This is a genomic window from Cedecea sp. FDAARGOS_727 (assembly GCF_012273235.1).
GTDB classification, from domain to species: Bacteria; Pseudomonadota; Gammaproteobacteria; order Enterobacterales; family Enterobacteriaceae; genus Cedecea; species Cedecea davisae.
This window is the reverse complement of the sequence record NZ_CP050966.1, coordinates 3963197-4020867: the sequence shown is the minus strand read 5'-3', so window position 1 is coordinate 4020867 and position 57671 is coordinate 3963197. Positions and strand designations below refer to the sequence as shown.

Here is a 57671-nt window from a genome sequence, read left to right as displayed (position 1 = left end):
AGCGTTATTGCCCTGCAGCAGGCCGCCGTTAGTCAGGACATTGGTGGTTACCGCCACGGTATCACCCGCCAGCGTCCCCTGGTTGGTGAGGCTGGCAGCGCGCAGGGTGAGATCTTTCTGCGCCAGCAGCCGCGCGTTATTGCGGTTGAGAATGCTATCCGCAAAATTCAGCGCAAGGCTGGCGGCCTGTAATGTTCCGTGGTTATCCAGCGTGCTGCCCGAGAGCGTCAGCGCGTCTTTTATCGATATCAGGCCAAGGTTGACCATCTGCGGAATGCTCAGGCTCAGCGACCTACCGCTGATAAGCTGGCCGCCTTCCAGGTTATGAAGTGCTGAAGTATTCAATCCCAGAACGTTTTCACCCTGGAGCACACCCTGGTTATCAATTTGATTAGCGGTAAGGTCGAGATTATCCGCCGCCAGTACGCCGCTATTATTCAGGGTGCCGCTCTGGCCGGTAAGCTGCCGGGTTGCCAGCAGCCTGCCGCTGGTCTGGTTATTGAGCAGCCGGGCGATGCTCAGAATGACATTGTTCCCTGACAGCGTGCCCGCGTTGTTGAGGTTGTCGAGTTTCAGCATCAGGTTCTGCTGAGCCTGAATGACACCGTCGTTGGTCAGCTGCGGTAGCTGCAAATTAAGCGAACTGCCGGAAAGAATCTTCCCGCTGGCCCGGTTTTCCAGTTCGCCGGTATTCAGCGTTAGCGCACTGCTACCAAGCACCGTGCCGCCATTGCTCCAGCTTCCCGCCGTAAGATTAATCGTTTTGCCCTGAAGCTTGCCTGAGTTGTCGCCTTTACCCACCGTAACCCGGAGTTCGCCATCGCTTAATAGCTGACCGCCGCTAAGGTTGTTCAGCACGTTAACGGCTGCCGGTTGCGCAATAGCGAAGCTTCTCGCGCCGCTGAAACCCTCTACCGTCAGGCTATTGTTTCCCTGAACAAGTCCACCATTGGTCATGATATTGACCGCCAGACGGGCATTCTCCGACGCAAGCGTACCGCTATTGGTGAATGAACCACTTGCGATATTCAATTCATTTGTGGCAAGAAGCTTGCCGCTACTTTGGTTATCCAGTGTGCCGGTCTGAACATTAATTGCATCAGCCGCCAGGGATCCGCTATTGGCGAGGTTTTTTGCCCTAACCTGCATACCGCCCTGGCTGAGCAATTGCCCACTATTAGTCAACTGGTCGGCCAGGGTCGCCGTCAGGCTGGATTTGCCTAACAAAGAACCCCTGTTGCTTATACTGCCGCCGTTCAGGGTTAACGACTGTCCCTGGATCAGCCCATCGTTTTGCCCCTGTGAAGCGGTAATTGTGACGTTGTCACCCGAAAGTTTACCGCTATTATTCAGTTCTGACGCCTGCAACGTCAGCCCATTGTCCGCCAGTAAAATCCCGCTCGTCTGGTTATTCGCCCTACCGGCCAGATTAAGCTGTAACCCAGCGCCTTCAATATTGCCGCCGTTGTCGAGCGTTGTGCCGTCGAGATGCAGCACTTTGTCCGATGAGATAAGCCCGCTATTCGTAAGGAGCGGAACGGTCAGCGTCACATCATCGCCGCCTGTCAGCGAGCCGTTTTTCTGGTTAAGCAGTGAACCGGCGGAAAACACCAGCCTGCCGTCGGCCTGGATAAGCCCCGCGTTGTTTACCTGCCCGGCTCCGCCATCCAGGGTGATACTTTTAGCCGCCAGGATCCCGGTATTATCCAACTGGCTTGCTTTCAGGCTAAGAGCGCTCAGCCCGATAAGCCTCCCGTCGTTGTTAAACGCACCGCCGAACAGAATAGTCAGCGCCTCCTTCCCGAGCATCTGACCGCTGTTTGTGCCGCCGGACTGTCCGCCGTCAAGCGTCAGCGTCTGCCCCTGCATTCGCCCGGCGTTATCCAGACGCGCCGCATTGATGGCGAGATTTCCCTCGCTCAATAGCTGGCCATTGGCCTTGTTATTGAGGCTGCTTCCCCGATAGCTCAGGGACTGATTCCCCTGGATCAGGCCGCCGTTGATTAATCCGTTAACGGCCAGACGAGCATTGCTGGCGATAAGTTTCCCGGCGTTCTCCGCGTTTACGCTATCCAGTTCAAGGGTATTGTCCGCAAGCAATACTCCCCCGGTCTGGTTATCCAGCTTCTGTGCAAGCTTCAGCGTCAGGTCACCCGCTTCAATATTGCCGCTATTTTTCAGCGACAGGGCGTCTATTTCCCATCCCTGCCTGGCCGAAATCAACCCGGCGTTAACCAACTGTTCAACATGCAGACTGCCGCCTTCGCCGCTTATTTCCGCCCCGGTGGCGTTATTCAGCGTCTGGCCGCTAAGCGTAAGAGATTGCTTAGCGTGCAAGATGCCGCTGTTAGTAAGGTTGTCCGCATGTAAGATGCCGGTGCGGCCAACCAGCTGCCCGTCGTTGTCAAACATAGCGGCAGACAGCCGCAGTGAGTCGTCCGCCAGCAGCACGCCTTTTGACTGGTTTATCAGGCGGTCACGCAGCGTGAGTTGGAGATCACGAGCCTCTATTTTCCCGCTGTTTTCAAGAGTTGCGGCATCAATAGCCAGCCCCTGCTCCACGGAGATTAATCCGGCGTTGATAAGCTCCGGGATGTTCAGCGCCAGGCCGCTGCCGCTGATGATTTCTCCGCCCCGCAGGTTGTTAAGCGCGGTGGCGATAAGTCTAAAGGACTGGTCGCCCTGCATCAGTCCGGCGTTAGCAAGTCGCCGGGCATCCACGCTAAGATCCGTCGCCGCCAGCTGCCCCTGGTTGTCCAGCCAGCCACTGGACAGAACAAACCCGCCTTTGCTGAGTAACTGCCCGCTGTTGCTTACCCCATCCTCCGCATTCAGGCTCAATGAGGACAAACCCAGTATCTGGCCGCTATTATCCGCCCGGCGGTGACTCAGCAGCACCTCATTGCCCTGTATTTTGCCAGCGTTATCCAGCGCCGGAGCGTTCAGCTTCAGGCGGCCTTCAGCCAGCAGGACGCCCCCCGCCTGATTGGTGAGTTTGTCACCCAGCGCCAGCCGCAAGGCATGCGCCTCGATATGCCCGCGGTTATCCAGGCTCAGGCCATCAATCGCCGCGCCCTGTTTTGCCGTGATAAACCCGGCATTTACCAACTGGCGGACGCTGACGCTCAGTTCACCCTCGCTTTGCAGCAGCCCGCTGTTGTTCAGGCCATCGGCAGTAATATCCAGGTTGCCTGCGCTGATACCGCCCTGGTTTGCCAGCTGCCCAGCCGTTAGTCTGCCGCTTTGCTGGCCGCTGAGCCGCCCCGCCTCTGCATTGCCAAACGTGCCGCTGACGTCAACCGCCAGCGTCTTAGCCTGTACGCTGCCCGCATTATCAAAGTCAGGGGCCGCCAGCGTGAGCGCGTCTTCCGCCAGCAATACGCCGCCTTTCTGGTTACTGAGCCGCTCGCCCGCCCTTAGCGTCATCGCCTTTGCTTCGATATTCCCGCCGTTGGCGAGCGTCAGGCCGTCTATTGCCAGCCCCTGTTTCACCGAAATCAGCCCGGCGTTAACCAGTTGCGGAATGCTCAGCGTCAGCCCGCTGCCGCTGATGATTTTGCCCCCGAGCCGGTTAGTTAACTCAGCCCCGCTCAGCGCCAGGCTTTGACCGCCCTGCACCAGCCCGCCGTTATCAAGCGTCTGGGTTGTAAGGTTAAGCGAGGCCGCCGCAAGCCGACCGGCGTTAGTCAGAGCCGGAGCGAAAACATCGAGAGTTTTCTCGGCCAGTACGCTACCGGTTGCGAGGTTAGAGAAGCCCTTATTCAGCGTCAGAGAGAGGGTGCTGCCCGCCATCTGGCCGCCGTTGGTGAGAGTGTTGCCGGTTAACGTCAGGTCGTTACGGGCGGTGAGTTTACCCCCCGCCTGGTTATCCGCCGCGCTCGCAATGGCGAGGGTTAAGGCATCGCTGTCCAGCGAGCCACGGTTGGTAAATTGCCCCGCATTAACCTGTAACGCTTTCTGCGCCAGCAGCGCGCTGCCAGCTTGCTGAACAATAGTGTCAGCATTAAGCGTCATGGCGTTATCCGCCTGGATATTACCGCTGATGTCGATGTGATTTGCCCGCAGCGAGACGTTGCTCCCGCTGCTGCTGCCCCGGTGGGTCAGGCTTCCGGCGTTTATCGTCAGGTCGCCTTTCGCTACCTGAACGCCTTCAAACGTAGCCGCGCTCCGCGCTTCGAGCAGCATTTTGCCCCGAGATTGAAGTTGTGCTCCGGCGAAAGAAGTCAGGTTGGTAGCGCTCAGGCTCAAGTCTCCGCCGCTGCTCAGCGTCCCGCCTACCCGTGCATCGCCCGTCGAGATAGCCAGCCCGTCACCCGCCAGGACCTGCCCGGTATTATCAAGCGAGATCGACTCCAGCCGCATACCCTGCCTGCTTTGCAGCGTGCCGCTGTTAGTCAGATTTCCTGTCTTCGCGCTCAGTTCGCCCCCGGCGACGATTTTCCCGCTGTTGGCCAACTGAGACGCGGAGAGGCTCACAGTGCTGCCCGCCGTCATCTTCCCGGCGTGGTTTGCAGCGCCCGCTGTGGCAGAGCGGATAGCTCCGCCCGCGTTGATTTCACTGGCCGCATCCTGGTTTAGCGTTCCGACATTCAGGGCAACGTCATTCCCCGCCGTCAGAGCGGCAGTGGAAGCAGTAAGTTTGCCGCTGGCGTTAAGCGTGATATTGCCGTCGCTAACCAGTTTGCCGTTGGCCAGCGCGAGGTCGCCCCGGCTGTTAACCTGCGCCGGGCCACCCGCTTTGTGATCCCCGGTCAGGGTTACGCTTTCGCCCTGCGCCGCCAGGCTGCCGCTCGCCAGGCTGTTATTCACCGCCAGCCTGCCGTTCGCCTCGAGGATAATGTCCCCCTGACGGGCGTTCAGGTTGCCGAGGTTCACGCCCACGCCTTTCTCGCTCGAGACCAAATGAATGCGGTTGGCGTACATCCCGCCCAGCGCCCCGGTATCCACCGCAACGGTTGGTGCTGCGCCTTCACCTGCGACTGGCGTCACCGCCCCACCAGCGGAAACCCGGTTTGCGCCAGTGGTAACTTTCAAATCCTTAGCGTGGATACCGGCATTCACTTCCGTGGCGCGGGCAATAATCGACAGGGCGTCGCTTTTGCTGGCGTCCAGCCCCTGGCCTTCAACCGTGATGGTGCCCTTGCTGACATCCAGCGCCAGCAGGTTGCCCGCCGCGTCAAACTGCGGTTTGCCGGTGGTCAGGGTCGCGTTCGGCGTGTTGATAAAGCCGCAGCCGTTACAGGTGATGCCGTACGGGTTGGCGACCATCACGTTGGCGGCTTTACCCGCCACTTCGGTGTAGCCCTGCAGCTGCGAGCGGCTGCCGCCAATCACCTCATTGATGATGCCGCTGGCTTCCTGGCCCGCCTTCAGGTTCGGGTTGTTCTGAATAAGCCCGCCGAGCTGGGTCTGGGTAAGCTGCCCGGTGGCGTTGTTGAGGATCAGCCCCTCTTTGCCGACGTTGTAGTCCTGGAACTGGTTATGGGAAATGCCCGCCGGGTTCGGCGTGGCAATGTTAAGCACCGGCACGCCGTTTCCGGCCTGGTCCATCTGCGCACCCGGCGTCATCGGGTTTATCGTCGCCGCCACCGTAGGAAACACCGGCTGCCCCGCCACCAGGAACATCACAAGGTAACTGACCAGACGTTTTGTTACTCCAACGGGGTGCTTATCCATTTTAATTTCCTATATCGCTAAACCGAGGCGGTAATAAATGACGAGGTGGTCCGGCGCGAGCTCGCCGGGATACTGAAGTGGCGTGCCCACGCTGAACTGGCTTGAGTAGTAGCGCCCGGAAACGGTTGAGCCCCCGGAAACGCCCCACAGCGTGCCTGATGCCTGCTGGTCGGCGCTATCGTTACGCAGCCAGCCGCCGTCAACCGCCACGACTGCGCTGACGTTTCCCAGCCAGGGGAGGCTGAAGAGCGCATAGTTGATTTCATTGCGCAGATAGCCGCCGTTGTCGCCAGAAAGATATTGCTCTTTAAAGCCGCGTACCGAGCTTTCGCCGCCGATAGTCAACCGCTCGCTGCCGTAGAGCTTGTCCGGCGACCACTGGCCGTAAATGCTGCTCAGCCACCATATTTTTTGCGCCAGAGGGCGCTGGAAACTGCCGTTAAGACTCCACTTTTTAAACTCGGCCTTCGGCACATCCCCCCTCTTGCCGTTATCATTTTCTGCGCCAAACCAGGGCATGCCGTGGCTGAAAGAAGGGTTAAAAGTTGCCACGCCGCCCAGCACTTTCTGGGTGTGATTGAGGCCAAATTGCAGGCTGCTAAGCTTGCGGCTGCTGCTGAGCAGCGGCGCATCGTTGAGGTAGTTGCGGCTGATGCGATGGGACAGGCCGATGGAGGCCGCGGTTTTTAAATCACCGTTGCGGTACAGCACCTGAGAGAAGCTGAGGCGGTGGCTTTCCGCCCGCCCGGACGAACGCCACAGGTAGCCTTTGTTGTCGAGGGTGCTGAGATAGTCACTCCAGCTGTAGCTGTAATCAACCAGGCTGTAGCCCCAGGGGATATTGACTCCGGCCTGGAAACTTTGCGCGTCATGGCTGCTTGCGAAGTCACTGCTGCGCCCGCCGCTGATAAACCATTTATCCGCAAGCCCAAGTGGGTTATTGGCGGTGATGGAGCCGGTAAGCTGCCCGGTTCCGGTGCTCTTTTGCCCGCTGTTATCGAAACCTGCCGCGGCTGAAAGCGGGAATTCGGGCGTGGCCGTAAGATTAACAATAGATTCCCCGGCTTTATCTCCCGGCAGAATTTCAATCTGTACCGGCACGGTGCGCAGCCGGTTGATCTGTTCCATTCCCTGTTCGATATCGCGCAGATTAAGGATTTTGCCAATGAGTCCCGGAAACGCCATTTTTAGCTGACGGGGCGGCGCGCCTTCGATACGAATATCCTGCAAATGCCCTTCCAGCACAGCTACATGCAAAACCCCGCCGGAAAGATCCTGTTCGGTCAGAAATGCGCGGCTGGTTATGTAGCCCCGGTTGATATACCAGTCGGAGATATCACGCGTCAGATTATTAATTTTCGCCATTCCCAGACACTGATTAATATAAGGCGCGATAAGTTTTTTTTGGATTTTACTGGAAAGCAGCGTGGCATGATCAATATTAATTTGATTTATGGTAAAACAGGGGCCTTGATCAGACACGGCTGCAGGCCGCTCCAGCCGTGGCTGAAGGCTTCTCTGTAATTCTTCTCGCTGCTGCTGATTCTGTAATAGCAGGTCTTCCTGCTGTTGGCGCACGGTATCTCTGTCGGCAGGTGATAACGGAGCGGCATTATTTAATGAGGAATAAACCAGCACGCACAGTAATGCGGCCTTACGGTAATTGCGCATAAAGTAGCTAATATTTTATTTCGAATTATTGGTAGTATGCCACCTCCCGCCGAAATAAGAAAAGTCTTAAATAAACAGCCCTATTATAATTGGTAGTTAATTTCAGTTAAGTTAAAGATATAATTTAAGATAAGTTCAAGGTGAATTTTCAACTCATTGTTTTTAAACCGCTAAATTATTTTTATGACTCTGCCGGGAAATATAATAATAAAGATATGATTTTTATTTTAATTATGTGACTTGAGTAGAGAAATATAAAAAAGCCGCAACACAAAATGCCGCGGCTTTTTAATAACGGCTGGACGCAGGGCGTTAATCCATGCTTGCGCCGCCGCTGATACGGAACTTGATGTTCACGACAATCCCCTGCCCGGGCTTACCGCTTTCATAGCGCCACTTCTTCATCGCCAGTTTAACTTCGCGCTCGAACATATTCGCCGGCTGGGCCGAAAGGATCTCGACGTTGCTGACGCGCCCGTCCGAATCTACATCGAACTTAACCCGCACGCTTCCGTCCATGCGTAGAGCGAAGGCACGAGCAGGATATTGCGGCCTGTCGCGGCTAATAACGCGCGGCCCGACGTTTGCCGAAGGTGCAGGTGCGGCTGGTGCCGGTTTAGCTGCCGGAGTCGGTGAAGGGCGCGGCGTCGCATTGTTGTCGAACGGCGAGGCTGGGCGCGGTTCTACCGGCTTAGCTTCCGGCTTCGGCTGCTCGACCTTCTTAACCGGTTTCGGCTTAGGTTTCGGCTTTGGTTTAGGCTCAGGTTTGTGAATAACCACCGGCGCTTCTTTTGGCGGCTCGGGGATCGGTTCAGGCTCCGGCTCGGGTTCCGCTACCGGCTGAGGCGGCGGCTGAACAACTTCAGGCTGCGGCGGCTCAAGGTCGGCTGGCGCAACCATGGTGACGCTGATAGGCTGCGAAGGCGCCGGGGACTCAATAACCTGATGTACCGAGGTGTAGAGCAACCCGGCCACAACGGCACCGTGCAGCCCGACGGAGAGTACGGTCGGCCACGGAAAGCGGCGAGGTAAATCGAGGGTCATTGACGTCATAATGGTTTCAGTATCTTTAAGAGACCGCAATTTTAAATGCAAATAGCAATCATATTCAACAACGCATCGAGTAAAGGCGCGCTTTTTCATGCTGTGTGCGCTAATTTCCCGCAGTTATCTCAAGGATTTAACATCCTGTTTATCTTTCAATTGCAGTCTTCGCGCCGTTCACTTACCGTGTTTTTGCAACCCAACATTAAGAAGGAAGTGTGCTCGTGCTGTATGTAATTTATGCCCAGGATATTGCTGACTCACTGGAGAAACGCCTGGCAGTGCGCCCTGCCCACCTGGCCAGACTGCAACTGCTGCGTGATGAAGGGCGACTGCTTACCGCAGGCCCGATGCCAGCCGTAGACAGTAACGACCCGGGCGCCGCTGGCTTTACCGGCTCCACCGTGATAGCCGAGTTCGCCTCGCTTGAAGAAGCCCAGGCCTGGGCTGATGCCGACCCGTATGTTGCGGCCGGTGTCTATGAGCAGGTTTCGGTTAAGCCGTTCAAGAAAGTATTCTGATAGAAGTAAAACGAGCCTGTGACATTCGCAGGCTCGCTGTTCGCTTATGCCTCAACCATCAGCAGATACTTGCGGCGAAAGCTGTCTCTGTCCAGCGGGCGCGAGAAGAGAAATCCCTGCGCCATACGGACATTGTTATTAAACAGCATTTGCATCTGGGAAAAGGTTTCCACCCCTTCGGCAATCACATCTACCTCATGGTCCTGAGCACAGCGCACGATGTTCAGCGTTTCATCTGTGCAGGAAGCTTTAAAACAGGAGCGGTCGAGCTTAATAAAGTCAACGCTTAATAGCGCCAGCCTGTCCTGGAGCTGATTCACCCCATGAATATTATCCCAGGCCATCAAAAAGCCGGCTTCACGCAGGCGCAGGGCATTTTCGCGCCCGGTATCGTCCAGCGCGATATCGTTATCCGTAATTTCAAAAACAATGCGCCCAACGGGAACCGCAAGCCTGGCCGCCAGGGCACAAACTCGCCCGGCAAATCCCTCGTCGTTCAGCTGCACCGGGGAAAGGTTCAGATGCAGCGGATAAGCCGCATTGTGCGGCGTAATGACCTCCGCCATATAGCTGAAGGCCATTTCAATCACATGCTCTCCCAGGGAAACGATGCCGCCGTTTTCTTCCAGACGGTTAATAAACAGGTTCGGGGCAATCAGATTACGGCGATGAACGCCCCTGATTAGCATTTCGGTCCCGACGCATTTAAAGCTGGATGTGTCAAAAATCGGCTGCAATAGCGACTCAAAAGCCAGGCTAAAATTATTTTTCATCACCCGATTAACGATAAATTCAGTGCTTTTTTCCATATTAAAACTCCTCGTGCAGGTGCGCCTTAGCTGGTCGCGATGACAACTTTATTTTTACCGCTGGATTTGGCTTTATAGAGCAGCTTGTCCGCCTTCTCGATAAGGCGCGCGTAGTCTTCCCCCCGCCACGGGCAAAGGCCGCCGCTAAACGTTACCGTAAGCCCTGGCTCACGCCAGACTTTGGCCTCCAGCTGCTTACGCCAGCTCTCCATGATTTCCATCGCCTTGACCTGGTTGCCCGAAAAATAGATAAAGGCAATTTCTTCCCCGCCGTAGCGATAGAGTTTGGCGCGGTCGTCGAGCAGGCCCATTCCCATATCGGCCACCACTTTCAGCACCGTGTCGCCAACCAGATGGCCGAAGCCGTCATTTATTTTTTTGAAATTATCAATATCGACGATACCGATGCTGAAAGGGGCTTCGCGAGTGATTAGATAATCGAGATCGTTATCGAAACTGCGGCGGTTTAGCAGCCCGGTGAGCCCATCGGTGAGGGAAATATGTTTGGCATTTTTTATTTGCTGGCTGCTTTCGGCTATCTCGCTGATGAGTTTATTATCCGCGCCCTCATCCAGCGCCAGTCTGCCAAAACGCATCATCGAAACAATATCAACGATCATTGACTTGATTGACTGGCGCATAAAGAACCACAGCATAAGATAAATCGTCAGGCAGAATATAAATGCCGGAATGATAATTTTAGTTTCGAAAAGTGCAAAGCCTTCAATTTCACTTTCATTTACCCCATACACCACAAACCAGTCGGGGTTAGAGTAGGAATAATAGTAATAATACTTACGCGCATTTTTATCAAAAAATGAGCCCAGGCCATTGCTCATTCTCTGCATAATAGCGGGCGAAATAACGCCGGTGCCTATAGCGTCGCTATCGGCATCGAGTATCGCTTTTCCCTGCCTGTCCACGATGGAGAAATGGCCGACGCTCGGGCTTTTGAGCTGGCGCAGAGGATAGCTCATGTTAACCAGGTTCAGGTCCATCGCAAACACGCCATAGCGCATCCCGGTATCGCTATGGAGCAGCTTCGACATCGTGATAACCGCTACGTTATCCACCGCATTTGCGTAGATTTCGGAGTAGTTAACAAAGGCATTTTTGACGCTAATATTCTCGTACCACGCCCGCCCGGCCAGCTCAAAACTGCTGTCGATATAGGATTTGGGTATGCTGTTATAGCGACCATCACGCTTCGCCACAATATAGCCGGAAACGGACGGCATCACGGATATTGAAGTCGTTAACTTTTTCTCCATTTCCTGGTTTTGATTATTTACCAGGGCTTCAACATTTTTACTGTCCAGTAAAATAGTGTTTTGCCATAGAGTATTTTCTAAAACCTTCAACTGCTGCTCAAGATAGAATGTCGCAACGTTATGAACGAAGCCTTCGTTTTCTTTGTGCAGCGTACTTTTTTGATGACTATAACTTACACCGGAAATTGCCACACTAAAAATAATTAGCACAGTAACAATAATCACAAATAAAAAATTCACTCTTTTAGCGTAAGAGAAATCCTTTTTAACTAAATCGGCAATCAAATTATTTCGCTTCCGTGTGCTGTAAATTAAAAAGCACAAAATAGCCACTACAACCGGCTTATGGGATGATCGCGATCATAAAAAAAACAAACTTCCGCCGTCTGGAAAGATAATTTCCAGCTTATCGGAAACGTTATTTCCTCATTTACAGGAGATATAAATTTGATGGGCACCGCATGCGGTGCCCTGGCCTTATGCCCAGCGATCGTGGATGGCAAACAGCAAGGTATTACGCTGCTGGTTCACCAGGCACTTTCGAATGGCATGGATGCGCATATTGCGTCGGGACTGGCTTTCCAGCCAACGCGCCCTGCGTTTTTGCGTCTGGCGCTGCATCCGCCAACGCCCGACTTCCGTTCTGCTACGCCTCATTTTTACCACTCAACTTTCTAAAAAAGACCCGCCATTATAGAACCTTCTGCCGGGCAAACCATCCGTTTTGCGTATACTTTTAGTGTTAAGCGCTGAAAGTTCTGCGTACACTCTCAACTATTCGGTTTCAAAAGGATTTTTAAGGCATGACAACCTTCTATACCGTGGTGAGCTGGCTGGTCATTCTCGGCTACTGGCTGCTGATTGCCGGCGTTACGCTGCGAATTTTGATGAAACGCCGCGCCGTACCCTCAGCTATGGCCTGGCTTTTGATCATCTATATTCTGCCGCTGGTCGGCATTATTGCTTACCTCTCGGTTGGGGAACTCCACCTTGGCAAACGGCGTGCGGAACGCGCCAGAGCGATGTGGCCTTCGACGGCAAAATGGCTGAAAGACCTGAAAAACTGCAAGCATATCTTCGCCAGTGAGACCAGTAAGGTCGCCGAGTCCCTGTTCCAGCTTTGCGAAAGGCGCCAGGGCATTGCCGGAGTAAAAGGCAACCAGCTTCAGTTACTCACCAGTTCGGATGACACCATGCAGGCGTTGATCCGTGACATCCAGCTGGCCCGGCACAACATCGAGATGGTGTTCTACATCTGGCAGCCCGGCGGTATGGCAGATCAAGTTGCCGAGTCGCTCATGGCGGCGGCACGGCGCGGTATTCATTGCCGTTTGATGCTCGACTCCGCGGGCAGCGTCGCCTTCTTCCGTAGCCCGTGGGCTAATATGATGCGCAATGCCGGTATTGAGGTGGTTGAGGCGCTTAAAGTTAACCTGATGCGTGTCTTCCTGCGCCGTATGGACTTACGCCAGCACCGCAAAATGGTGATGATCGATAACTATATTGCCTACACCGGCAGTATGAACATGGTCGACCCGAGGTTCTTCAAGCAGGACTCTAACGTGGGCCAGTGGGTTGACCTGATGGCACGTATGGAAGGCCCGGTCGCCACGGCGATGGGGATTGTTTACTCCTGCGACTGGGAGATAGAGACCGGCAAACGCATTCTTCCGCCGCCGCCAGACGAAAATATCATGCCGTTCGAAGAGGCCAGCGGCCACACTATTCACACCATCGCCTCCGGGCCGGGCTTCCCGGAAGACCTGATCCACCAGGCACTGCTGACCTCGGTTTATGCGGCGCGTGAATATCTGATAATGACCACCCCCTACTTCGTGCCGAGCGATGATTTGCTGCACGCGATTTGCACCGCAGCGCAGCGCGGCGTGGACGTCAGCATTATTGTTCCACTCAAGAACGATTCTCTGCTGGTCGGCTGGGCAAGTCGCGCCTTCTTTACCGAGTTGCTCGCCGCCGGAGTGAAGATTTACCAGTTCGAAGGCGGCCTGTTGCATACCAAGAGCGTACTGGTTGACGGCCAGTTAAGTCTGGTCGGCACCGTGAACCTGGATATGCGCAGCCTGTGGCTCAACTTTGAGATAACGCTGGTGATTGATGACGAAGGTTTTGCCGGTGATTTGGCCGCAGTACAGGACGACTATATCTCCCGCTCACGGCTGTTAGATGAGCATTTGTGGCTAAAACGCCCGCTGTGGCAGCGGGTGACAGAGCGACTGTTTTACTTCTTTAGTCCGTTGCTGTAAAACGTGGCGCATCAGCACTCGATAAGTGGATGTAGACATGGAAATGGATCTGAACAACCGCCTGACCGAAGACGAGACTTTAGAGCAGGCGTACGATATTTTTCTCGAGCTGGCGGGCGATAACCTCGACCCTGCCGACATTATTTTATTCAACCTGCAATTTGAAGAGCGCGGCGGCGCGGAGCTGTTCGATCCTTCCGAAGACTGGCAGGAGCACGTCGATTTCGACCTGAACCCGGACTTCTTTGCAGAAGTGGTTATCGGGCTGGCCGAAACCGACGGCGGAGAGCTGAACGATGTCTTTGCCCGCGTGCTGCTGTGCCGCGATAAAGACCACAAGCTTTGCCATATTCTGTGGCGTGAGTAACCGTAGCGCGGCCGCCTGGCCGCGTTATTTTTCATCAAGCTTCGGTAAATGCTCTCCGCAGGTTTTACAGTAATGCGCATTGGCCGCATGATCCTGCTGATGGCAGCGCGTACATTCCCGCACTGAACGCCTTCTTTGCATATCCTGAGACATCTGAGAGGTTAAAATACCTGTCGGAATAGCAATCACCGAATAGCCAATCAAAATCAGCAGCGATGCAACAAAACGCCCGATGGCCGTATGCGGCACAATATCGCCGTAGCCCACCGTCGTTACCGTAACAACCGCCCAGTAGACCGAGACACCCAGGCTTGTGAAGCCATTGGCCTTCCCTTCTATGCCGTACATCAGCGCGCCCGCCGCCACCATCACGATGGCGATAAACGAATAGAACAGAATCAGCTGATTGCTGGCGTTAATCAGGCTGCGCCAGAGGCTCTTGAGGGCGGGCATATAACGTAGCAGCTTGAGAATACGCAGCACGCGTATCGCCCGCATCGCCCGCCAGGCAAAGTAGTAGTGAATAGCGAATTCTGGCCACAGCCACAGCACATAAAGCGGCAGCATGGTCGCGAGGTCGATAATCCCCCAGAAGCTAAAGACATAGCGTATGGGTTTCGGCCAGGTGAGCACGCGCAGAAAATATTCGCAGGTGAAAAGCAGCGTGAAGATAATTTCCAGCCAGATAAACAGGCGCCATTCGCCATAGGTCAGGCTCGGGTCGTTTCCCACGCTGGATTCGGTAAAGACAACGGCAACGCTAAGCAGCGCCAGCAGGCCACAGAACGCCTCAAAGCGGCGGCCGGAGCGGGTGTTTTGGTCGAACAGAAAGCGGTAAAGCAGCGCCCGAAATGATGAACTAGTCCCTGACACGATGATCCTCGCATAAAAAAAAAGGCCGGCTCGGTGCCGGCCCTTAGCGGGATTATAGCGGGTCAACCTTCAGACAGGAAACCGCGTGGCGGAAACTGCCTTCCAGCACCGGACGCGTTTTAGCGCATTCCGGCCCGGCAATCGGGCAGCGCGTACGGAACACGCAGCCTGAAGGCGGGTTGATAGGCGACGGCAATTCACCTTCCAGCAGCTGGATAGTTTTGTTCTTCTCCAGGTCCGGGTCGGGAATAGGCACAGCCGACATCAGCGCTTTGGTGTAAGGGTGCAGCGGGTTGTGGTAAACCTCGTCGTAGGTGCCGAGCTCTACCGCATGGCCGAGGTACATGACCAGCACGCGGTCAGAAATATGCTTAACTACCGCCAGGTCGTGGGCGATGAAGATAAGCGACAGGCCCATTTCGCGCTGCAGTTTTTGCAGCAGGTTAACCACCTGCGCCTGAATCGACACGTCCAGAGCGGAAACCGGCTCATCACAGATGATAAGCTTAGGCTCAAGGATAAGCGCGCGGGCAATCCCGATACGCTGACACTGGCCGCCGGAGAACTCGTGCGGATAGCGGTTCACCAGGTTCGGCAGCAGGCCGACTTTCATCATCATCGCCTTTACGCGGTCACGGACTTCCTGACGCGGCATTTTAGGATGATAAGTCAGCAGCGGCTCGGCGATAATATCCCCGATGTTCATACGCGGGTTCAGGGACGCCAGCGGATCCTGGAAAATCATCTGGATGTCGCTACGCACGTCGCGCCACTCTTCCGGCTTCATTCCCAGCAGATCTTTACCCAGCCAGGCCACCCGGCCTTCGGTCGCTTTTACCAGGCCGATGATGGCGCGAGCAAAAGTCGATTTACCGCAGCCGGACTCGCCCACCACGCCGAGGGTTTCCCCTTCGTACAGGCGCAGCGTTACGCCGTCCACGGCTTTCAGGGTTTTTGAAGGCTGCCAGAACCACTGTTTACCGTCTTTAATATCAAAGTGAACCTTTAGATCGGCAATTTCTAACAGAACTTTTCTCTCATCTGCAACGGTGCTCATACTAATTCCTCCACCGGTCTAAAGCAGGCGCGCAGGCGGCCTTCACCAAATTGCTCCAGTGGCGGAGCGCTATTACAAGCTTCCATTGCGAACTGGCAGCGAGGCTGGAACGGGCAGCCTTGCGGCAGGCGCAGCAGGTTCGGCGGGTTGCCGGGAATAGTCAGCAGCGCTTCCCCTTCGGCATCCAGACGCGGCACCGCGTTCAGCAGGCCAATAGAGTAAGGGTGTACCGGCTGGTAGAACACATCCCGGGCTTTGCCGTATTCCATGGTGCGCCCAGCATACATCACCAGCACTTTATCGCAGATACCGGCTACCACGCCCAGGTCGTGGGTGATCATGATGATCGCGGTATTAAACTCGCGCTTCAGCTCGTTGAGCAGCGTCATTATCTGCGCCTGAATGGTAACGTCCAGCGCGGTAGTTGGCTCATCGGCAATCAGCAGTTTTGGACGACACAGCAGCGCCATAGCAATCATCACGCGCTGGCGCATACCGCCGGAAAATTCGTGCGGGAACATACGCATGCGCTTACGCGCTTCCGGCATTTTTACCGCATCCAGCATGCGCACGGACTCTTCAAACGCTTCCGCTTTGCCGAGTTTTTTGTGCAGCATCAGGACTTCCATCAGCTGATCGCCCACCCGCATATACGGGTTCAGGGACGTCATCGGGTCCTGGAAAATCATCGAGATTTGCTCGGCGCGCAGGCGGTTGAGCTGCGACTCCGGCAGGTTGAGGATCTCTTTGCCGTTGAATTTAGCCGAGCCGCCGATGCGGCCGTTAGCCGCCAGCAGGCCCATCAGCGCAAACGCGGTCTGGGATTTACCTGAACCGGACTCACCCACGATGCCCAGTGTTTCACCGGCACGCAGGCTGAAGTTGAGGTCATTGACCGCCGTTACGTCACCGTCAGGCGTTCCAAAGGTTACGCGCAAGTCTTTAACGTCGAGCAGCGCCCCGGATGTGTTCAGTGGAGTGGCCACCGCAGAGGTTTCAATTGTACTCATGGAGGACTCCTTAACGATCTTTCGGGTCGAGGGCATCACGCAGGCCATCGCCGATAAAGTTAAAACAGAACAGCGTAATCACCAGGAAGCCTGCCGGGAACAGCAGCAGCCACGGTGAAACCTCCATGGAATTGGCGCCATCGCTTAACAACGCGCCCCAGCTGCTCAGCGGCTCCTGGGTACCCAGACCGAGGAAGCTCAGGAAAGATTCGAACAGGATCATGCTCGGCACCAGCAGCGAAGCATAAACCACCACCACGCCCAGCACGTTCGGCACGATATGGCGCAGCACGATATTGATGGTAGATACCCCGCCAACGTGGGCCGCTTCGATAAACTCTTTGCGTTTCAGGCTCAGGGTCTGGCCGCGCACGATACGCGCCATATCCAGCCATGAAACCATGCCGATAGCCACGAAGATAAGCAGGATGTTTTGCCCGAAGAAGGTCACCAGCAGAATAACGAAGAACATGAACGGGAAGGAGTTCAGGATCTCCAGCAGGCGCATCATTACCGAGTCGGTTTTGCCGCCGAGGTAACCCGCCAGGCAGCCGTAAAGCGTCCCGACGACAACGGCCACCAGCGCCGCTGCAACACCCACCATCAGTGAGATACGCCCCCCGATGGCTACGCGAACCAGCAGGTCACGGCCCGATGAGTCGGTGCCGAAGTAGTGCCCGGATGCCATATCAGGCGCCGCGGACATCATGCCCCAGTCGGTATCAAAGTAGGTAAATTGCGACAGAAACGGAGCCAGCGCCACGAATAACGCAATCAGCACCAGCACAACCAAACTGGTGATTGCCGCGCGGTTATGGATAAAACGGCGACGCGCATCCTGCCACAGGCTGCGGCCTTCAACTTCCAGTTTTTCACTGAAGTTTTCCAGCGCCTCGCTGTTTTTCTTAGTCAACATTATGGCCACTCCAGCTTAGTAACGGATTTTCGGATCGATAACGGCGTACAGCACGTCAACAATCGCGTTGAACAGAATCGTCAGCGCACCGACCAGAATGGTCAGGCTGAGAACCAGTGAGTAGTCACGGTTCAGCGCTCCGTTTACAAACAGCTGGCCGATACCCGGCAAACCATAAATCGTTTCAATAACCATTGAACCGGTGATTATCCCCACAAATGCTGGCCCCAGGTAGGAAAGTACCGGCAGCAGAGCGGGTTTCAGCGCATGGCGCAGTACGATGCGGCGCATCGGCAGGCCTTTAGCGCGGGCGGTACGGATAAAGTTCGAGTGCAGAACTTCAATCATCGAGCCGCGGGTAATACGCGCGATGCTGGCGATGTAGGCCAGGGATAAGGCAATCATCGGCAGTATCATGTACTTCGGCGCCCCACCGTTCCAGCCCCCTCCGGGAAGCCACTTCAGGGTGATGGCGAATATCAATACCAGCAACGGAGCCACCACGAAGCTGGGGATAACCACCCCCGTCATCGCAAAGCCCATTACCGTGTAATCCCATTTGGTGTTTTGATTAAGTGCCGCGACTACGCCCGCCGTTACGCCCAGCACGATGGCAAAGATGAAGGCGGCTGCGCCTAATTTCGCGGAAACCGGGAAGCTGGAAGCCACCAGGTCGTTCACAGAATAATCTTTGTATTTAAACGACGGCCCAAAGTCCCCGTGCGCCAGCTGTTTTAAATAGCTGAAATACTGGGTCGTAATAGGATCGTTCAGGTGATACTTCGCTTCAATATTCGCCATCACTTCCGGCGGCAGCGTACGTTCGCCGGTAAAAGGGCTACCCGGTGCGAGACGCATCATAAAGAAGGAGATCGTTATAAGAATAAAGAGTGTCGGAATTGCTTCCAGACAACGACGTAGAATAAATTTCAACATTGCCCGTACCTTCTGGCCTGTGCCTTTGCAGTGCGATGTAAATAAGACACGATGGGGCAAGACTGAGCCACCGGCCGCAGCCGGTGAGCCCTGCCCCACGAATTGCCATTAATGTTTGATAATGTACAAGTCTCTGACGTAGACATTATCCAGCGGGTCTTTACCGGTATAACCACCTACCCACGGCTTAACCAGGCGGGCGTTAACGTAGTAGTAAACCGGAACGATTGCTGAGTCTTTATCAAGCTGCTGCTCTGCTTTGTCGTACAGCGCAGTACGCTGAGCTTCGTCAGTCACCTGCAGAGTATCGGCAATGATTTTGTCGAACGCCGGGCTCTTATAGTGAGCGGTGTTGTTCGAGCTGTCGGACAGCATGGTATTCAGGAAGGAGGTCGGTTCGTTGTAGTCCGCACACCAGCCAGCACGCGCCACGTCGAAGGTTCCCTGATGACGGGTATCCAGGAAGGTTTTCCATTCCTGGTTTTCCAGCTTGACGTTCACACCCAGGTTTTTCTGCCAGATGGAAGCCACGGCGATAGCCAGCTTCTTGTGCAGATCAGAGGTGTTGTACAGCAGGTTGAAGGTCAGCGGTTTGTCTTTGGTGTAACCCGCTTCGGCCAGCAGTTTCTTAGCTTCTTCGTTACGTTTTTCCTGAGACCAGGTGAACCACTCTGGTTTGGTCAGTTTCGCGCCATCGGTATACGGTGGGGTGTAGCCGTAAGCAGGCAGGTCACCCTGGTTTTTCACTTTATTTACGATGATGTCACGATCCAGGCCCAGTTTCAGCGCGGTACGTACACGAGCGTCGGTAAACGGTGCTTTCTGGTTATTGATCTCGTAGTAATAGGTGCACAGATACGGATCGGCGTGTACTTCAGTTGGGATCTCTTTCTTCAGCTTCTGGAACAACTCAATCGGCAGGTTGTTATAAGTCATGTCGATTTCGCCGCTGCGGTAGCGGTTTACGTCGGTAACTTCAGAAGAGATTGGCAGGTAGGTCACCTGGTTAATAACGGTTTTTTTGTTATTCCAGTAGTCGGTGTTACGCACCAGAACAATACGTTCGTTAACAACCCAGTCTTTTACTTTATAAGCACCGTTGGTCACGATGTTTGCTGGCTGAGTCCATTTGTCGCCGAATTTTTCAATGGTTGCTTTAGGAACCGGAGAAACGGACGGGTGAGTCAGCAGCTTGTAGAAATAAGGAACCGGCTCGCTAAGAGTCACTTCCAGAGTATTTGCGTCGATGGCTTTTACGCCCAGATCGCTGGTTGGTTTTTTACCGGCGATGATATCGTCGATATTAGCGAGGTGGCCGTATTGCAGGTAGCTTGCGTACGGGGAAGCGGTTTTCGGGTCAGCCAGGCGCTGCCAGCTGTAAACGAAGTCCTGAGCGGTAACAGGTTCGCCGTTAGACCATTTAGCGTCTTTACGCAGGTGGAAGGTCCAGACTTTAAAGTCTTTGTTATCCCATGACTCGGCAACGCCGGCGGTTGGGTGACCCTGCAGGTCGGTAACCAGCAGACCTTCAAACAGGTCGCGGCTGATGTTGGACTCCGGCACGCCTTCAATTTTGTGCGGGTCCAGAGATTGTGGTTCTGAACCGTTGTTACGAACCAGGTCTTGCTTCTCTGCCAGTTGAACACCCGCCGGGACGTCAGCCGCCATAGCGACATTGCCGGCAATTAGCGCAGTTAAAATGCCTGCTGCAATCAGGCTTTTTTTAGTGATGTTTGTCATTGTGTTGGTACTCCACTCATTATAATTACCGGCCCGAAAGCCGGCCTCTTCCCCTTGGGGTCCCTTACAGCGCAGGAGCGTTAAGCGTCCGTAGGGAATACTGCTTTTACTTCTCGCTATCACCGACTTTATTTTCGGGCCGTTCGATACGACAGCCTCATTACGTCGATTCTGTTATGCCGCCGATTGCGTGGTCGACGGCCGGTTGTTCGTTATCGCGATAGGCATGATTACGCTGCGTAATCATTCTCATCTGCAAAAGAAACTTTTTTCAGCGAATTGTTTTGCCCGGAAAGTATCAAAAGCTTCAGATACCCGCCAATACAATTTGCAAATTTGTTAACCATTTCTCTTTTATGGAGAGATTGTGGGGGAAGCGACGCTTAATAAGCTGCAACAGTAACTCACGCATAATCTTTATAATCATGGAGTTACTATGACATCGCCTCATCAGGAGGGAAGAACATGACTCACCTGCTACACCACTCACAAAAAATTAACAATTGGTTATTTTTTAGCACATTCCTCTGCGGGAAGGCATGAATTACTAATATCATCTCAATAAACCCGCAGCAAGCCTGATTGCATAACGGCGGCTAAATATAATTTCAATCGCCACTTTTATGTACAGCCTGTTACAAGGTCAACGGCTAATTAGCGGTTTTCCAAAGCATTTTCTTATGAATGATTCGCATATGCTTTTGCGCAAATGGAGCAATGTTTATTTGAATTTTTTATCTATAGAGAGAAAAAAAGCAGAATAGAGATTCTGCTTTTTCATTTGAAAGGGGCAGTCGAATTAACTTACTAAGCCGGGGAAAATGGCTTTCACGCCGGTAACAATAAATTCGATGCCGAGCGCCATTAAAAGCAGGCCCATGATACGGGTGATGACGTTGATGCCGGTTTGGCCGAGCATGCGCACCAGCCACGGAGCAATGCGGAACAGCAACCAACAGCTGAAGGCAAACAGCGCAATAGCAATAGAGAAACCGAGCAGATGAGCCCAGTTATGGTAGCGGCTTCCCCATACGATGGTGGAGCTGATTGCCCCCGGCCCCGCCATTAAAGGTAGCGCCAGCGGTACCACGCCCACGCTCTCGCGAATTGCGCTTTCCGACTTCTCCTGCTTGTTTTGTTTATCCTCGCCCAGTTTGCCGCTGATCATCGACATGGCGATGGTCACCACCAGAATGCCGCCGGCAATGCGGAACGAATCAATTGAAATGCCAAATACCTGCAAAATGCCATCACCAAGAAACAGCGAGGTCCAGAGAATAATGGCGACGGAAAGGTTGGCGGTGAGGTTGGTTTTATTTCTTGCAGCCGCGCTCTGATAGCTGGTCATGCTGATAAAGACAGGAATAATTCCTACCGGGTTGACCAGGGCAAACATCCCGATAAAAAACTTAATATAGGTTGGCAAGTCAAAAAAGGATTGGGCCACGCAAGACTCCGCAAATGAACAAAGCAAAAGCAGGCGTAATGTAATGGAAAACCGCCCCCGCCGCCACGCTATTTCCCTGCATAATCGACTGCCCTGACAACTAATTTTAGCAGCCAGGCAAACTGTTACCCGAATGTTGAAAATATGGTAACGTGAGTTGTCGCCGTTGTGACTAAAATTTTAATGATTTTTCAAACACCTGGATACTGTTAGCTGAAAGGTGTCAGCATGAGATACTTGTGATGTAGATCACGAAAAATCTACTCAGAAGTGGGTACTCTTGGGGTCACCTGAAGAGCAGAAATAATATCTCCAGCGGCTTATTCAGGGTCAGGCTCTTTTAGTAAATCAGCGGACGATTTGAGTATTTACACGGTCACTTTTTGTCTTAACACGCAACCTGTTGCCTGCTGACTATACTGTCGACTCGCGCAGCTTATTTACTAAAAGAGTTTAACATTATCAGGAGAGCATTATGGCTGTAACTAATGTCGCGGAACTGAACGCCCTCGTAGAGCGCGTAAAGAAAGCCCAGCGTGAATATGCCAACTTTACTCAAGAGCAAGTCGACAAAATTTTCCGAGCTGCCGCCCTGGCCGCTGCCGACGCTCGAATCCCACTTGCAAAATTAGCCGTTGCCGAATCCGGCATGGGTATTGTCGAAGATAAAGTGATTAAAAACCACTTTGCTTCCGAATATATCTACAACGCCTATAAAGATGAAAAAACCTGCGGTGTGCTGTCTGAAGATCACACCTTCGGTACCATCACTATCGCTGAACCTATCGGTATCATCTGCGGTATCGTGCCAACCACCAACCCAACCTCTACCGCTATCTTCAAATCTTTAATCAGCCTGAAGACCCGTAACGCCATCATCTTCTCGCCACACCCGCGTGCTAAAGATGCAACCAACAAAGCAGCGGATATCGTGCTGCAGGCTGCAATCGCTGCCGGTGCACCGAAAGACCTGATCGGCTGGATCGATCAACCTTCCGTAGAACTGTCCAACGCTCTGATGCACCACCCGGATATCAATATGATTCTGGCAACCGGTGGCCCGGGCATGGTTAAAGCGGCCTATAGCTCCGGTAAACCTGCTATCGGCGTTGGCGCGGGTAACACCCCGGTTGTGGTTGACGAAACTGCCGACATCAAACGTGCTGTCGCGTCTATTCTGATGTCCAAAACCTTCGATAACGGCGTTATCTGTGCTTCTGAACAGTCCGTCATCGTGGTTGACTCTGCTTATAACGCAGTGCGCGAGCGCTTCGCTACCCACGGCGGCTACCTGCTGCAGGGTAAAGAGCTGAAAGCCGTTCAGGACATCATCCTGAAAAATGGCGCGCTGAATGCCGCAATCGTGGGCCAGCCTGCTGCCAAAATTGCTGAGCTTGCAGGTTTCACCGTCCCGGCTGACACCAAAATTCTGATTGGCGAAGTTTCAGTTGTTGACGAGTCCGAACCGTTCGCTCACGAAAAACTGTCTCCGACGCTGGCAATGTACCGCGCCAAAAACTTCGAAGACGCCGTGGTTAAAGCGGAAAAACTGGTAGAGATGGGCGGTATCGGCCATACATCTTGCCTGTATACCGACCAGGACAACCAGCCTGAGCGCGTGAAGTTCTTCGGCGACAAAATGAAGACTGCACGTATCCTGATTAACACCCCGGCTTCTCAGGGTGGTATCGGTGACCTGTATAACTTCAAACTGGCCCCTTCCCTGACGCTGGGCTGTGGTTCATGGGGTGGTAACTCCATCTCTGAAAACGTGGGTCCGAAGCACCTGATCAACAAGAAAACCGTTGCTAAGCGAGCTGAGAACATGTTGTGGCATAAACTTCCGAAATCTATTTACTTCCGCCGTGGCTCCCTGCCAATTGCGCTGGACGAAGTGATTACTGATGGCCACAAACGTGCGCTGATCGTCACCGACCGCTTCCTGTTCAACAACGGCTACGCGGACCAGATTACCTCTGTTCTGAAAGCCGCTGGCGTTGAAACCGAAGTGTTCTTTGAAGTTGAAGCTGACCCAACGCTGACCGTTGTTCGCAAAGGCGCAGAGCTGGCTAACTCCTTTAAACCAGACGTGATTATCGCCCTGGGCGGCGGCTCCCCGATGGATGCTGCTAAAATCATGTGGGTGATGTACGAACATCCTGAAACCCACTTCGAAGAACTGGCGCTGCGCTTTATGGACATCCGTAAACGTATCTACAAGTTCCCGAAAATGGGCGTGAAAGCGAAAATGATCGCGGTCACCACCACCTCCGGTACCGGTTCTGAAGTTACGCCGTTTGCGGTTGTAACCGACGATGCAACCGGCCAGAAATATCCGCTGGCAGACTACGCGCTGACCCCGGATATGGCGATTGTTGATGCCAACCTGGTTATGGACATGCCTAAGTCCCTGTGCGCATTCGGCGGTCTTGATGCCGTGACTCACGCCCTGGAAGCTTACGTTTCTGTTCTGGCGAGCGAGTTCTCTGACGGCCAGGCTCTGCAGGCGCTGAAACTGCTGAAAGAAAACCTGCCGGCTTCTTATAATGAAGGTTCTAAAAACCCGGTCGCTCGCGAACGTGTTCACAACGCGGCAACCATCGCCGGTATCGCGTTTGCTAACGCCTTCCTGGGCGTGTGCCACTCAATGGCTCACAAACTGGGTTCTCAGTTCCACATTCCTCACGGTCTGGCGAACGCCCTGCTGATCTCCAACGTTATCCGCTATAACGCGAATGACAACCCAACCAAGCAGACTGCTTTCAGCCAGTACGACCGCCCTCAGGCACGTCGTCGCTACGCTGAAATCGCCGACCATCTGGGTCTGACCGCTGCGGGCGACCGTACTGCGGCTAAGATTGAGAAACTGCTGGCCTGGCTGGACACCATCAAAGCTGAACTGGGTATTCCTAAATCTATCCGTGAAGCTGGCGTGCAGGAAGCTGACTTCCTGGCCCACGTTGATAAGCTGTCTGAAGACGCATTCGATGACCAGTGTACCGGCGCTAACCCGCGCTATCCGCTGATTTCCGAGCTGAAACAGATCCTGCTGGATACTTTCTACGGACGTGAATACGTAGAAGGCGCGGCAGCAAAAGAAGCCGCTCCGGCAGCTAAAGCAGACAAGAAAGCGAAGAAAACCGCTTAATCGCCTCTGCCTTAAATAACAAACCCGCCGAAAGGCGGGTTTTTTTATTGCTAAATAATCATTACAGACGCCAATGAGGCATTAAATACAGAAACTGAGGCTATCCCCCAATCACTCTTTTAACGCCCCTGAAGCTCCTGTAGAGAGCCTTTAGCCAGCGCCTCTTTATAATGCTTGCGGCAGACGGATACATAGCGCTCATTGCCGCCAATCACGACCTGCTCACCTTCATTATAAGGCCGCCCGGATTGGTCAAGGCGTAATACCATGCTGGCCTTACGCCCGCAGAAGCAAATAGTTTTCAGCTCAACAAGCTTATCTGACAGCGCCAGAAGATACTGGCTGCCGCTGAACAGCTCGCCGCGAAAATCCGTGCGCAGCCCGTAGCATAAAACCGGAATATCTAAATCATCAACCACGTCAGATAAAGCGTATACCTGCTCTTTGGTTAAAAACTGACTCTCATCTACCAGCACGCAGTGGACCGGAGCGGACTCCTGCTCGGCACGAATATCGGCAAATAAGTCTGTCGCCTGGTTATAAAGTTTTGCAGGGGATGACAGGCCTATACGCGAGCTGACTTTGCCAACCCCAAAACGATTATCGATCTCTGCGGTATACACCAGAGTACGCATCCCTCTTTCCTGGTAATTGTAGGAAGATTGAAGCAGTGCCGTTGATTTCCCCGCGTTCATTGCAGAGTAGTAAAAATAGAGTTGAGCCATTGCGTCTTTAGCCTGAATCAAAATGTAAATATTGTTGCTGGCGATTGTACCACAGCTCCAGGAGGCTGGGGATTCCCGATTTCCTTGCTAAACATCAGGATTAATAACATCAGATATATTAATAATAGCCGCCGCCGACCTGCCTATTAGTAAGCGTTTATCTGAGCAAAAAGCCCTTAACAGAGCAGGTTACGGCTTTTTTATCGCCAACCGGAGTAATTGTTCAGCCACTCAATTATTATAAATTGTAAACAGTCGCTAAGACCCATAACCATTAATAAGCAGCAGGAATAATTGATGATTAATGCGAAATTTTTATCTTTTCTACTCGCTAACAACCCCTGCGAGCACAAGGGTTGTTGTCTAAAATTTGAGTCTCAAAGCGCCATTTTCTGTGACCTGGCAGGCGAAAATTAAGTTAACCAAATTTAAACCATCGCATATATATCAGCAAATTTTGAATTCCTTACATTCACGGCTATTGCAGAACTTAATTTAACGCTCTATTATTAGCTCAAACGTCACCCCCCAATAATAAGTTTGAGATTACTAAAATGAGCGAAGCACTTAAAATTCTGAACAACATCCGTACTCTTCGTGCCCAGGCAAGAGAATGCACCCTGGAAACTCTGGAAGAGATGCTGGAAAAATTAGAAGTTGTAGTTAACGAACGTCGCGAAGAAGAAAACGCGGCAGCCGCTGAAATTGAAGAGCGTACCCGTAAACTGCAGCAATACCGCGAAATGCTGATTGCTGACGGTATTGACCCGAACGAACTGCTGAACAGCATCGCTGCTGTTAAATCTGCAGGCAAAGCTAAACGCGCTGCACGTCCGGCTAAATATCAGTACATCGATGAAAACGGCGAAACCAAAACCTGGACTGGCCAGGGCCGTACTCCAGCAGTAATCAAAAAAGCAATGGAAGAGCAAGGTAAAAAGCTGGAAGATTTCCTGATCTAATTACCTTCAGTGCTGCTTATTAAGATCCCGCTTCGGCGGGATTTTTATTTTCAGTCCCCGGACAACACAAACTGCCCCTCCCCCGAAGGCCAGGCATGACGCGGCCTGCATTTGTTATTAACTCGAGGATGCCAATATTTTTTGATTCAACACCCGTCGGCAACTGCTGTTGCTTTCCTGCGTTAATCATAAACTTATGGATAAAATCGATTTATCGTTCTAAAGGCTAATCCTTTTCTTAGCTCCGATATAACCCATAAGAATTATCCGAGCCAGGCAGGATATTACTGCATAAAGTTGGATGGACGGGATAACGTAGCCAGGCCACCGCCACGACCATAGCCTTAGGTTTAACGTAAGTTTCTTTACTTTTATTTCTCTCTCCCTCAATACGCCCCTATTAACTCGCGGCGTGGAATGCCGTCCCCCCTTTTGTTTAACACGCTCCCCAACCCTGGCAGGAAACCCCGACAGATTAAATAATGAACACACCTATCCCAGAGCAGTATTTCATTTGAAACGGCCACGTCCGGGCTATGTTTGACAAGATAGTAAACCAAAGGCCGAAATTAAGCGTAGAAGCGCTCAGGAGAGGTTTAAACGGAGCAGGAATAACAGAAGTGGTTAACACGTTACCGGCAGCATACAGATACTTAAGCGTTTCTGTAGTGCCGGTAACTATAAATAACGTCAGAACGGGTTATTTAAGCAATACTGATGGAAGCGCCGCGGCCAATCGCATAATAGACGAAGCCACGCTTATTCAATCTCTCAGGGTCATACAGGTTACGACCATCAAAGATAACCGGCTGTTTCAGAGACTTCTTAATCAACTCGAAGTCCGGCGCTTTAAAACTTTGCCATTCGGTACAGACCACCAGTGCATCGGCCCCCTGTAAAGCGGCCTCTTTAGTTCCCATCAGCCTGAAATCACTGCGGTGACCATAAATACGCTGGGCCTCATCCATCGCCTCAGGGTCGAATGCCTGCACTTCAGCACCGCGCGCCCATAAATACTCGATAAGCACCCGGCTTGAAGCCTCGCGCATATCATCGGTATTTGGCTTAAAGGAAAGTCCCCATAGCGCGAAAGTTTTCCCTTTGAGATCATCGCCAAAATAGCGGGTCACAAATTCAGGAAGCTTTTGCTTCTGCGCGTAGTTCACTTCTTCCACCGCCTGCAGAATGCGCGGCGTGTAGCCAATCTGCTCTGCGGTGCGAATCAGCGCCTGTACGTCTTTAGGGAAACAGGAACCGCCATAACCGCAGCCGGGATAGATAAAGCTGTAGCCGATACGGGAATCAGAGCCGATACCCATACGCACTTTCTCTATATCCGCGCCCAGACGTTCCGCCAGGTTGGCAATCTCGTTCATAAAGCTGATTTTGGTCGCCAGCATGCAGTTAGCCGCATACTTGGTCAGCTCCGCGCTGCGGATGTCCATCAGGATCATTCGGTCATGATTGCGGTTAAACGGCTCGTACAGCTCGCGTAGCAGATCGATGACTTCTTCGTTATCCGTCCCGACAACGATGCGTTCAGGACGCATACAGTCAGAAACCGCGGCGCCTTCTTTAAGGAACTCGGGGTTAGAGACCACGTCGAACCCGATCTCAACGCCACGCGCCTTGAGGGTTTCAGCCATTACCGCACGAACTTTATCTGCCGTGCCAACCGGCACCGTAGATTTGTCGATAACAACTTTATGCGAGTCCATATGCTGAGCAATAGTACGGGCTACGGCGGTCACATATTTTAAATCGGCAGAGCCGTCTTCGTCAGGCGGCGTGCCTACGGCGATATACTGCATTTCGCCGTGATGAACGCCCTGTTCAGCGTCGGTGCTGAACTGCAGGCGCCCTTCTTCAAAATTCTTTTTTACCAGCGGAGTCAGGCCGGGTTCAAAGATAGGGATTTCACCTTTTTTAAGGTTTTCCACTTTCTTTGCGTCCACGTCGATGCACATAACATCGTGCCCGACGTCGGCGAGTACGGCAGCCTGCACCAGGCCAACGTAGCCAATACCAAATACGGTAACTTTCATCTTACCATCCTGCGTTGAATTGAATTATTTCTTCGCGCCAACGGTGGCTTCCAGCCAGGTTTTAAAGTCTTCGCCCAGCGTCTTATGACGAATACCGTACTCAACAAACGCCTGCATATAGCCCAGTTTGTTGCCGCAATCGTGGCTTACGCCTTTCATGTGATAGGCTTCAACGGTCTCTTTATCCATCAGCATGGCGATAGAGTCAGTCAGCTGAATCTCGTCCCCTGCGCCCGGAGGCGTTTTCGCCAGCAGCGGCCAAATATCGGCGCTCAGCACGTAGCGACCCACAACCGCCAGGTTAGATGGCGCAACGTCTGCTTTTGGTTTTTCGACGATGCCAACCATCGGCACGCTATCGCCTGCAGAAAGCGCGGCGCCTTTACAGTCAACTACGCCGTAAGCGGTAACGTCGGCAACTGGCTCAACCATAATCTGGCTGTGGCCCGTTGTATCAAAACGGCGGATCATTTCGGCCAGGTTATCCTGGGAAAGATCGGATTCGAATTCATCGAGGATAACGTCCGGCAGAATAACCGCTACCGGCTCGTCGCCCACAACCGGGTGTGCGCACAGCACCGCGTGGCCGAGGCCTTTAGCCAAACCCTGACGCACCTGCATGATGGTAACGTGCGGCGGGCAGATGGACTGAACTTCTTCCAGAAGCTGGCGTTTAACGCGCTTCTCAAGCATCGCTTCCAGCTCAAAACTGGTATCGAAATGGTTTTCGATGGAGTTTTTAGAAGAGTGGGTAACCAGCACGATTTCGGTAATACCGGCGGCGATACATTCATTAACGACATACTGAATCAGCGGTTTATCAACCAGCGGCAGCATCTCTTTTGGAATTGCCTTTGTTGCCGGCAACATGCGCGTTCCCAATCCCGCAACCGGGATAACAGCTTTCGTTACTTTAGAATTAATGGCAGCCATTGAAAAACCTCCAGGACTGTTCAAGTTTCACACTTGTCGTCAATTTAAAAACGCGGTTGAGTATATCAGCTTAAAAACAAAAACCGCCCCTGTTTACCCCAGCAGCGGTTAATTTAAGACAAATACGATTAGGTTGAGCGCGATATTACCACCACGCTGCTTACAGAAGAAAAGCTAAATGTAATCAGTTGTTCCGCTGTTTATTCTGCGGACAGCATCAGCCGTAAGCGGCCTCCGGAACCCCACACCTGGCACTGCCAGGCGGCGCTGCGCTGGCTGATTTGGTTGAGGTAGGTGTTACCCAGCGTACCAAGCGGCACCCCATTGCTGACCTGAATTTGGTGTTCTCCGGTATTTAACGTGGCATTAAGCCCGGCGGAAACAAGGATAAGGTTTTTTAATCCGCTGTGATAATAACCAACCATTAAAGGAAATTGCCCGCTGAGGTTTGCCTGGCGCAATAGCTGATTGACCTGTTTAAGTAAATTTCCTAATTCCGGAAGGCGTTGCCCGTGATGAGAAAGTTGTTCCTGCAATAGCCCGTTGAATAACGCGCGTAACAACAGCGCGGCTAATACACCGTTATCTCCGGCGCGGGTAACATCGAGGCAATAAAAAGCTAAGTCATTATCCGAAAGTGGTGCAATATCGAGCACCAGCCCCGGCTGATCGACCGAGATAAGCTGGCGATAATTTATCCTGCAATGCGATATCATTTGCTGAACAGGCGGCTGCAGCTCCTGTAATAGTTTAGAAGCCGCCTGGGGGTCCTGCACCAGGGCGTCCCAGTCCTGAAACAGCCGCTCTTCTTCTTCCACACGGGAATTAAACATGGTCGGGTAGAGGCAGGATAAAACGGTGTCTTTTAACCGATTAAGATCTTTAATCGGTTTCAGCAAGACATCCTGCACTCCAAGACGCAGCGCCTGCGCGATATCGGACATATTTTCGGTAGCAGAAATCACTAAGATAGGCGTCTGGTCGCCTTCATTACGAATGTGCTCCACCAGCTCAAGGCCGTTCATTCTCGGCATGGCTAAATCGCAAATCAGCAAATCCACTGAATGGCCGGCGAGTTTCTCCAGAGCATCCACGCCGTCCCATGCCAGATGGGTCATTCCACCAAGTGAAGTCAGATAGCTGTCCAGCAGGGAGCGGAAAACCGGCTCGTCTTCAACAATGAGGATCTGTTTTCCTTCCAGCGGCTGGCTCATGCGCACTCCCCTGCCCGACAATAATTAAATAGTGGCACGGTATTGCAACAAGCGCCTGTAAGAATCGCCTGAAGCCGTAACTTATACATGAGTACGAACCAGCGGTAGAAGCTCATCCATCTTTTTCTCAACCGCGAGACTGCCCGCTGCAATCGCTTCAGATGCGCGGTGAAAGTCGAGCGTGGAAATTTGCGGGCAAAACGGCTGTAAAAGAATATCGGGCGGGTCTCCCGCCATACGGTTACGCTTGAGGCGATTTTCCAGCACCTGAATAGAGGTCGTCATTATTTCCATTGCCGTTGGCGTCACGTTAGCCCGGCGGGAGGTCATTTTCCCTAACCGTTCGCGCAAACGGCCACGCCAGTTTGTGGCCTGCGGGTGATTATCCTCGCTGGACGGCGTCATATTCACCGAGAGTAAATCCTGCTGCATCAGGTGCGCATCGTGCTGTAGATCAACGGCTATCACAATATCGGCCCCCAGCGCGCGGGTTAATGAAACGGGCACAGGGTTCACAATAGCGCCATCCACCAGCCAGTAGCCGTTGTGGGCAACGGGCGACAGTAAACCCGGCATGCTGCAAGAGGCGCGAACGGCCTGGTGCAAATCGCCTTCGGTAAACCAGAGTTCTCGCCCGGTGCTAAGATTGGTAGCCACCGCGCCGAAACGCAGGCCGCAGCCTTCAATCATCGTTTCAGGGATAACATGGCGGATATTATTGAACACCCGCTCGCCTCGCAGCAGGCCGCCGCGACGCCAGGAAAGATCCATCAGCCGCAACACGTCCCAGTAGCTAAATGAGCGAACCCAACGCTCCATTACCGGCAGGCGCTGGCTCGCATAGGCAGCGCCCACCAGCGCACCTACGGAGCAACCTGCCACGACATCAATCTGGATCCCTGCTTTTTTTAACGCATTGATAACGCCAATGTGCGCCCATCCTTTTGCAGCACCCGACCCTAATGCCAGGCCGATCTTTACCTGTCTCATCACGCCTCGGTCAATCTTCCCCGGTAATCACTCCGTGACGCCAACGCCACTGCTCAGTTAACATAACCGCTGCCGTAGTGTTATTGACGCCGTTTATATTTTTTCCTGGAGATGCAATGTTGCAACTTTGTCCATGTGGCAGCGGTCTGGAGTATAGCTTATGTTGCCAGCCTTACCTAAGCGCCGGCCAGCATCCGCAACGTCCGTCACAGCTTATGCGCTCTCGTTATACCGCTTTCGTCCTACAAGATGCGGACTATCTGGTTTCCAGCTGGCATGAGAGCTGCCGCCACCCCACGTTTAAATCAGAAATATCCGGCGGTTTTGGCTCCACCGAATGGCTTGGCCTTACCGTCTATGAAGAAGCCGAAGGCAGTAACGAAAACGAAGGATATGTCAGCTTTGTTGCCCGTTTTAATGAAAACGGCAAGCAAAGCGCGATAATCGAACGTTCACGCTTCGTCAGAGAAAATGGCCGGTGGTACTATATAGACGGCCAGCGGCCTCAGTTTGGTCGTAATGACCCCTGCCCTTGCGGCTCAGGTAAAAAATATAAAAAATGCTGCGGATGATAGCCTTCGCCGCCTAACAGCATTATTGTTTGCAAACACCGTTCAACAGGATTTACCACTTCATGCAGGCATTACAACGTAAAGTTCTCCGCACTATCTGCCCCGATCAGAAGGGGTTGATCGCACGAATCACTAATATTTGCTACAAGCACGAACTCAATATCGTTCAGAATAACGAATTCGTCGATCATCGCACCGGGCGCTTTTTCATGCGTACCGAGCTGGAAGGCATTTTCAACGACACCACGCTGCTGGCCGACCTCGACAGCGCATTACCGGAAGGCTCCATTCGCGAATTAACGCCTGCGGGCCGCCGCCGCATCGTCATTCTGGTCACCAAAGAAGCTCATTGCCTGGGCGACTTGCTGATGAAGGCCAACTATGGCGGGCTGGATGTAGAAATCGCCGCGGTCATCGGCAACCACGAAACGCTGCGCACCTTAGTGGAACGTTTTGATATTCCGTTCCAGCTGGTCAGCCACGAAGGCATGACGCGTGAAGAGCACGACACGTTGATGGCCGACGCCATTGCCGCCCACAATCCGGATTACGTGGTGCTGGCGAAATACATGCGTGTGCTGACGCCTGAATTTGTCTCCCGCTTCCCGAACCAGATTATCAATATTCACCACTCGTTCCTGCCTGCCTTTATCGGCGCGCGCCCGTACCATCAGGCATATGAACGCGGAGTGAAGATTATCGGCGCCACCGCGCATTACGTTAACGATAATCTCGATGAAGGCCCAATCATCATGCAGGACGTTATCCACGTCGACCACACCTATACCGCAGACGATATGATGCGCGCAGGCCGTGACGTAGAGAAAAACGTGCTCAGCCGCGCGCTGTACGAAGTGCTGGCGCAGCGGGTCTTCGTTTACGGCAACCGCACCATTATTCTGTAATCACCCGGAAAATGAATTGTTTAGCTTTACGGCGTTACGAGTAAAAAAACGGCAAACGATTCATTTTCTTAAAGTGAAAGCTTTACAGCGGCGCTTCATTTGATATGATGCGCCCCGCTTCCCGCAAGGAAGCAGGCCAGTAAAAGCATTGCCCCAGGCGGGGTTCCCGAGCGGCCAAAGGGAGCAGACTGTAAATCTGCCGTCATCGACTTCGAAGGTTCGAATCCTTCCCCCGCCACCATTCAATACGCAGTAAAGCAGCAATAATCAGTACCACGCTCAAAGTATCATACCCCTGGCGGGGTTCCCGAGCGGCCAAAGGGAGCAGACTGTAAATCTGCCGTCATCGACTTCGAAGGTTCGAATCCTTCCCCCGCCACCATCTCTCAGAAAAACACCAAACTTTCAAATCTATAAAATATTCTCATATTCCCGTTGGGGAAGGACGAGAAGCTTCGACTAAGGTTCGACTCACGCCAGTGAGAACGCGCACTGCGCGATCATCCTTCCCCCGCCACCCTCTCTCAGAAAAAACCAAATCAAACCAGCAAACCATTCCTGACATAATCCAAACTGCGTTATGCTATTCCGGCTATTGTTCGGAGAAATTAAGATGTCCGTTATAAAAGAATTCAACGCCTGCATGACCACTTTCTGGCACCAGCATCAGGCAGAGCTCTATCATTTCTTGCTCGCCAGAACCGCCAGCCCGGACCAGGCAGCCGATATGATGCAGGAGCTTTTCCTTAAGGCACGAGCCACCCCGGACACATTTTGCGATATGGCGCATTCGCTCGCCTGGTTATACCGGGCTGCCAGAAATATGCTGATTGACCAACATCGCCTGAAAAAAGAGTTCACCGGACTAACGGACGACATGCCGCAGTCTCTGTCAGACACCGATCCCGTCGCTCAGCTTGAACGTTGCCTGCCTGAAACGCTCCAGGCAATGCCCGAGGACGAAGCCTGGCTGATTGAGCAATACGATATCTTTGGCCGCCCTCAACAGCACCTGGCGGACGAGCTGAATATAACGCTTGCGGCACTGAAATTCCGCCTTTTACGAGCCAGAACCCGGTTAAGAGAAAAGCTGATTGAGCTATGCGAAATCGAACCGGACGGCGGCTCTGCCGTTTGCTGTCATAAAAATATGAATTAATCGCGCATCCTTTCCGCCATTCATTCGTTTACCTCATTGCCACACTTCGTGGCTAAACATTGAGGCAAACACTATGTCCCGTATTGAAATCTTTGAAGCTGCCGGCTGCTGCGCTACCAGTGGCGTGACGGTCCAGGACTCCGCCCTGCAGTGGAACGCAGATCTCCAATGGGCCAGGCAGAACGGTATTAGCATTCAGCGCTATAGCCTGGCAAAAAACCCACAGAGTTTTATTACCAATCCGCTAGCTCAGGCGTTTCTTAACAGCGCCGGGCCAGGCGCTCTGCCCCTCATCTTGCTTGATGGTGCTCAGGTTATGGCCGGTCAACTCCCGAGCCGTGCGGATCTCGCCCGCTGGGCGGACGTCCCTTTCAGTCAGGACTGGGACGATGACCGCGCCATACCAGCCTGCTGTAACATTCCCCGCCTGCCTTAACTTTCCCGGAGATAATGATGAACATTTCTTTTCTAAAAGACATTCCCCAGTTTATTTTTTTCACCGGCAAAGGCGGCGTTGGCAAAACGTCGCTGGCCTGCTCAACGGCGGTCTGGCTGGCTGACCAGGGCAAAAAAACCTTACTGGTCAGCACCGACCCCGCTTCCAACATAGCGCAGGTGTTCAACCAGCCGATCGGTCACCGAATTACCGGAATCAGCCAGGTCCCGCCGTTGGATGCAATGGAAGTTGATCCGATGGCCGCCGCCCAGGCCTACCGCGACCGGGTGCTTGACCCGGTACGAGACCAAATGCCGGCCGATGTTGTCAGCAGTATTGAAGAGCAGCTTTCCGGCTCCTGCACCACCGAAATAGCCGCTTTCGATGAATTCACCGCCCTGCTAACAAGCGCTGAACTGCGTGAGAAATACCAGCATATCGTGTTCGACACCGCGCCTACAGGACACACCATCCGCATGCTTGAGCTGCCGGGAGCCTGGAGCGGCTATCTCGACGCCAACCCGGATGCCGCCGCAAATCTCGGACCGCTTGTCGGGCTGGAAAAACAGCAGCATCAATATGCCAACGCGGTGAAAGCCCTGTCGGACGCCGCTCTTACCAGGCTGGTGCTGGTCGCCAGAGCGCAAACATCGACGCTAAAAGAGGTGGCGCACACCCATGATGAACTCTATCAGCTTGGCCTGAAACACCAACATCTTGCGATAAATGGCGTGCTTTCTCCTCTGGCAGAACAGGCCGATCCTTTGGTGCGAAGCATCCTGGCCCGGGAAGAAAAAGCACTGCACGAGATGCCGACTAATTTGGCAAGCCTGCCGCGAACAGAACTCCCGCTAAAAGCGTTTAATCTGGTTGGTGTGGAAGCGCTCAGGGCATTACTTACGGAAGATAGCGGTGAAATCAAGCCACATACTGCGCCTGACGCCGACGGCCAAATAGCGCTCCCGGCGCTATCAACTCTGGTGGATGAACTTAGCCAGTCCGGCAAAGGTCTGGTGATGACCATGGGCAAAGGCGGAGTAGGGAAAACCACCGTAGCCGCCTCGATTGCCGTTTCTCTGGCAAAACGCGGCCATAAAGTACACCTGACAACCTCTGATCCCGCAGCACATCTTTCTTATACTCTGGCCGACTCAATACCCGGCCTGGTCGTGAGCCGTATCGATCCTAAAGTCGAGACGGAACGCTATCGCCGTTTCGTTCTTGATAACCAGGGGAAAACGCTCGATGCCGCAGGCCGGGCTGTGCTGGAAGAAGATCTTCGCTCTCCCTGTACCGAAGAGATTGCGGTATTTCAGGCCTTCTCCCGCATTATCAAACAGGCGGAAGACAGTTTTGTGATTATGGATACCGCCCCCACCGGGCACACGCTGCTGCTGCTCGATGCTACCGGCGCCTACCATAAAGAAATGGTGAGGCAGATGGGCCAGTCGGAAGAGCGAATGATCACCCCGATGATGCAGCTCCAGGATCCCACACGGACAAAAGTTATTATCGTCACGCTTGCCGAGACCACTCCGGTGCTTGAGGCAGTGAACCTGCAAAACGACCTCCGCCGGGCCAGAATTGAACCATGGGCATGGGTTATTAATAATAGTATCGCCGCAGCCAGGCCTTCCTTCCCGCTGTTAAAAGCCAGGGCGGGTAATGAGCTGCCGCTTATCCGGGAGGTCAAAGAGACTCATGCCGGGCGTGTAGCGCTGGCACCGCTACAAAGTGAAGAACCCATCGGCATAGCGTTATTACAGAAAATGGCCGAATAGCCTAATCGAAATACGGACTCAGAAGTCTGAGTCCGTCGCTTAAGAAGGACATCCAGGCATGGATCAGGACCCCAGTCGCCGGCCTTTTTCATCTACTACACGCTCGCCGTCCTCTTTGTTAAACGCCCCGGTTTGCCCCGCAGGCAAAATATCCAGCACTTTCTCGGACGGCCGGCAAAGCCGGGTTCCCAGCGGCGTGACGACAATCGGGCGATTAATCAGAATCGGATATTGCAGCATAAAATCAAGAAGCTGCCGGTCGGTAAATTTATCCTCCTCCAGCCCCAGGGTTTCGTAAGGCTCCACGTTTTTACGCAGCAGTTCGCGTACCGTAATGCCCATATCGGCAATCAACTTTCTGAGTTCCTCGACTGAGGGCGGCTGTTCCAGATAATAGATAATCTTTGGCTGTTCGCCGCTATTGCGGATCATCGCCAGCGTATTGCGGGACGTCCCGCACTCCGGGTTGTGATAAATCGTTACGTTGCTCATAGCCCTGCCCGTTAATGAGTAAAGGAGAGACGCAGCGTCAGCGCGGCAAGCGTCACCAGCAGCACCGGTAGCGTCATCACTATTCCGGTGCGGAAGTAGTAGCCCCAGCTTATGGTCAGCTGCTTTTGGGAAAGCACATGCAGCCAGAGCAGCGTGGCAAGGCTGCCGATAGGGGTAATTTTAGGGCCGAGATCGCAGCCAATAACGTTGGCATAAATCATCGCCTCTTTAATCACGCCGCTGGCGCTGCTTCCGTCGATTGAAAGCGCTCCAATCAGAACTGTAGGCATATTATTCATCACCGACGACATGAAAGCCGTCAGGAAACCGGTGCCCAGCGTTGCCGTCCACAGGCCTTTTTCCGCCAGCCAGTTCAGCACGCCGGAGAGCTGTTCGGTCAAACCGGCATTGCGCAGGCCGTAGACCACCAGATACATGCCCAGCGAGAAGATAACGATTTGCCAGGGCGCGCCGCGCAGCACTTTCCCGGTAATGATTGCCTGCCCTCTTTTCGCCACCACAAACAGAACCAACGCTCCGGCCGCCGCAATCGCGCTAACCGGCACGCCAAGCGGCTCCAGAACAAAAAAGCCCACCAGCAGCAGTACCAGCACTACCCAGCCGGTGATAAAAGTCGCCGGATCTTTAATTGCCTTAGCGGGCGTCTTCAGCAGCGTGAGGTCATAAACCGGCGGAATATCCTTGCGGAAAAACAGATGCAGCATGATAAGCGTCGCAACAATCGCGGCTATGTTGACCGGCACCATGACAGAAGCATATTCGGTAAACCCGAGATGGAAGAAATCCGCCGAGACGATATTCACAAGGTTGGAAACGATCAGCGGCAGGCTCGCCGCGTCGGCGATAAAACCCGCGGCCATTACAAACGCAAGCGTCGTCCCTTTGCTGAATCCCAGCGCCAGCAGCATCGCTATCACGATTGGCGTCAGGATCAGCGCTGCGCCATCGTTGGCAAACAGCGCCGCGACCGCCGCGCCGAGTAGCACTATCCAGGTAAATAGCAGCCGTCCTCGCCCGTTCCCCCAGCGGGAAACATGTAGCGCCGCCCACTCAAAAAAGCCCGATTCATCCAGCAACAGGCTGATAATAATTACCGCGATAAAGGTGGCGGTCGCGTTCCAGACGATGTTCCATACCACAGGAATATCGGCGAAGTGCACCACGCCGCTAGCCAGCGCCAGCCCCGCGCCTAGCAGCGCGCTCCAGCCGATCCCCAGCCCTTTCGGCTGCCAGATAACCAGCACAATGGTCAGAATAAAAATTGCCGCTGCCAAAAACATCCTGCCTCCCGTCAACGCCGTGAAAATCCGACGCAAACACATATGAAAAAACAAATATGATTAAATAAATTTTTTACCGGCAAAGCGCCATAGAACCGTCGGCTTCGACGCGCTTCAGCCGCGCCAATACGTCCTGCCCCTGGCCCTGCCAGGCCTGCTCAATCACCGCCGCGGCCCAGGCCGGCATATGGGGCGAGAGGCGATAGTAAATCCACTTTCCTTCGCGCCTGTCCAGCAGCAGCCCGCCTTCACGCAGCATCGCAAGATGGCGGGAAACCTTGGGTTGTGATTCCTGAAGCACGGCGGTTAATTCGCAGACACAAAGCTCATTCTTAGCCTTGAGCATCAAAACGATCGCCAGCCGCGTTTCGTCAGATAAGTTTTTAAAAAGCTGTAACGGCGTCAACGTGGACATAAACCTGACCTCATGGATTAACCCCGCCATGGTAAACCCGAAGCAAGGAATGTCAATAAACACATTCGAAAAAACATATTTGTTATGACAAAAAAATACCCGACCTGAGCCGGGTATTCGATGCGCTACTCGCGGTTAGCGGCGGGCGCGTACTATCTGATATTTACGCGTCAGATATTCTACCGGCGCGCTCCAGACGTGCACCAGACGTGTGAACGGGAACAGCAGGAAGATAGTCATGCCCAGCACCAGATGAACGCGGAAGATAAACGCCACGCCTTCCAGGTGCTCAGACGCGCCGCCGCGGAAGGTCACCACGCTCTGCGCCCAGCCCACCAGCTTCATCATTTCGCTGCCGTCCATATGCTGGGCGGAGAACGGAATAGTGCCGAGGCCTAACGCACACTGCACCATCAAAATGCTGAGGATAAGAATATCCGCTGGCGTCGAGGTTGCACGAATACGCGGGTTAAACAGGCGGCGTTTCAACAGCAGCAGGCCGCCCACCAGCGTCATCACACCGCAGGCACCGCCCGCGATCATCGCCATTTTTTGCTTCACGTCCACGGGCAGGAAGGATTCATACATCCAGTGCGGCGTCAGCATGCCGAGGAAATGGCCGGCAAAAATCCCCAGAATACCGAAGTGGAACAGGTTGGAAGCCATGTTCATACCCTTCGGATCCAGCATCTGGCTGGAGGCGGCGCGCCAGGTATACTGCCCGTAGTCATAGCGCAGCCAGCTGCCCACCAGAAATACCGTCCCGCACAGGTACGGATAGATATCAAAGAAGAATACGCTCAGGAAATGCATTATTGCTGCCCTCCGATTTCGAGATACTGCGGAGCAACCGCCCCGGCAAAGCGGCGTTGATGGCTGGAGATCTCAGACTCTCCGCAGCCCGCCTCGGCGATAAATTTGACCTGCTCCTCTTCCCACACCGCGTCCAGCGCCTGCGGGGTATCGTCGCGTGCTTCATCGGCAATCTGCTTGCCTACGCTTTCCGCGCTGACATCACTTGCCGACAGAGCCAACAGCATATCGAACAGCAGCGCATAGTCGCTTTCCCGCTGTTTGAGGCGTGCGCTAAGCAGCGCCAGAATCGGGGCGATATCCTGCAGACCGCCGCGTGCCTCGCCTTCCGGCTGCTGGGAAAGATATTCCAGATACAGCGGCAGATGGTCCGGCAGTTCGCGGCTGTCGATTTCCAGCCCGGCGCGCTGATACTGATTCATCAAATTCACCATCGCCTGGCCCCGGTCGCGTGACTCGCCGTGAACGTGTTCAAACAGCAGCAGCGAAGTGGCGCGGCCACGGTCGAATAACTCGCCGTAACTGGCCTGAGCATCAAGCAGCTCGCGGCCGCAAAGCGAGGAAATGAAGCTCCCCAGTTCTGCACGCTGGGCCGAATTGAGGGCGGTGCCCTCCTTCAGCCCGGCCACAAGTTCGTCATGGTGCTGCCACAAAGCAGCATCCGGGTACTCCATCAGGCGGGAGATTATCAACAGTTCAATCATGGGTGCGGCTCCGTTTTACCGGACACATCGATGGCGTCGATGCGGCGGCTGTTGAACAGGTTGAACTTGGTATCGCTGCCGTGGCAGCCGTCGCCGAAGCTAAAGCCGCAGCCGTTACGTTCCGGGAACGCATCTGCCGCCAGCTCGCGATGGCTGGTCGGCACCACAAAGCGGTCTTCGTAGTTGGCGATAGCCAGATAGCGATACATTTCCTGAGCCTGAGCTTCGGTCAAGCCCACCTCTTCCAGCGCACGGGTATCATTCACCCCGTCCACGGTTTCAGCACGTTTGTAATGGCGCATAGCCATCATACGTTTCAGGGCGCGCAGCACCGGTGCGGTGTCACCTGCTGTCAGCAGATTCGCCAGATATTCCACAGGAATACGCAGGCTTTCTACGTCAGGCAGAATGCCGGTATGCGGCAGCTGGCCCGCATCGGCAGCGGACTGGATCGGCGACAGAGGCGGCACGTACCAGACCATCGGCAGCGTGCGGTATTCCGGGTGCAGAGGCAGCGCCAGCCTCCAGTCCATCGCCATTTTGTAAACCGGCGACTGCTGGGCCGCGTCGATAACGCTCTGCGGCACGCCGTCTTTCAGCGCCTGCTCGATAACCGCAGGATCGTTCGGGTTCAGGAACACGCCGAGCTGGCGCTCATAGAGATCCTGTTCGTTTTCGGTGCTTGCCGCTTCTTCAATCGCGTCCGCATCGTAAAGCAGCACGCCGAGGTAGCGGATGCGCCCTACGCAAGTTTCGGAGCAGACCGTCGGCATACCCGCTTCGATACGCGGATAGCAGAAGATGCACTTCTCAGACTTGCCGGTCTTCCAGTTGAAGTAGATCTTTTTGTAAGGGCAGCCGGTTACGCACATGCGCCAGCCGCGGCACTTATCCTGATCGATAAGCACGATGCCGTCTTCTTCACGCTTGTAAATAGCGCCGCTCGGGCAGGTCGCCGCACACGCCGGGTTAAGGCAGTGCTCGCACAGGCGCGGAAGATACATCATGAAGGTATTTTCAAACTGGCCGTACATCGCCTTCTGCATGTTCTGGAAGTTCTGATCTTTAGCACGCTTCTCAAACTCGCCGCCGAGGATCTCTTCCCAGTTCGGGCCTGCTTCGATTTTGTTCATCCGCTGGCCGGTTATCAGCGAGCGCGGACGGGCGATCGGCTGATGCTTGCCTTCAGGCGCGTTATGCAGATGCTGGTAGTCGTAATCAAACGGCTCGTAGTAATCATCGATGCCCGGCAGGTGCGGGTTAGCGAAGATTTTGCCCAGCAGCATGGCGCGGTTGCCCATGCGCGGCTGGAGCTTACCGTTGATTTTACGGATCCAGCCACCTTTCCATTTTTCCTGGTTTTCCCAGTCGTTCGGGTAGCCAATGCCGGGTTTGGTTTCGACGTTGTTAAACCACGCGTACTCCATCCCTTCGCGGCTGGTCCAGACGTTTTTACAGGTCACCGAACAGGTGTGGCAGCCGATGCATTTATCAAGGTTCAGCACCATGCCGACTTGTGAACGAATTTTCATTTTACGCTCTCCTGTTTCTGGTCGTTACCTTCGCCATCTAACCAGTTAATCTCTTTCATCTTGCGCACCACCACGAACTCATCGCGGTTGGAGCCCACCGTGCCGTAATAGTTGAAGCCGTATGCCAGCTGCGCGTAACCGCCAATCATATGCGTGGGTTTAGGGCTAATACGGGTCACCGAGTTATGAATACCGCCGCGCTGGCCGGTTATCTCAGAACCCGGCAGGTTCACAATGCGCTCCTGGGCGTGGTACATCATGGTCATCCCGTCAGGAATACGCTGGCTCACTACCGCACGCGCGGTCAGGGCACCGTTTTTGTTGAACACTTCAATCCAGTCGTTATCCGCAATGCCAAGATCTTTAGCATCCGACTCGCTCATCCAGACAATCGGCCCGCCGCGCGACAGCGTCAGCATCAGCAGGTTGTCGCTGTAGGTAGAGTGAATGCCCCATTTCTGGTGCGGCGTCAGGAAGTTCAGCGCCTTCTCAGGGTTACCGTTGGACTTGGTGCCCATGACGCCTTTTACCGAACGGGTATCAATTGGCGGACGGTAAACCAGCAGGCTTTCGCCGAAGTCGCGCATCCACTGATGATCCTGATAAAGCTGCTGACGGCCGGAAAGCGTACGCCATGGGATCATCTCGTGAACGTTGGTGTAACCCGCGCTGTAGGAAACATGCTCATCCTCAAGGCCTGACCAGGTCGGGCTGGAGATGATTTTGCGCGGCTGCGCCTGAATATCGCGGAAGCGAATTTTTTCGTCTTCTTTATTGGTCGCCAGATGCGTATGGTCGCGGCCGGTAAACTCACCGAGCGCGGCCCAGGCCTTCACCGCAACCTGGCCGTTGGTTTCCGGTGCCAGGGTGAGGATCACTTCAGCAGCATCAATCGCGGAGTTGATCATCGGCTGGCCTTTTGCCGGGCCGTCTGCTTTCTCGTAGTTGAGCTTGCGCAGCAGATCCATCTCGCTTTGGGTGTTCCAGGAAATGCCTTTCCCGCCGTTGCCGATTTTTTCCATCAGCGGGCCAACCGAGGTGAAGCGCTCGTAGGTTGCCGGATAATCACGCTCAACCACCATAAGGTGCGGCGCAGTTTTCCCCGGGATCAGGTCGCATTCACCTTTCTTCCAGTCCTGCACGCCGTAAGGCTGAGCCAGTTCGGCGGCGGAGTCATGCTGAATAGGCAGCGTAACCACGTCGGTTTCTTTACCGAGATGGCCAACACAGACTTCTGAGAATTTCTTCGCGATGGCTTTATAAATTTCCCAGTCGCTTTTTGACTCCCAGGCCGGGTCAACTGCGGCAGAAAGCGGGTGAATAAACGGATGCATATCCGAGGTATTCATATCGTCTTTCTCATACCAGGTTGCCGTCGGCAGCACGATATCGGAATACAGGCAGGTGCTGGACAGGCGGAAGTCCAGAGTCACCACCAGGTCCAGCTTGCCGTCGAGGCCGTTATCGACCCACTCAACTTCTTCCGGCATCACGCCGCCTTCCTGGCCCAGGTCTTTACCCTGGATACCGTTTTCGGTTCCCAGCAGGTATTTGAGCATGTACTCATGCCCTTTACCGGAGGAGCCAAGCAGGTTGGAACGCCAGACAAACAGGTTGCGTGGATGGTTATTGCCCGCGTCCGGCTGTTCGGAGGCGAAACGGATCCCGCCTGATTTCAGCTGTTCGGCGGTATAATCAGCCGGGGACATACCGGCGGCTTTCGCCTGCTGCGCAATGTGCAGCGGGTTGGTGTTCAGCTGCGGAGCGGAAGGCAACCAGCCCATACGCTCGGCGCGCACGTTGAAGTCAATCAGGTGGCCGCTGTAGCGGGATTTATCCGCCAGCGGTGACAGCAGCTCTTCCGCCGTCAGCGACTCATAGCGCCACTGGCTGGAATGGTTGTAGAAGAACGAGGTGCTGTTCATATGGCGCGGCGGACGCTGCCAGTCGAGCGCAAACGCCAGAGGCTGCCAGCCGGTCTGCGGACGCAGTTTTTCCTGGCCGACATAGTGCGCCCAGCCGCCGCCGCTCTGGCCAACACAGCCGCAGAAGATCAGCATATTGATCAGGCCACGGTAGTTGCTGTCCATGTGGAACCAGTGGTTCAGACCGGCGCCGACGATAATCATTGAACGGCCATGGGTCTTGTTAGCGTTATCGGCAAATTCGCGTGCGATGCGGATAATGTGCTGGCGCGGCACGCCGGTAATCTGCTCAGCCCAGGCCGGAGTATAGGCTTTTACATCGTCGTAGCTGCTGGCGCAGTTTTCGTCGCCCAGGCCACGGTCAAGGCCATAGTTAGCCAGGGTGAGATCGTAAACGGTGGTGACCAGCGCGCTGCTGCCGTCCGCCAGTTGGATACGTTTGACCGGCAGTTTGTGCAGCAGAACGTTTTCCAGCTTAACGTTATTGAAGTGTTCGGAGCTTTCGCCGCCAAAATACGGGAACCCGACTTCGGCTACCTCGTCATGGCTGCCCAGCAGGCTCAGGCGCAGTTCGGCTTCTTCGCCGCTGGTGCCGTCGCGCTGCTCAAGGTTCCATTTGCCCTTCTCGCCCCAGCGGAAGCCGATGGAGCCGTTCGGCGCGCTCAGGTCGCCGGTGGTGTCGTTCAGGGCTACGGTTTTCCACTGCGGATTGTTTTCCTGACCGAGGTTATCCACCAGATCGGCAGCGCGCAGCATACGGCCTGCGGCGTAGAAGCCGTCGCGCTCTTCGAGCATCACCAGCATCGGCATGTCGGTGTAGCGGCGAACATAGTCGGTGAAATACTGGCTGGGATTATCGAGATGGAACTCGCGCAGCATAACGTGGCCCATCGCCAGCGCCATCGCGGCATCGGTCCCCTGCTTAGGCGACAACCACTGGTCGCAAAGCTTGGCGATTTCGGCGTAATCCGGGGTGACGGCAACGGTTTTGGTGCCCTTGTAGCGAACTTCAGTGAAGAAGTGCGCATCCGGCGTACGGGTCTGCGGCACGTTAGAGCCCCAGGCGATGATGTAGCTGGAGTTGTACCAGTCGGCGGACTCAGGTACGTCGGTTTGCTCGCCCCAGGTCATCGGCGAAGCCGGCGGCAGGTCGCAATACCAGTCATAGAAGCTCAGGCAGGTACCGCCGATAAGCGACAGATAGCGCGCGCCGGAAGCATAAGAAACCATCGACATCGCCGGGATAGGCGAGAAGCCCGCGATGCGGTCCGGGCCGAAGGTTTTTGCGGTAAAAACGTTGGCGGCGGCAATCAGTTCGTTCACTTCCTGCCAGCTTGAGCGCACAAAGCCCCCGCGTCCACGCGCCTGCTTATAGCTTTTGGCTTTTTCAGGATCGTTGATAATTGAAGCCCAGGCGTTTACCGGGTCGCTGTGCTGCACTTTTGCTTCACGCCAGAGTTTGATCAGGCGTTTACGCATCAGCGGGTATTTCAGGCGGTTGGCGCTGTAGAGATACCAGGAGTAGCTGGCGCCGCGAGGGCAACCGCGTGGCTCGTGGTTAGGCATATCGGGGCGGGTGCGCGGGTAATCGGTTTGCTGGGTTTCCCAGGTGACCAGGCCGCTTTTAACATAAATCTTCCAGCTACAGGAGCCGGTGCAGTTCACGCCGTGAGTAGAACGAACCACTTTGTCGTGCTGCCAGCGCTGGCGGTAACCTTCCTCCCAGTCGCGGTTGGTGTCGAGCAGTTGGCCATGTCCATTGGCAAAAGTTTCGCCCTTCTGTTTGAAGTAACGAAACCGGTCGAGGAATTTGCTCATCGGGGTTCTCCTGATGTGGAGCCTGCAGGCTCTTCTGGTGAAATCGACATTGCTGAATGACAGGAAAGTTAACGCTTAGAAAGCATAGGATATTTGATGATGATCAACTGCTCCGGGTGTGGTCTTTCACCAGAAACGAAGATCTACCACCAAAGTATAATCACGGAAAATCCTGTAACTTAATGTATTTTAAGGATTAAAAATAACACCTCGTTATCATGGGGGTAAAGGATTCATCCCTACAGGTATTAAGGGGTAGAGACTCACAAATGCGTCGCTTTCCGCTGCATAAGGCAAAAAAAAGCGCGACCGAAGCCGCGCAAAGGGATAACCAAAGGTTAAATCGTTTAACGTGAAGATTTACGGCCGTAAACCGCCCAGGTAATCACCACGCAGACAATGTAGAACACCAGGAAGACTTTCATCGCCCCTGCGGGAGAGCCGGTTAATGCCAGAGAGGTCCCGAAGGCTTTAGGAATGAAGAAGCCACCAATCGCGCCAATGGCCGAAATAAAGCCCAGCGCGGCCGCGGTGTCGGTTGCCGCCTCACGCATCGCGTGCTCATCGCTGCCGCCCGCCGCCTTGACTCTGTCCATAGTCAGCTTACGGAAGATAACGGAAATCATCTGGAAGGTTGAGCCGCTGCCCAGACCCGCAGTGAGGAACAGCATCAGGAACACGCCGAAGAATGCGATAAAGTTGCCGCCCTCGCCGTTGGTCGGCAGCGTAGTGAACAGCAGCGCGCTGAATACCGCCATCAGGATAAAGTTATACAGCGAGACGCGGATCCCGCCCCAGCGGTCGGAAATAGCACCGCCGGCCGAACGAGCCAGCGCGCCAAAGAGCGGGCCGAAGAAGGCAAAGTGGAGAATATTCACGTCCGGGAACTGGGTTTTGGACAGCATCGCAAACCCTGCGGAGAAGCCGATGAACGAGCCAAAGGTCGCCAGATAGAGCACGCCCAGCACCCAAAGATGCCCGCGTTTAAGCACCGGGAGCTGTTCACGCAGCGACGCTTTCGAGGCGGAGAGATCGTTCATGCCAAACCATGCGGCAATAGTGAAAATGGCCAGGAACGGCACCCAGATCCACGCGGCATTTTCCAGGAACAGCATCGTGCCGTCGCCCTGTTCAACGCCCTTACCGCCAAATACCGCAAACATTGACGCAGAGATAACCAGCGGAGCCACCAGCTGCATCACGCTGACGCCCATATTTCCCAGGCCGCCGTTAATCCCTAAAGCGCCACCCTGCTTCGCCTTCGGGAAGAAGAAGCTGATGTTAGCCATGCTGGAAGCAAAGTTCGCACCGGCAAAACCGCACAGCAGCGAGATGATGATGAAGGTATTGAAAGAGGTGCTGGTATCCTGCACCGCAAAGCCCAGCCACACGCACGGAATAATTAAAATCCCGGTGCTGAACGCCGTCCAGCGGCGGCCGCCAAATACCGGCACCATAAATGAATACGGCACGCGCAGCAGTGCGCCGGAAACCGAAGGCAGCGCGGTAAGCATAAACAGCTGGTCGGTAGAGAAATTAAATCCAACTTTGTTAAGGTTGACCGCTACGGCGCTAAACAACATCCAGACGCAGAACGCCAACAGCAGGCTGGGAACTGAAATCCACAGGTTACGGCTGGCAATACGGTGACCTTTTTGCTGCCAGAACTGCGGGTCCTCCGGCCGCCAGTCGGTAATCAGTGCGTCCGAGGACTTCTCGGTTGCGGGGGACTGTGACATAAACACCTCAATTTGTGTGAGTAACTGCTGCAACCTTAGGGTTATGGAGTGGAGATTAGTTGATGCAAATCAATGGATAATCCATCTCTGCGCGGGGCAAAAATGCCCCCTCATTCTTTGTGAGTAAGCCTTTTCGGTAAAAAATATGTGGTTTTTCACATCCCTGACTAACGTTATGGTTAAACGAATAGAACAACCTGCCACCTTTGGCAATTTAGGGGTAATCCTTAGGGGGTATGGGTATACTCCAGGGGATGCCTGAAAATAGCGCCACCTTCCGAATCAACCGCCCGGAGCCCGTACATCAATGCTAAAACGCCTGTTCTCCCCCCTTTCGCTGGTAAACCAGCTGGCGCTGGTCGTGATGCTGCTTGCGTTGCTGAGCGTGGCGGGAATGGGAGCGGCAGGATGGCTGGCGCAGGGCATATCCGGTAACGCCCACGCTATTAACAAAACCGGCTCAATGCGTATGCAGAGTTACCGCCTGCTGTCGGCAATTCCTCTTTCGGAGCAGGACTCGGTATTACTTCGCGAAATGGAACAGACCACCTGGAGCGACGAATTGCGCCTCGCCGCCCAGCGCGACGGCCAGCAGGCGAAGCTCAAACAGCTACAAGACTACTGGCGTACCACGCTTGAACCGGCGCTCACGCAGGCCCAGACGCCCCATCAGGTCGAACCCGAGGTCAAACATTTCGTCGCCAGTATTGATGAACTGGTTAGCTCCTTCGACCGCACCACGGAAATGCGTCTGCATCACGTTATTTTGCTCCAGCAGGGAATGGCCCTGCTGCTTGGCCTGCTGATTATCTTCACCCTTATCTGGCTGAGAAAACGGCTGCTGAAACCCTGGCGCCAGCTGCTGGCCATGGCCGTTGCTATTGGCAAACGAGATTTCACCCAGCGCGTGAACGTGCGTGGCCGTGACGAGATGGCTACCCTGGGGATTGCGCTGAACAGCATGTCCGGCGAGCTGGCGCAGAGCTATGCCGTGCTTGAGCGCCGGGTGCGGGAAAAGACCGCCGGTCTGGAACAAAAAAACCAGATGCTGTCGTTCCTCTACCAGGCAAACCGTCGCCTGCACTCCCGAAACCCGCTGTGCCAGCGCATTTCGCCGGTGCTGAGCGAGCTGCAGGAATTAACCCCGCTGCACGGCATTGAGCTGCGGGTTTATGAATACGAAGACGAAGAAAACTACCAGGAATTTACCTTCCAGCCGGACGCGCGCTGTAATGCCCAGGGCTGCCAGCTTTGCCCGGCCAGCGGCTACAGCGTGCCGCAGGGCTCCAGCACGCTAAAATGGCGGCTGACGGATAACCAGATTCAGTACGGCCTGGTGCTGGCCCAACTGCCTCAGGGCAGCAGCCTGACCGACGACCAGCAGCAGCTTATCGCCACGCTGATGGAGCTGCTTACGGCCACGCTCGCCATGGAGCGCCAGTATGAGCACCAGCAGCAGCTGGTCGTGATGGAAGAGCGTTCGGCTATTGCAAGGGAGCTGCACGACTCTATCGCCCAGTCTCTTTCCTGTATGAAGATGCAGGTTAGCTGCCTGCAAATGCAGGGCGAAGCGTTACCCGAGCAGAGCAAAACCCTGCTGGAGCAGATTCGCGGCGAGCTGAATACCTCGTGGCGACAGCTGCGCGAACTGCTGACCACCTTCCGTCTACAGCTTACCGAACCCGGCCTGCGCCCGGCGCTCGAGGCCAGCTGCCAGGAGTTCAGCGAAAAATTCGGCTTCCCGGTGACGCTGGACTATCAGCTTCCTCCCCGTCTGGTGCCTTCCCACCAGGCAATTCACCTGGTGCAAATCGCCCGCGAGGCAATGAATAACAGTTTAAAACACGCCGATGCCAGCGCCTGCGGCATCAGCGTGACCCGCCAGGGAAGTCAGGTTCGCCTGACGGTATGGGATAACGGCCGCGGCATTCCCGATAGCGCGGAGCGCAGCAACCATTACGGCCTTATAATCATGCGTGACCGCGCGCAAACCTTACAGGGTGACTGCCAGGTCCGAGCCCGCCCCTGCGGCGGCACGGAAGTGATAGTCAACTTTATGCCCGAATCACCGCTTTCTTCCACGACAAGGAGTGAAGAATGAGCCACCAGGAAGCAGCAACCATTTTGCTGATTGACGATCATCCCATGATGCGTACCGGCGTTAAACAGCTTATCAGCATGGCACCGGAGCTTGCCGTCGTGGGGGAAGCCGGCAACGGCGAACAGGGCGTTCAGCTTGCCGAGTCGCTCGATCCGGACCTGATCCTGCTCGATCTCAACATGCCGGGGATGAACGGCCTGGAAACCCTCGACTGCCTGCGCGAGAAAGCGCTTTCCGGGCGAATTGTGGTGTTCAGCGTCTCCAACCACGAAGAAGATGTGGTGACAGCCCTGAAACGCGGCGCGGATGGTTATCTCCTGAAAGATATGGAGCCAGAAGATTTGCTCAAGGCGCTCCAGCAGGCCGCTGCCGGTGAAATGGTATTGAGCGAAGCGCTGACGCCGGTGCTGGCGGCAAGCCTGAGGGCCAACCGCTCGACTTCCGACCGGGACGTTAACCAGCTTACGCCGCGCGAGCGCGACATTCTGAAGCTGATTGCCCAGGGACTGCCGAACAAAATGATCGCCCGCCGCCTGGATATCACCGAAAGCACGGTGAAAGTCCACGTTAAGCACCTGCTGAAGAAGATGAAGCTCAAATCACGCGTTGAAGCAGCTGTCTGGGTACACCAGGAGCGCATTTTCTGAATGCCGGTTACTCTCCCGGCATCAGCGAATAGCGCGAGTCGTTTTCAGGGTTGATCAACAGCGGCGCGGCAAGTTTGAGCGTTACCCAGTTCGAGGTCGTCCGCTGCCCTTTCTCATCTTCGATAGTGACCGACAGGCGATATTCGTTATCCGCCCCTTCCTGCCACGCTGGCAGAATAATACTCCAGCCCTCCGCGCTACGCGCCTGGGCTGGCGGAGTCAGGCTTAACGCCCGGGTGTCCCCCTGCCACGAAACATTACGGATGCCGTGAGGCGCGCGAACCTGTAGCTTAAGCGCCACGGTTTCACCCGGCTGAGGCTGCCACGGCGGCGTAGCCAGAAACACCGACAAGGTTTTACGCTGGCGATACTGCATCACCGGCACCGATTCTCGCTCTACGCTGTCATAGCGGCTACCGCGTAGGGAACTGGTGGTCGCCACCTCATCCGCCGAGAGCTGTTTTTGCAGCGGCACGCCAAAGCGGTAGTTAAGCTTCAGGCCAAGGTTTTCCTGCGCCGTCCCGCTTTCCCCCTGCTTGTGCTGCGCGGTCAGCGTCACCAGCGGCACCGGGGTGTAGTTTATCCCCATCGTCACGGCCACCGGATTACGATAACCGGTATCGTTATTAAATAAAGTTACACTGTCACCAAAATACTGTTCAAAGCTCAGGCTGGTATTGATGTGCCGGTAAAACGGGAGCCTGGCCTGCGCCGTAACGTCATAACCGCGGGCAAGCCGCTGTTCGAGCGTTTCCGTTTCGCCGCGCCAGCCGTTTAGCGGCTGATAATAGTTGGCGGAAAGCCGCAGGTATTCTCCCCAGGCCTCTGCGCCAAAGCCTGCCCGCTGTAGCCGGGTGACCAGCTGATTATCATAAAAGGTGTTGTAGCCAAGCAGCCACTTCCCGGCAACCCAGCGCTGCCCGACGCCAAAATTACCCACGGCGCCGCTATTTTGCTGACTGAGGCCAAGCTGGCTCCAGGTAAGATAGCGGTTGTTGTCCTGCCAGGGGGTAAACAGCGCCCCGCTGCTTCCCGCCCAGCTGCCGTGCTCGTCCACGAGCAAATTAAAGCTGGCTTTGCCCCAAGGCGAGAGCAGCGACTGGGCTTCGTCGGTGACTTTATCGGCCAGCACATCGCGCAGGCTGGTAAAGGCAAACAGGCGCGCCTGGTCACCGGCGTCCAGCCCGTTGTCGGTCATGCTGTCTTCCCCGAACTTTTTTGCCATCGCCGCAATTTTGCGCGCGGCGGCATCGGACTCAGGAGCCAGCCCCAGACTGGGCAATTCCTCTGAAGACTGTGAGAAGGGATTTTCGGCGGCCTGAATGAATCGGTTTGAGGTATCCATCGCCCCTCCCACGTCAGGGAGCAGGCCAGGCAAAATGATAAGCGGAACGACTAATCTACGCATTTCTTAATTATAACATAATGATTTGTTAAGTAAGCAGTACCCGCCTGCGCCCCTCAGCGCTACACTGACGGCACCCTAACTTGCCACAAGCCAAAGGAGAATCAAGTGCAAAAAATCGTGATTATTGCCAACGGGGCGGCCTACGGCAGCGAGTCGCTGTTTAACAGCCTGCGCCTGGCTATCGCCCTGCGTGAGCGTGAACCGCAGCCTGAAGTGAAGCTATTTTTAATGTCCGACGCGGTAACCGCCGGCCTGCGCGGGCAAAAACCGGCCGAGGGCTACAATATTCAGCAAATGCTGGAGATCCTCACCGCTCAAAACGTGCCGGTAAAATTATGCAAAACCTGCACCGACGGGCGCGGTATCAGCGGGCTGCCGCTGGTTGACGGCGTGCTCATAGGTACCCTGGTTGAGCTGGCAGAGTGGACGCTGGAGGCGGATAAAGTCTTAACATTCTAATAGTTCCGGCGCGGCAATATTTTTTGCTTATACTCCCTGTCGCGCCATCAAGTTACCTGCTTAAGTTGCCGATATTTCAGTTAGGACAACACAGCAGGATAATAAATATGATTAGATCTATTCGTACACGCATTCTTTTAGTTACGGCGATTTGCCTGGTCTCAGCTTTATGTCTCAACACCTTTATCAACTACTACGTCACCAGCCGCGATAATCAGCAGTCCCTCAGCGCGACATTAACCAGCACCAGTCTCAGCCATTCGGTAGCGATTAGCGACTGGGTGAACGGTAAAATGACCATCATCCATTCCCTCGAAGGCGTAGCGTTAAGCGATGATCCTATCCCGGTTTTCCGCCAGCTTGCCGCTGCGGGAGGGTTTACCAATATCTACGTTGGCTATGCCAGCAAAACCGCGAAGTTCTCCGACCCAACCGGGGTTCCGGCTGACTTCGACCCTACGGGACGCCCCTGGTATCAGCAGGTCGTTAAAGACGATGCGCCCGTGGTTACCGCTCCCTACGTCGATGCGGGAACCGGCAAGCTTGTCGTGACTTTTGCTGTGCCAATCAAACAGGACGGCGCGTTAAAAGCCGTTGTGGCAGGCGATGTCGCGCTGGACAGCGTTATCGCCAACGTACGCAGCATTCATCCGACCCCCAACAGCAGCGGATTATTGCTTAATAACGACGGCACCCTGATTGCAGCCCAGGATCCAGCGATGACGCTCAAACCCATTACCGATGCGGTAAAACAGGCAGATTTGAATCAGCTGCTCGGCGGCGACCGCCGTACCAGCGGCAATATTGCCGACCGGGAGAAACAGCTGATGGCAAGCCCCATCGCCGGTACGCACTGGTATATGGTGGTCGCTTTGGATGAGCAAGATGCCACCTCCGGGATGCGCTCCCTGCTGAAGGCTTCGGCGATAGCACTCCTGGTGCTGGTGCTGATTTCCGGCGGCGTCATACACCTGCTGGTGGGCAAAGTTATGGCTCGCCTGGGCACTATCCGGGACGGCATGCGCGCCATCAGCAGCGGCACCAATGATCTTTCGCAGCGCCTGCCGGAAACCGGCCACGACGAGGTGACCGAAATTGCGCACGCCTTTAACGCCTTTAGCGACAAGCTGGGGCTGGTAATGATGCAGCTCAGGGACTCCAGCGCCTCGGTCAAGGTTGCGGCAAACGAAATTGCCGCCGGTAACCAGGATCTTTCTGCCCGTACCGAGCAAGCCGCTTCCAGCCTGCGTGAAACCGCCAGCGCCGTTGAGCAAATCACCGCCTCGGTTGCCAACTCCAACGAATCCGCCGCCCAGGCGAATACTCAGGCCCACAGCGCAAGCGAAGCGGCAGAACGCGGCGGCGAAGTGGTGTCCAAAGTGATTACCACCATGCAGGCCATCGAGCAGGCCTCCGGCAAAATTGGCGATATCACCAGCGTCATCGACAGCATTGCCTTCCAGACCAATATTCTTGCGCTGAATGCCGCAGTCGAAGCCGCCCGCGCCGGAGAACAGGGGCGAGGTTTTGCCGTAGTAGCGGGTGAAGTGCGTAACCTGGCGAGCCGCAGCGCCCAGGCGGCAAAAGAGATTAAAGGCCTGATTGACTCCACCACCGGCAGCGTCGCCGACGGCTCTCTTTACGTTCGTCAGGCGGGTGAAGCGATGGGCAAAATCGAGCACAGCGTGGGAAGCGTGCTGGGTATTATGCGGGAGATAAATATCGCCACCGGGGAGCAAATGAAAGGCATCCAGGAAATTAACCACGCGGTGAGCCATCTTGACCGCATGGTGCAGCAAAACGCCGAGCTGGTTGTACAGTCCGCCGCCGCCGCACAAGCGCTGCAAACCCAGGCCGGGGAATTAGCGGAAACCGCCGGGCATTTCCGTATTTAATGATGTGCCGGCGGGCGTTTGCCAACGAAACGCTCGTCGGCTGAATGGTTTCAGGCACAATGTCATTATTGTTGAATCGTTGCGGCGTTTTTTGATCAAAATCAGCATTGCTCCCCCTTCGCTCTGGTGTGATGCAAAGAGTGATTTGTGAACAACATCACTTAGTGAAGCGGTACCTTTGGGGGCCTGAGGTCATGATTGATGCGGGAGCGGAGTGAAAAATGCCTGTAGTAAAAGCCAGTCTGAAACTTTTTGGCGGCGATACCGTGGTGGTTCGCTGTTCGGATAGCTGTCATATCCATTTGATGTGCGCCTCGGAAAACCGCGGCAGGCCGCAGGAAGATATTCTGAGCGTGCAAAACCGCCAGTCTGCCTACATCCCCGTGCCCTATAGCGGCACATGGAAAGTGCTGATCGACAGCCACAGCCAGTCGCTTGAGCACTCCATCAGCTTTGTTCCGGCCTGATAAATAGTAAGGCCACCGCAGGGTGGCCTTTTTAATACTTACACAAAACCGGGCTGTAGCCCGACGTCGCCTTCTTCGCCACGGCCGTTCAGCCACGCGCGCACCTGGTTTGCCAGCTCCGACATTCGGTCATCCTGCATACCGCGGTTCTTCATCTCCTGTTCCAGGGAGAAAAGATACTGAGCGTTGGTGCCGAGCGGGCCGCTGGCCGAGCCGATAAGCGGCGCGATGGTTTCCGCGCGGGTATCTGCCTCATAGAGCGGATGACGCGGGTCCATAATAAACACCAGCACATTTACCGAGCGACCATCGTCCAGCTCCAGCTTGCACCAGGTAGGCAGATAGCAGCCGGTTATCATCTCGCGCTTCCAGACCAGCGTAAGCTCCTCTTCGAGGATCGCTTCCGGCAGGCGGTAAGCAAGGCCCGTCGTGCGCCCTCCTTCCTTCAGCGCCAGCATGCGTCCGGGACGGCAAGCCGTACCTCGCCCCGCCGTGAGGCGCAGGCAGAAGGCGCGATGCCATCCCACCAGCGTGCCGGGCGCAGACTCTTCAAATTCAAAAGCCGGGTTCCACATCAACGAACCGTAACCAAAAAGCCACACCGGGCTTTGGTCGGGGCGACAAGCAAGCGTCGCGGCAAGAGATGCCGAGCGCTGCTCAGGGGTCCACAATAACGATTCCTCAATGGCTCCAAAAGCCGTCTTACAATCCGCTTTCATTAAGAAATCACGCGTTAACACCATATACCTCCGCCACTGCATGCTTCCGTGCGACTGCACAAGCTGCGCCTTCCCGGCTTTTATTGACAACTTTTGCTTACTAATAGAGCAACATATCAAGACCATAAGCAATTCGTCGCGTACTGGCAAGTATGATGATGATCACATAACAGCAAAATTGTCATTTTAACTTGCCATACTGGCGCGCAGAACAGCGTTACATCGCCAAAAGGCACACGGAACCAAAGGTTTATTTCCGCATTAGCTCCGTTATCAGTCTCTTATACTCCCGAATCGCTTTCTCACACAGCGTTAAGGCCAGAATCTCGCCCTTTAGCATAGCTTATTTGTATTTAACAAAAACATATCAATATGTTTTATAAGCATTAAATAACGAACACTAACCATTTTAATTGATTAGAACATTTTTAATAGAAACGCGGTAAAAGTAAGTAAATTTTAACTAAAAGAGAGGTTTTTTTGCTAACTTATGCGGGTTCAAAAACCTGACTATAATGATCAAAACAGGTTATCGCCTGCAGAGATGGAGAAGTTGAATGACAAAAACACAACACGAGGCGGTAAAAACCCGCCACAAGGAGAGTTCTCTCATTTTCCCGGTACTGGCACTGGCGGTACTGGCGATGTGGGGGTCAAGCCAGTCCCTGCCGGTGGTGGTCGGAATCAATATTCTGGCGCTGGTGGCAATTTTAAGCAGCGCTTTTAGCGTTGTTCGTCATGCGGACGTGCTGGCTCACCGTCTCGGTGAACCCTACGGCTCGCTGATCTTGAGCTTATCTGTCGTTATTCTTGAAGTCAGCCTGATTTCCGCCCTGATGGCCACGGGCGACGCCGCGCCGACCCTGATGCGCGATACGCTTTACTCCATCATTATGATTGTTACCGGCGGCCTGGTGGGCTTCTCGCTGCTGATGGGCGGGCGTAAATTTGCCACTCAGTATATGAACCTGTTCGGCATCAAACAGTATTTAATTGCCCTGTTCCCGCTGGCGGTTATCGTGCTGGTGTTTCCGATGGCGCTGCCGGGCGGTAACTTCTCGCTGGCCCAGTCGCTGCTGGTGGCTCTGATTTCCGCCGCTATGTACGGCGTGTTCCTGCTGATTCAGACCAAAACGCACCAGAGCCTGTTTGTTTACGAGCATGAAGATGAAGGCGATGACGATGACCCGCACCACGGCAAACCGTCGGCGCACAGCTCGGCCTGGCATACCGTATGGCTGATTGTGCATTTGGTTGCGGTTATTGCTGTGACCAAAATGAATGCGAACCCGCTGGAGCACCTGCTCGAAGCCGTTAGCGCTCCGGCGCAGTTCACCGGCTTCCTGGTCGCCCTGCTCATTCTCTCCCCTGAAGGCCTGGGAGCGTTGAAGGCTGTGCTCAGCAATCAGGTACAGCGTGCCATGAACCTGTTCTTCGGTTCGGTGCTGGCAACAATCTCATTAACGGTTCCTGCGGTCACGCTGATTGCCTGGTTCACCGGTAATGACCTGGTCTTCGCGCTTGGCATGCCGCAAATGGTAGTGATGCTGGCGGCGCTTGTGCTGTGCCAGATATCCTTCTCCACCGGGCGTACCAACGTGCTTAACGGTACCGCTCACCTGGCGCTGTTTGCCGCTTATTTGATGACGATATTTGCCTAAATAAACAGCAAGACTGATTGTAAGAGCAGTCTTTAGTGTTTGCTCCCTCTCTCAAGGGAGAGAGGGACAGATATAAAAAAACCCGCCGCGGCGGGTTTTGTTTTTTGCAGCAATTAGTGGCTGGTATCCAGCGGCTCAAAGTTTTTCACCAGGTCGTCAATGGCTTTAATCTGGGTCAGGAAAGCTTCAAGCTTGGCCAGAGGCAGCGCGGACGGGCCGTCGCAGCGAGCGTTGTCCGGGTCCGGGTGCGCTTCAATAAACAGACCCGCCAGCCCCGTTGCCATCCCGGCGCGAGCCAGTTCGGTAACCTGAGCGCGGCGGCCGCTTGATGCAGCGCCAAACGGGTCGCGGCACTGTAGAGCATGAGTCACATCGAAAATCACCGGCGCACCGCCAGAAACCTGCTTCATCACGCTGAAGCCCAGCATGTCCACAACCAGGTTGTCGTAGCCGAACTGCGTCCCGCGGTCGCACAGAATAATTTTTTCGTTGCCGCCTTCGGCGAATTTATCAACGATGTTGCCCATCTGGCCCGGGCTAACAAACTGCGGCTTCTTCACGTTAATGACCGCGCCGGTTTTTGCCATCGCTTCCACCAGGTCAGTCTGGCGAGCGAGGAAAGCTGGCAGCTGGATAACGTCAACCACGTCGGCCACCGGCTGAGCCTGGTGAGATTCGTGCACGTCAGTGATGATTTTCACGCCGAAGGTCTGCTTCAGCTCCTGGAAAATCTTCATCCCCTCTTCCAGACCCGGACCGCGGTAGGAGTTGATGGATGAACGGTTGGCTTTATCAAAAGAGGCTTTAAACACGTACGGAATGCCCAGTTTCTGGGTAACGGTCACGTAATGTTCGCAGATACGCATCGCCAGGTCGCGAGACTCCAGCACGTTCATGCCGCCGAACAGCACAAACGGCAGGTCGTTTGCGACGTTGATATCACCAATGCTAACCACTTTTTGTTTCATATGTTCGCCTTATCAGGTGTGAACTTAATGCAGGGTAATCTGCTTGTGCGCAATCGAGTTGATTTGCGCTTTAATCATTTCGCTAATCGGATCTTCCGGGCATTGCTCAACAAAGTAGCTCAAATCGCTGAGCGC

46 protein-coding genes and 2 tRNA genes (2 of these 48 running past the window's edge) are annotated in these 57671 nt (G+C 54.4%); 18 read left to right on the top strand and 30 right to left on the bottom strand.

Annotated elements, in window-relative coordinates; genetic code table 11:
* The 3 genes from FOC35_RS18965 to tonB all read right to left on the bottom strand — a co-directional run.
* Positions 1 to 5676, bottom strand: partial view of a hemagglutinin repeat-containing protein gene (locus FOC35_RS18965; RefSeq protein WP_172569818.1) — the 5' portion only. It extends 7989 nt beyond the left edge of the window; the window shows 5676 of its 13665 coding nt (coding positions 1-5676); its start codon is at positions 5674 to 5676; the stop codon falls past the left edge of the window.
* Positions 5677 to 5685: 9 nt separating this feature from the next.
* The gene (locus FOC35_RS18960) at positions 5686 to 7347 is read right to left on the bottom strand and encodes a ShlB/FhaC/HecB family hemolysin secretion/activation protein (RefSeq protein ID WP_172569817.1); all 1662 of its coding nucleotides are present in this window, start codon (positions 7345 to 7347) and stop codon (positions 5686 to 5688) included.
* A 312-nt stretch (positions 7348 to 7659) separates the two neighbouring features.
* Positions 7660 to 8400 carry a TonB system transport protein TonB gene (tonB, locus tag FOC35_RS18955; protein ID WP_039898287.1) on the bottom strand — a complete coding sequence of 247 codons (741 nt, stop codon included), beginning with the start codon at positions 8398 to 8400 and terminating at the stop codon, positions 7660 to 7662.
* Positions 8401 to 8615: 215 nt separating this feature from the next.
* Here tonB and FOC35_RS18950 point away from each other — a divergent pair, with 215 nt between their 5' ends.
* Entirely contained in the window at positions 8616 to 8912 is a 297-nt protein-coding gene (locus FOC35_RS18950; protein WP_039898288.1) for a YciI family protein, read from the top strand.
* A gap of 44 nt (positions 8913 to 8956) precedes the next feature.
* On the opposite strand, the gene FOC35_RS18945 is transcribed toward FOC35_RS18950, so the two are convergent.
* The 3 genes from FOC35_RS18945 to FOC35_RS18935 form a co-directional block, all read right to left on the bottom strand.
* Positions 8957 to 9721, bottom strand: a complete 765-nt coding sequence (locus FOC35_RS18945; RefSeq protein ID WP_016536718.1) for an EAL domain-containing protein — start codon at positions 9719 to 9721, stop codon at positions 8957 to 8959.
* A gap of 26 nt (positions 9722 to 9747) precedes the next feature.
* Complete coding sequence (locus tag FOC35_RS18940) at positions 9748 to 11217, bottom strand: sensor domain-containing diguanylate cyclase (RefSeq protein WP_254065312.1); 1470 nt, start codon at positions 11215 to 11217, stop codon at positions 9748 to 9750.
* A 252-nt stretch (positions 11218 to 11469) separates the two neighbouring features.
* Positions 11470 to 11649 (bottom strand): YciY family protein, encoded by a 180-nt coding sequence (locus tag FOC35_RS18935; RefSeq protein WP_071704092.1) that lies wholly within the window; start codon positions 11647 to 11649, stop codon positions 11470 to 11472.
* A 146-nt stretch (positions 11650 to 11795) separates the two neighbouring features.
* On the opposite strand from FOC35_RS18935, the gene cls reads away from it, so the two are divergent.
* A complete protein-coding gene (gene cls, locus FOC35_RS18930) occupies positions 11796 to 13256 on the top strand; it encodes a cardiolipin synthase (RefSeq protein ID WP_172569815.1) in 1461 nt (486 codons plus the stop codon).
* A gap of 37 nt (positions 13257 to 13293) precedes the next feature.
* The gene (locus FOC35_RS18925) at positions 13294 to 13623 is read left to right on the top strand and encodes an HI1450 family dsDNA-mimic protein (protein WP_016536722.1); all 330 of its coding nucleotides are present in this window, start codon (positions 13294 to 13296) and stop codon (positions 13621 to 13623) included.
* A 24-nt stretch (positions 13624 to 13647) separates the two neighbouring features.
* Here FOC35_RS18925 and FOC35_RS18920 read toward each other — a convergent pair whose 3' ends face one another.
* From FOC35_RS18920 to FOC35_RS18890, 7 genes are all read right to left on the bottom strand, one after another.
* Positions 13648 to 14496: an ion transporter gene (locus tag FOC35_RS18920; RefSeq protein ID WP_016536723.1), complete on the bottom strand. Its 849-nt coding sequence runs from the start codon at positions 14494 to 14496 to the stop codon at positions 13648 to 13650.
* A 52-nt stretch (positions 14497 to 14548) separates the two neighbouring features.
* Positions 14549 to 15553: a murein tripeptide/oligopeptide ABC transporter ATP binding protein OppF gene (gene oppF / locus FOC35_RS18915; protein ID WP_016536724.1), complete on the bottom strand. Its 1005-nt coding sequence runs from the start codon at positions 15551 to 15553 to the stop codon at positions 14549 to 14551.
* Positions 15550 to 16563, bottom strand: coding sequence for an ABC transporter ATP-binding protein (locus FOC35_RS18910; RefSeq protein ID WP_172569814.1), 1014 nt, complete (start codon positions 16561 to 16563; stop codon positions 15550 to 15552). Before FOC35_RS18910 ends, oppF begins: the two co-directional genes overlap by 4 nt.
* A gap of 10 nt (positions 16564 to 16573) precedes the next feature.
* A complete protein-coding gene (gene oppC, locus FOC35_RS18905; protein ID WP_172570403.1) occupies positions 16574 to 17482 on the bottom strand; it encodes an oligopeptide ABC transporter permease OppC in 909 nt (302 codons plus the stop codon).
* A 12-nt stretch (positions 17483 to 17494) separates the two neighbouring features.
* Positions 17495 to 18415 (bottom strand): oligopeptide ABC transporter permease OppB, encoded by a 921-nt coding sequence (oppB, locus tag FOC35_RS18900; protein ID WP_016536727.1) that lies wholly within the window; start codon positions 18413 to 18415, stop codon positions 17495 to 17497.
* 108 nt (positions 18416 to 18523) lie between these two features.
* The gene (gene oppA / locus FOC35_RS18895; protein ID WP_016536728.1) at positions 18524 to 20155 is read right to left on the bottom strand and encodes an oligopeptide ABC transporter substrate-binding protein OppA; all 1632 of its coding nucleotides are present in this window, start codon (positions 20153 to 20155) and stop codon (positions 18524 to 18526) included.
* Between the two features lie 799 nt (positions 20156 to 20954).
* Positions 20955 to 21602, bottom strand: coding sequence for a YchE family NAAT transporter (locus FOC35_RS18890; protein WP_172569813.1), 648 nt, complete (start codon positions 21600 to 21602; stop codon positions 20955 to 20957).
* A 475-nt stretch (positions 21603 to 22077) separates the two neighbouring features.
* Here FOC35_RS18890 and adhE point away from each other — a divergent pair, with 475 nt between their 5' ends.
* Positions 22078 to 24750, top strand: coding sequence for a bifunctional acetaldehyde-CoA/alcohol dehydrogenase (gene adhE, locus FOC35_RS18885; RefSeq protein WP_016536734.1), 2673 nt, complete (start codon positions 22078 to 22080; stop codon positions 24748 to 24750).
* A 119-nt stretch (positions 24751 to 24869) separates the two neighbouring features.
* Here adhE and tdk read toward each other — a convergent pair whose 3' ends face one another.
* Positions 24870 to 25475 (bottom strand): thymidine kinase, encoded by a 606-nt coding sequence (tdk, locus tag FOC35_RS18880; protein WP_172569812.1) that lies wholly within the window; start codon positions 25473 to 25475, stop codon positions 24870 to 24872.
* A 554-nt stretch (positions 25476 to 26029) separates the two neighbouring features.
* Here tdk and hns point away from each other — a divergent pair.
* Positions 26030 to 26437, top strand: coding sequence for a histone-like nucleoid-structuring protein H-NS (hns, locus tag FOC35_RS18875; protein ID WP_016536737.1), 408 nt, complete (start codon positions 26030 to 26032; stop codon positions 26435 to 26437).
* A gap of 704 nt (positions 26438 to 27141) precedes the next feature.
* Here the strand turns inward: hns and FOC35_RS18870 are convergent.
* The 4 genes from FOC35_RS18870 to rssA form a co-directional block, all read right to left on the bottom strand.
* A complete protein-coding gene (locus tag FOC35_RS18870) occupies positions 27142 to 28482 on the bottom strand; it encodes a UDP-glucose/GDP-mannose dehydrogenase family protein (RefSeq protein WP_172569811.1) in 1341 nt (446 codons plus the stop codon).
* A 24-nt stretch (positions 28483 to 28506) separates the two neighbouring features.
* Positions 28507 to 29415 carry a UTP--glucose-1-phosphate uridylyltransferase GalU gene (gene galU / locus FOC35_RS18865; RefSeq protein WP_016536741.1) on the bottom strand — a complete coding sequence of 303 codons (909 nt, stop codon included), beginning with the start codon at positions 29413 to 29415 and terminating at the stop codon, positions 28507 to 28509.
* A 200-nt stretch (positions 29416 to 29615) separates the two neighbouring features.
* The gene (gene rssB, locus FOC35_RS18860) at positions 29616 to 30629 is read right to left on the bottom strand and encodes a two-component system response regulator RssB (RefSeq protein WP_172569810.1); all 1014 of its coding nucleotides are present in this window, start codon (positions 30627 to 30629) and stop codon (positions 29616 to 29618) included.
* Positions 30630 to 30710: 81 nt separating this feature from the next.
* On the bottom strand, positions 30711 to 31619 hold the full coding sequence (gene rssA, locus FOC35_RS18855; RefSeq protein WP_172569809.1) for a patatin-like phospholipase RssA: 909 nt from the start codon (positions 31617 to 31619) through the stop codon (positions 30711 to 30713).
* A gap of 116 nt (positions 31620 to 31735) precedes the next feature.
* Here rssA and FOC35_RS18850 point away from each other — a divergent pair, with 116 nt between their 5' ends.
* From FOC35_RS18850 to arsA, 7 genes are all read left to right on the top strand, one after another.
* Complete coding sequence (locus FOC35_RS18850) at positions 31736 to 32191, top strand: YchJ family protein (RefSeq protein WP_172569808.1); 456 nt, start codon at positions 31736 to 31738, stop codon at positions 32189 to 32191.
* A 62-nt stretch (positions 32192 to 32253) separates the two neighbouring features.
* Entirely contained in the window at positions 32254 to 33096 is an 843-nt protein-coding gene (gene purU / locus FOC35_RS18845; RefSeq protein WP_016536746.1) for a formyltetrahydrofolate deformylase, read from the top strand.
* Between the two features lie 156 nt (positions 33097 to 33252).
* Positions 33253 to 33337, top strand: a tRNA-Tyr gene (locus FOC35_RS18840).
* A 56-nt stretch (positions 33338 to 33393) separates the two neighbouring features.
* A tRNA-Tyr gene (locus FOC35_RS18835) sits at positions 33394 to 33478 on the top strand.
* 231 nt (positions 33479 to 33709) lie between these two features.
* Positions 33710 to 34255, top strand: coding sequence for a sigma-70 family RNA polymerase sigma factor (locus tag FOC35_RS18830; RefSeq protein WP_172569807.1), 546 nt, complete (start codon positions 33710 to 33712; stop codon positions 34253 to 34255).
* Positions 34256 to 34328: 73 nt separating this feature from the next.
* Positions 34329 to 34691, top strand: a complete 363-nt coding sequence (locus FOC35_RS18825) for an arsenic metallochaperone ArsD family protein (protein WP_016536748.1) — start codon at positions 34329 to 34331, stop codon at positions 34689 to 34691.
* 17 nt (positions 34692 to 34708) lie between these two features.
* Positions 34709 to 36472: an arsenical pump-driving ATPase gene (arsA, locus tag FOC35_RS18820; protein WP_305792501.1), complete on the top strand. Its 1764-nt coding sequence runs from the start codon at positions 34709 to 34711 to the stop codon at positions 36470 to 36472.
* A gap of 63 nt (positions 36473 to 36535) precedes the next feature.
* Here the strand turns inward: arsA and arsC are convergent, their stop codons facing one another.
* The 8 genes from arsC to FOC35_RS18780 all read right to left on the bottom strand — a co-directional run bounded on the left by arsC (position 36536) and on the right by FOC35_RS18780 (position 47211).
* Positions 36536 to 36964 (bottom strand): glutaredoxin-dependent arsenate reductase, encoded by a 429-nt coding sequence (arsC, locus tag FOC35_RS18815; RefSeq protein WP_016536750.1) that lies wholly within the window; start codon positions 36962 to 36964, stop codon positions 36536 to 36538.
* An 11-nt stretch (positions 36965 to 36975) separates the two neighbouring features.
* A complete protein-coding gene (locus FOC35_RS18810; protein WP_172569806.1) occupies positions 36976 to 38265 on the bottom strand; it encodes an arsenic transporter in 1290 nt (429 codons plus the stop codon).
* 73 nt (positions 38266 to 38338) lie between these two features.
* Complete coding sequence (locus FOC35_RS18805) at positions 38339 to 38680, bottom strand: metalloregulator ArsR/SmtB family transcription factor (protein WP_172569805.1); 342 nt, start codon at positions 38678 to 38680, stop codon at positions 38339 to 38341.
* Positions 38681 to 38815: 135 nt separating this feature from the next.
* A complete protein-coding gene (gene narI, locus FOC35_RS18800) occupies positions 38816 to 39493 on the bottom strand; it encodes a respiratory nitrate reductase subunit gamma (protein ID WP_016536753.1) in 678 nt (225 codons plus the stop codon).
* Positions 39493 to 40197 (bottom strand): nitrate reductase molybdenum cofactor assembly chaperone, encoded by a 705-nt coding sequence (narJ, locus tag FOC35_RS18795; protein WP_172569804.1) that lies wholly within the window; start codon positions 40195 to 40197, stop codon positions 39493 to 39495. Before narJ ends, narI begins: the two co-directional genes overlap by 1 nt.
* Positions 40194 to 41729, bottom strand: coding sequence for a nitrate reductase subunit beta (gene narH / locus FOC35_RS18790; RefSeq protein WP_172569803.1), 1536 nt, complete (start codon positions 41727 to 41729; stop codon positions 40194 to 40196). Before narH ends, narJ begins: the two co-directional genes overlap by 4 nt.
* A complete protein-coding gene (locus tag FOC35_RS18785; RefSeq protein ID WP_172569802.1) occupies positions 41726 to 45472 on the bottom strand; it encodes a nitrate reductase subunit alpha in 3747 nt (1248 codons plus the stop codon). Before FOC35_RS18785 ends, narH begins: the two co-directional genes overlap by 4 nt.
* Before the next feature lie 347 nt (positions 45473 to 45819).
* Positions 45820 to 47211, bottom strand: a complete 1392-nt coding sequence (locus FOC35_RS18780; RefSeq protein ID WP_172569801.1) for a NarK family nitrate/nitrite MFS transporter — start codon at positions 47209 to 47211, stop codon at positions 45820 to 45822.
* A 307-nt stretch (positions 47212 to 47518) separates the two neighbouring features.
* Here FOC35_RS18780 and narX point away from each other — a divergent pair, with 307 nt between their 5' ends.
* Both narX and narL read left to right on the top strand, forming a co-directional pair.
* Entirely contained in the window at positions 47519 to 49312 is a 1794-nt protein-coding gene (gene narX, locus FOC35_RS18775) for a nitrate/nitrite two-component system sensor histidine kinase NarX (protein ID WP_172569800.1), read from the top strand.
* Positions 49309 to 49959 carry a two-component system response regulator NarL gene (gene narL, locus FOC35_RS18770; protein ID WP_016536760.1) on the top strand — a complete coding sequence of 217 codons (651 nt, stop codon included), beginning with the start codon at positions 49309 to 49311 and terminating at the stop codon, positions 49957 to 49959. Before narX ends, narL begins: the two co-directional genes overlap by 4 nt.
* 7 nt (positions 49960 to 49966) lie before the next feature.
* Here the strand turns inward: narL and FOC35_RS18765 are convergent, their stop codons facing one another.
* Positions 49967 to 51367, bottom strand: a complete 1401-nt coding sequence (locus tag FOC35_RS18765; RefSeq protein WP_172569799.1) for a YchO/YchP family invasin — start codon at positions 51365 to 51367, stop codon at positions 49967 to 49969.
* Between the two features lie 105 nt (positions 51368 to 51472).
* On the opposite strand from FOC35_RS18765, the gene FOC35_RS18760 reads away from it, so the two are divergent.
* The 3 genes from FOC35_RS18760 (at position 51473) to FOC35_RS18750 (ending at position 54188) form a co-directional block, all read left to right on the top strand.
* Entirely contained in the window at positions 51473 to 51826 is a 354-nt protein-coding gene (locus FOC35_RS18760; protein WP_172569798.1) for a DsrE/DsrF/TusD sulfur relay family protein, read from the top strand.
* 107 nt (positions 51827 to 51933) lie between these two features.
* Positions 51934 to 53721: a methyl-accepting chemotaxis protein gene (locus tag FOC35_RS18755; protein ID WP_172569797.1), complete on the top strand. Its 1788-nt coding sequence runs from the start codon at positions 51934 to 51936 to the stop codon at positions 53719 to 53721.
* Positions 53722 to 53942: 221 nt separating this feature from the next.
* Positions 53943 to 54188, top strand: coding sequence for a DUF1883 domain-containing protein (locus FOC35_RS18750; protein WP_016536765.1), 246 nt, complete (start codon positions 53943 to 53945; stop codon positions 54186 to 54188).
* A gap of 38 nt (positions 54189 to 54226) precedes the next feature.
* Here the strand turns inward: FOC35_RS18750 and FOC35_RS18745 are convergent, their stop codons facing one another.
* Entirely contained in the window at positions 54227 to 54928 is a 702-nt protein-coding gene (locus FOC35_RS18745) for a gamma-glutamylcyclotransferase (protein ID WP_172570401.1), read from the bottom strand.
* A 536-nt stretch (positions 54929 to 55464) separates the two neighbouring features.
* Between FOC35_RS18745 and chaA the strand changes: the two genes are divergently transcribed.
* The gene (chaA, locus tag FOC35_RS18740) at positions 55465 to 56568 is read left to right on the top strand and encodes a sodium-potassium/proton antiporter ChaA (protein ID WP_016536767.1); all 1104 of its coding nucleotides are present in this window, start codon (positions 55465 to 55467) and stop codon (positions 56566 to 56568) included.
* A 113-nt stretch (positions 56569 to 56681) separates the two neighbouring features.
* On the opposite strand, the gene kdsA is transcribed toward chaA, so the two are convergent.
* Both kdsA and sirB1 read right to left on the bottom strand, forming a co-directional pair.
* Positions 56682 to 57536 (bottom strand): 3-deoxy-8-phosphooctulonate synthase, encoded by an 855-nt coding sequence (gene kdsA, locus FOC35_RS18735; RefSeq protein ID WP_016536768.1) that lies wholly within the window; start codon positions 57534 to 57536, stop codon positions 56682 to 56684.
* Positions 57537 to 57560: 24 nt separating this feature from the next.
* Positions 57561 to 57671: the 3' end of an invasion regulator SirB1 gene (gene sirB1, locus FOC35_RS18730; protein WP_016536769.1), read on the bottom strand. The gene runs 699 nt beyond the window's last position; the window shows 111 of its 810 coding nt (coding positions 700-810); its start codon lies off the right edge, out of view — the gene reads right to left on this strand; the stop codon is at positions 57561 to 57563.

Excerpts from the sequence above, each read along its gene's own strand:
- FOC35_RS18960 (WP_172569817.1), bottom strand. The coding sequence starts at position 7,347 with ATGCGCAATTACCGTAAGGCCGCATTACTGTGCGTGCTGGTTTATTCC.
- tonB (WP_039898287.1), bottom strand. The coding sequence starts at position 8,400 with ATGACGTCAATGACCCTCGATTTACCTCGCCGCTTTCCGTGGCCGACC.
- FOC35_RS18945 (WP_016536718.1), bottom strand. The coding sequence starts at position 9,721 with ATGGAAAAAAGCACTGAATTTATCGTTAATCGGGTGATGAAAAATAAT.
- FOC35_RS18935 (WP_071704092.1), bottom strand. The coding sequence starts at position 11,649 with ATGAGGCGTAGCAGAACGGAAGTCGGGCGTTGGCGGATGCAGCGCCAG.
- cls (WP_172569815.1), top strand. The coding sequence starts at position 11,796 with ATGACAACCTTCTATACCGTGGTGAGCTGGCTGGTCATTCTCGGCTAC.
- FOC35_RS18925 (WP_016536722.1), top strand. The coding sequence starts at position 13,294 with ATGGAAATGGATCTGAACAACCGCCTGACCGAAGACGAGACTTTAGAG.
- oppF (WP_016536724.1), bottom strand. The coding sequence starts at position 15,553 with ATGAGCACCGTTGCAGATGAGAGAAAAGTTCTGTTAGAAATTGCCGAT.
- FOC35_RS18910 (WP_172569814.1), bottom strand. The coding sequence starts at position 16,563 with ATGAGTACAATTGAAACCTCTGCGGTGGCCACTCCACTGAACACATCC.
- oppB (WP_016536727.1), bottom strand. The coding sequence starts at position 18,415 with ATGTTGAAATTTATTCTACGTCGTTGTCTGGAAGCAATTCCGACACTC.
- oppA (WP_016536728.1), bottom strand. The coding sequence starts at position 20,155 with ATGACAAACATCACTAAAAAAAGCCTGATTGCAGCAGGCATTTTAACT.
- adhE (WP_016536734.1), top strand. The coding sequence starts at position 22,078 with ATGGCTGTAACTAATGTCGCGGAACTGAACGCCCTCGTAGAGCGCGTA.
- tdk (WP_172569812.1), bottom strand. The coding sequence starts at position 25,475 with ATGGCTCAACTCTATTTTTACTACTCTGCAATGAACGCGGGGAAATCA.
- hns (WP_016536737.1), top strand. The coding sequence starts at position 26,030 with ATGAGCGAAGCACTTAAAATTCTGAACAACATCCGTACTCTTCGTGCC.
- FOC35_RS18870 (WP_172569811.1), bottom strand. The coding sequence starts at position 28,482 with ATGAAAGTTACCGTATTTGGTATTGGCTACGTTGGCCTGGTGCAGGCT.
- galU (WP_016536741.1), bottom strand. The coding sequence starts at position 29,415 with ATGGCTGCCATTAATTCTAAAGTAACGAAAGCTGTTATCCCGGTTGCG.
- rssB (WP_172569810.1), bottom strand. The coding sequence starts at position 30,629 with ATGAGCCAGCCGCTGGAAGGAAAACAGATCCTCATTGTTGAAGACGAG.
- rssA (WP_172569809.1), bottom strand. The coding sequence starts at position 31,619 with ATGAGACAGGTAAAGATCGGCCTGGCATTAGGGTCGGGTGCTGCAAAA.
- FOC35_RS18850 (WP_172569808.1), top strand. The coding sequence starts at position 31,736 with ATGTTGCAACTTTGTCCATGTGGCAGCGGTCTGGAGTATAGCTTATGT.
- purU (WP_016536746.1), top strand. The coding sequence starts at position 32,254 with ATGCAGGCATTACAACGTAAAGTTCTCCGCACTATCTGCCCCGATCAG.
- FOC35_RS18830 (WP_172569807.1), top strand. The coding sequence starts at position 33,710 with ATGTCCGTTATAAAAGAATTCAACGCCTGCATGACCACTTTCTGGCAC.
- FOC35_RS18825 (WP_016536748.1), top strand. The coding sequence starts at position 34,329 with ATGTCCCGTATTGAAATCTTTGAAGCTGCCGGCTGCTGCGCTACCAGT.
- arsA (WP_305792501.1), top strand. The coding sequence starts at position 34,709 with ATGAACATTTCTTTTCTAAAAGACATTCCCCAGTTTATTTTTTTCACC.
- arsC (WP_016536750.1), bottom strand. The coding sequence starts at position 36,964 with ATGAGCAACGTAACGATTTATCACAACCCGGAGTGCGGGACGTCCCGC.
- FOC35_RS18810 (WP_172569806.1), bottom strand. The coding sequence starts at position 38,265 with ATGTTTTTGGCAGCGGCAATTTTTATTCTGACCATTGTGCTGGTTATC.
- FOC35_RS18805 (WP_172569805.1), bottom strand. The coding sequence starts at position 38,680 with ATGTCCACGTTGACGCCGTTACAGCTTTTTAAAAACTTATCTGACGAA.
- narI (WP_016536753.1), bottom strand. The coding sequence starts at position 39,493 with ATGCATTTCCTGAGCGTATTCTTCTTTGATATCTATCCGTACCTGTGC.
- narJ (WP_172569804.1), bottom strand. The coding sequence starts at position 40,197 with ATGATTGAACTGTTGATAATCTCCCGCCTGATGGAGTACCCGGATGCT.
- narH (WP_172569803.1), bottom strand. The coding sequence starts at position 41,729 with ATGAAAATTCGTTCACAAGTCGGCATGGTGCTGAACCTTGATAAATGC.
- FOC35_RS18785 (WP_172569802.1), bottom strand. The coding sequence starts at position 45,472 with ATGAGCAAATTCCTCGACCGGTTTCGTTACTTCAAACAGAAGGGCGAA.
- FOC35_RS18780 (WP_172569801.1), bottom strand. The coding sequence starts at position 47,211 with ATGTCACAGTCCCCCGCAACCGAGAAGTCCTCGGACGCACTGATTACC.
- narX (WP_172569800.1), top strand. The coding sequence starts at position 47,519 with ATGCTAAAACGCCTGTTCTCCCCCCTTTCGCTGGTAAACCAGCTGGCG.
- narL (WP_016536760.1), top strand. The coding sequence starts at position 49,309 with ATGAGCCACCAGGAAGCAGCAACCATTTTGCTGATTGACGATCATCCC.
- FOC35_RS18765 (WP_172569799.1), bottom strand. The coding sequence starts at position 51,367 with ATGCGTAGATTAGTCGTTCCGCTTATCATTTTGCCTGGCCTGCTCCCT.
- FOC35_RS18755 (WP_172569797.1), top strand. The coding sequence starts at position 51,934 with ATGATTAGATCTATTCGTACACGCATTCTTTTAGTTACGGCGATTTGC.
- FOC35_RS18750 (WP_016536765.1), top strand. The coding sequence starts at position 53,943 with ATGCCTGTAGTAAAAGCCAGTCTGAAACTTTTTGGCGGCGATACCGTG.
- chaA (WP_016536767.1), top strand. The coding sequence starts at position 55,465 with ATGACAAAAACACAACACGAGGCGGTAAAAACCCGCCACAAGGAGAGT.
- kdsA (WP_016536768.1), bottom strand. The coding sequence starts at position 57,536 with ATGAAACAAAAAGTGGTTAGCATTGGTGATATCAACGTCGCAAACGAC.